This is a genomic window from Bacillus sp. FSL L8-0193 (assembly GCF_037976065.1).
Taxonomy (GTDB): Bacteria; Bacillota; Bacilli; order Bacillales; family Bacillaceae; genus Bacillus; species Bacillus paralicheniformis.
Map to the genome: position 1 here is coordinate 192,501 of NZ_CP150261.1, position 57,671 is coordinate 250,171.

53 protein-coding genes, 5 tRNA genes and 5 pseudogenes (2 of these 63 cut by a window edge) are annotated in these 57,671 nt (G+C 43.1%); 42 read left to right on the plus strand and 21 right to left on the minus strand.

From position 1 onward, the window contains the following. On the minus strand, positions 1-713 hold the 5' portion of the coding sequence (locus MHH76_RS01095; protein WP_020449907.1) for a serine hydrolase domain-containing protein. It extends 457 nt beyond the left edge of the window; only the first 713 of its 1,170 coding nucleotides appear in the window; the start codon lies at positions 711-713; its stop codon lies off the left edge, out of view. A gap of 175 nt (positions 714-888) precedes the next feature. Here MHH76_RS01095 and MHH76_RS01100 point away from each other — a divergent pair, with 175 nt between their 5' ends. The 3 genes from MHH76_RS01100 to MHH76_RS01110 all read left to right on the plus strand — a co-directional run bounded on the left by MHH76_RS01100 (position 889) and on the right by MHH76_RS01110 (position 2,651). Beyond that, entirely contained in the window at positions 889-1,110 is a 222-nt protein-coding gene (locus tag MHH76_RS01100) for a hypothetical protein (RefSeq protein WP_020449908.1), read from the plus strand. A gap of 151 nt (positions 1,111-1,261) precedes the next feature. Beyond that, positions 1,262-2,203 carry a bile acid:sodium symporter family protein gene (locus MHH76_RS01105; RefSeq protein WP_095292699.1) on the plus strand — a complete coding sequence of 314 codons (942 nt, stop codon included), beginning with the start codon at positions 1,262-1,264 and terminating at the stop codon, positions 2,201-2,203. Positions 2,204-2,237: 34 nt separating this feature from the next. Next, positions 2,238-2,651, plus strand: a complete 414-nt coding sequence (locus tag MHH76_RS01110; RefSeq protein ID WP_020449910.1) for a DUF5391 family protein — start codon at positions 2,238-2,240, stop codon at positions 2,649-2,651. 29 nt (positions 2,652-2,680) lie between these two features. Here the strand turns inward: MHH76_RS01110 and MHH76_RS01115 are convergent, their stop codons facing one another. The 8 genes from MHH76_RS01115 to MHH76_RS01150 form a co-directional block, all read right to left on the minus strand. Next, on the minus strand, positions 2,681-3,550 hold the full coding sequence (locus tag MHH76_RS01115; RefSeq protein ID WP_020449911.1) for a PhzF family phenazine biosynthesis protein: 870 nt from the start codon (positions 3,548-3,550) through the stop codon (positions 2,681-2,683). A 118-nt stretch (positions 3,551-3,668) separates the two neighbouring features. After that, a complete protein-coding gene (locus MHH76_RS01120; RefSeq protein WP_020449912.1) occupies positions 3,669-4,898 on the minus strand; it encodes a DUF1343 domain-containing protein in 1,230 nt (409 codons plus the stop codon). Beyond that, a complete protein-coding gene (locus tag MHH76_RS01125; protein WP_043054017.1) occupies positions 4,898-6,829 on the minus strand; it encodes a glycoside hydrolase family 3 protein in 1,932 nt (643 codons plus the stop codon). Before MHH76_RS01125 ends, MHH76_RS01120 begins: the two co-directional genes overlap by 1 nt. 14 nt (positions 6,830-6,843) lie before the next feature. Further along, on the minus strand, positions 6,844-8,193 hold the full coding sequence (pbp4b, locus tag MHH76_RS01130; protein WP_020449914.1) for a penicillin binding protein PBP4B: 1,350 nt from the start codon (positions 8,191-8,193) through the stop codon (positions 6,844-6,846). Between the two features lie 66 nt (positions 8,194-8,259). Then, entirely contained in the window at positions 8,260-9,627 is a 1,368-nt protein-coding gene (locus MHH76_RS01135) for a PTS transporter subunit EIIC (protein WP_020449915.1), read from the minus strand. 16 nt (positions 9,628-9,643) lie between these two features. Continuing rightward, the gene (locus MHH76_RS01140) at positions 9,644-10,501 is read right to left on the minus strand and encodes a MurR/RpiR family transcriptional regulator (RefSeq protein WP_020449916.1); all 858 of its coding nucleotides are present in this window, start codon (positions 10,499-10,501) and stop codon (positions 9,644-9,646) included. A gap of 18 nt (positions 10,502-10,519) precedes the next feature. After that, on the minus strand, positions 10,520-11,437 hold the full coding sequence (murQ, locus tag MHH76_RS01145; protein WP_020449917.1) for an N-acetylmuramic acid 6-phosphate etherase: 918 nt from the start codon (positions 11,435-11,437) through the stop codon (positions 10,520-10,522). 174 nt (positions 11,438-11,611) lie between these two features. After that, positions 11,612-12,064: a DUF523 domain-containing protein gene (locus MHH76_RS01150; RefSeq protein ID WP_020449918.1), complete on the minus strand. Its 453-nt coding sequence runs from the start codon at positions 12,062-12,064 to the stop codon at positions 11,612-11,614. 184 nt (positions 12,065-12,248) lie between these two features. On the opposite strand from MHH76_RS01150, the gene MHH76_RS01155 reads away from it, so the two are divergent. From MHH76_RS01155 to MHH76_RS01215, 13 genes are all read left to right on the plus strand, one after another. Continuing rightward, positions 12,249-12,323 (plus strand) — tRNA-Glu (locus MHH76_RS01155). A 103-nt stretch (positions 12,324-12,426) separates the two neighbouring features. After that, positions 12,427-12,502 (plus strand) — tRNA-Val (locus MHH76_RS01160). A 59-nt stretch (positions 12,503-12,561) separates the two neighbouring features. After that, positions 12,562-12,634: transfer RNA gene (locus tag MHH76_RS01165), tRNA-Thr, on the plus strand. An 8-nt stretch (positions 12,635-12,642) separates the two neighbouring features. Further along, a tRNA-Tyr gene (locus MHH76_RS01170) sits at positions 12,643-12,727 on the plus strand. Positions 12,728-12,731: 4 nt separating this feature from the next. Continuing rightward, positions 12,732-12,803: transfer RNA gene (locus MHH76_RS01175), tRNA-Gln, on the plus strand. Positions 12,804-12,928: 125 nt separating this feature from the next. After that, positions 12,929-13,843 carry an arginase gene (gene rocF, locus MHH76_RS01180; RefSeq protein ID WP_020449919.1) on the plus strand — a complete coding sequence of 305 codons (915 nt, stop codon included), beginning with the start codon at positions 12,929-12,931 and terminating at the stop codon, positions 13,841-13,843. Between the two features lie 224 nt (positions 13,844-14,067). Next, positions 14,068-14,631: an RNA polymerase sigma factor SigW gene (gene sigW, locus MHH76_RS01185; protein ID WP_003178438.1), complete on the plus strand. Its 564-nt coding sequence runs from the start codon at positions 14,068-14,070 to the stop codon at positions 14,629-14,631. A 13-nt stretch (positions 14,632-14,644) separates the two neighbouring features. After that, the gene (gene rsiW, locus MHH76_RS01190) at positions 14,645-15,265 is read left to right on the plus strand and encodes an anti-sigma-W factor RsiW (RefSeq protein ID WP_020449920.1); all 621 of its coding nucleotides are present in this window, start codon (positions 14,645-14,647) and stop codon (positions 15,263-15,265) included. A 165-nt stretch (positions 15,266-15,430) separates the two neighbouring features. After that, positions 15,431-16,252 (plus strand): diadenylate cyclase CdaA, encoded by an 822-nt coding sequence (gene cdaA, locus MHH76_RS01195; RefSeq protein ID WP_003178443.1) that lies wholly within the window; start codon positions 15,431-15,433, stop codon positions 16,250-16,252. Then, positions 16,245-17,561: a YbbR-like domain-containing protein gene (locus MHH76_RS01200; RefSeq protein ID WP_020449921.1), complete on the plus strand. Its 1,317-nt coding sequence runs from the start codon at positions 16,245-16,247 to the stop codon at positions 17,559-17,561. The genes cdaA and MHH76_RS01200 overlap by 8 nt, the downstream gene beginning before the upstream one ends. Positions 17,562-17,581: 20 nt before the next feature. Further along, complete coding sequence (gene glmM, locus MHH76_RS01205; protein ID WP_041817137.1) at positions 17,582-18,928, plus strand: phosphoglucosamine mutase; 1,347 nt, start codon at positions 17,582-17,584, stop codon at positions 18,926-18,928. 441 nt (positions 18,929-19,369) lie between these two features. Further along, the gene (glmS, locus tag MHH76_RS01210) at positions 19,370-21,172 is read left to right on the plus strand and encodes a glutamine--fructose-6-phosphate transaminase (isomerizing) (RefSeq protein WP_023857686.1); all 1,803 of its coding nucleotides are present in this window, start codon (positions 19,370-19,372) and stop codon (positions 21,170-21,172) included. A 149-nt stretch (positions 21,173-21,321) separates the two neighbouring features. After that, positions 21,322-21,642, plus strand: a complete 321-nt coding sequence (locus MHH76_RS01215; RefSeq protein WP_025810876.1) for a hypothetical protein — start codon at positions 21,322-21,324, stop codon at positions 21,640-21,642. A 139-nt stretch (positions 21,643-21,781) separates the two neighbouring features. Here the strand turns inward: MHH76_RS01215 and MHH76_RS01220 are convergent, their stop codons facing one another. The 3 genes from MHH76_RS01220 to MHH76_RS01230 are packed head-to-tail and all read right to left on the minus strand — an operon-like array spanning position 21,782 to position 23,629. Beyond that, on the minus strand, positions 21,782-22,390 hold the full coding sequence (locus tag MHH76_RS01220; protein ID WP_035337447.1) for an ABC-2 transporter permease: 609 nt from the start codon (positions 22,388-22,390) through the stop codon (positions 21,782-21,784). Continuing rightward, positions 22,371-23,252, minus strand: a complete 882-nt coding sequence (locus MHH76_RS01225) for an ABC transporter ATP-binding protein (RefSeq protein WP_035337445.1) — start codon at positions 23,250-23,252, stop codon at positions 22,371-22,373. The genes MHH76_RS01220 and MHH76_RS01225 overlap by 20 nt, the downstream gene beginning before the upstream one ends. Next, complete coding sequence (locus tag MHH76_RS01230; protein WP_023857690.1) at positions 23,252-23,629, minus strand: GntR family transcriptional regulator; 378 nt, start codon at positions 23,627-23,629, stop codon at positions 23,252-23,254. Before MHH76_RS01230 ends, MHH76_RS01225 begins: the two co-directional genes overlap by 1 nt. Positions 23,630-23,788: 159 nt before the next feature. Between MHH76_RS01230 and MHH76_RS01235 the strand changes: the two genes are divergently transcribed. The 5 genes from MHH76_RS01235 to MHH76_RS01255 all read left to right on the plus strand — a co-directional run bounded on the left by MHH76_RS01235 (position 23,789) and on the right by MHH76_RS01255 (position 27,483). Beyond that, on the plus strand, positions 23,789-24,145 hold the full coding sequence (locus MHH76_RS01235) for a DUF4870 domain-containing protein (RefSeq protein ID WP_025810874.1): 357 nt from the start codon (positions 23,789-23,791) through the stop codon (positions 24,143-24,145). A gap of 35 nt (positions 24,146-24,180) precedes the next feature. After that, positions 24,181-24,861: a MerR family transcriptional regulator gene (locus MHH76_RS01240; RefSeq protein ID WP_043054020.1), complete on the plus strand. Its 681-nt coding sequence runs from the start codon at positions 24,181-24,183 to the stop codon at positions 24,859-24,861. Between the two features lie 90 nt (positions 24,862-24,951). After that, positions 24,952-25,446, plus strand: a complete 495-nt coding sequence (locus MHH76_RS01245; protein WP_025810873.1) for a small multi-drug export protein — start codon at positions 24,952-24,954, stop codon at positions 25,444-25,446. A gap of 411 nt (positions 25,447-25,857) precedes the next feature. Beyond that, entirely contained in the window at positions 25,858-26,160 is a 303-nt protein-coding gene (locus tag MHH76_RS01250) for a metalloregulator ArsR/SmtB family transcription factor (protein WP_025810872.1), read from the plus strand. Between the two features lie 141 nt (positions 26,161-26,301). Next, positions 26,302-27,483, plus strand: a complete 1,182-nt coding sequence (locus tag MHH76_RS01255) for an MFS transporter (RefSeq protein ID WP_035337443.1) — start codon at positions 26,302-26,304, stop codon at positions 27,481-27,483. A 137-nt stretch (positions 27,484-27,620) separates the two neighbouring features. Here MHH76_RS01255 and MHH76_RS01260 read toward each other — a convergent pair whose 3' ends face one another. Beyond that, complete coding sequence (locus tag MHH76_RS01260) at positions 27,621-28,145, minus strand: DinB family protein (protein ID WP_025810870.1); 525 nt, start codon at positions 28,143-28,145, stop codon at positions 27,621-27,623. A gap of 25 nt (positions 28,146-28,170) precedes the next feature. After that, positions 28,171-29,908 (minus strand): annotated as a pseudogene (locus MHH76_RS01265) (ABC transporter ATP-binding protein). Between the two features lie 195 nt (positions 29,909-30,103). On the opposite strand from MHH76_RS01265, the gene MHH76_RS01270 reads away from it, so the two are divergent. The 8 genes from MHH76_RS01270 to MHH76_RS01305 all read left to right on the plus strand — a co-directional run bounded on the left by MHH76_RS01270 (position 30,104) and on the right by MHH76_RS01305 (position 36,686). After that, the gene (locus MHH76_RS01270) at positions 30,104-30,748 is read left to right on the plus strand and encodes a DsbA family oxidoreductase (RefSeq protein WP_035339262.1); all 645 of its coding nucleotides are present in this window, start codon (positions 30,104-30,106) and stop codon (positions 30,746-30,748) included. Between the two features lie 74 nt (positions 30,749-30,822). Then, positions 30,823-31,242 (plus strand): hypothetical protein, encoded by a 420-nt coding sequence (locus tag MHH76_RS01275; protein ID WP_020449935.1) that lies wholly within the window; start codon positions 30,823-30,825, stop codon positions 31,240-31,242. Positions 31,243-31,489: 247 nt separating this feature from the next. After that, a complete protein-coding gene (locus MHH76_RS01280) occupies positions 31,490-32,629 on the plus strand; it encodes an erythromycin esterase family protein (RefSeq protein ID WP_020449936.1) in 1,140 nt (379 codons plus the stop codon). Between the two features lie 196 nt (positions 32,630-32,825). Beyond that, complete coding sequence (locus MHH76_RS01285) at positions 32,826-32,963, plus strand: hypothetical protein (RefSeq protein ID WP_153247060.1); 138 nt, start codon at positions 32,826-32,828, stop codon at positions 32,961-32,963. A 235-nt stretch (positions 32,964-33,198) separates the two neighbouring features. Next, positions 33,199-34,068 carry an aminoglycoside 6-adenylyltransferase gene (locus tag MHH76_RS01290; RefSeq protein ID WP_020449938.1) on the plus strand — a complete coding sequence of 290 codons (870 nt, stop codon included), beginning with the start codon at positions 33,199-33,201 and terminating at the stop codon, positions 34,066-34,068. 63 nt (positions 34,069-34,131) lie between these two features. After that, entirely contained in the window at positions 34,132-35,079 is a 948-nt protein-coding gene (locus tag MHH76_RS01295) for a phosphotransferase (protein WP_035337441.1), read from the plus strand. Positions 35,080-35,101: 22 nt separating this feature from the next. Further along, entirely contained in the window at positions 35,102-35,809 is a 708-nt protein-coding gene (locus tag MHH76_RS01300; RefSeq protein WP_020449940.1) for a YjjG family noncanonical pyrimidine nucleotidase, read from the plus strand. Positions 35,810-36,080: 271 nt separating this feature from the next. Continuing rightward, entirely contained in the window at positions 36,081-36,686 is a 606-nt protein-coding gene (locus tag MHH76_RS01305) for an alpha/beta fold hydrolase (RefSeq protein WP_268441504.1), read from the plus strand. Positions 36,687-36,770: 84 nt separating this feature from the next. Here MHH76_RS01305 and MHH76_RS01310 read toward each other — a convergent pair whose 3' ends face one another. Next, a complete protein-coding gene (locus tag MHH76_RS01310; protein WP_020449942.1) occupies positions 36,771-37,664 on the minus strand; it encodes a LysR family transcriptional regulator in 894 nt (297 codons plus the stop codon). 122 nt (positions 37,665-37,786) lie between these two features. Here MHH76_RS01310 and MHH76_RS01315 point away from each other — a divergent pair, with 122 nt between their 5' ends. The 3 genes from MHH76_RS01315 to MHH76_RS01325 all read left to right on the plus strand — a co-directional run bounded on the left by MHH76_RS01315 (position 37,787) and on the right by MHH76_RS01325 (position 40,741). Then, positions 37,787-40,213: an MFS transporter gene (locus tag MHH76_RS01315; protein ID WP_230631812.1), complete on the plus strand. Its 2,427-nt coding sequence runs from the start codon at positions 37,787-37,789 to the stop codon at positions 40,211-40,213. Positions 40,214-40,284: 71 nt separating this feature from the next. Further along, positions 40,285-40,533: a hypothetical protein gene (locus tag MHH76_RS01320; RefSeq protein ID WP_003178498.1), complete on the plus strand. Its 249-nt coding sequence runs from the start codon at positions 40,285-40,287 to the stop codon at positions 40,531-40,533. 16 nt (positions 40,534-40,549) lie between these two features. Next, positions 40,550-40,741, plus strand: a complete 192-nt coding sequence (locus MHH76_RS01325) for a YbxH family protein (RefSeq protein WP_003178500.1) — start codon at positions 40,550-40,552, stop codon at positions 40,739-40,741. Positions 40,742-40,858: 117 nt separating this feature from the next. On the opposite strand, the gene MHH76_RS01330 is transcribed toward MHH76_RS01325, so the two are convergent. Beyond that, the gene (locus tag MHH76_RS01330; RefSeq protein WP_020449946.1) at positions 40,859-41,125 is read right to left on the minus strand and encodes a hypothetical protein; all 267 of its coding nucleotides are present in this window, start codon (positions 41,123-41,125) and stop codon (positions 40,859-40,861) included. Positions 41,126-41,183: 58 nt separating this feature from the next. Beyond that, positions 41,184-43,241 (minus strand): thioredoxin domain-containing protein, encoded by a 2,058-nt coding sequence (locus MHH76_RS01335; protein WP_075213481.1) that lies wholly within the window; start codon positions 43,239-43,241, stop codon positions 41,184-41,186. Positions 43,242-44,318: 1,077 nt separating this feature from the next. Between MHH76_RS01335 and lmuA the strand changes: the two genes are divergently transcribed. Beyond that, positions 44,319-45,386 (plus strand): Lamassu anti-phage system protein LmuA, encoded by a 1,068-nt coding sequence (lmuA, locus tag MHH76_RS01340; protein WP_035337427.1) that lies wholly within the window; start codon positions 44,319-44,321, stop codon positions 45,384-45,386. Between the two features lie 4 nt (positions 45,387-45,390). Next, a pseudogene (lmuB, locus tag MHH76_RS01345) lies at positions 45,391-47,084 on the plus strand (Lamassu anti-phage system protein LmuB). A 358-nt stretch (positions 47,085-47,442) separates the two neighbouring features. Here lmuB and MHH76_RS01350 read toward each other — a convergent pair. Then, positions 47,443-47,613, minus strand: a pseudogene (locus MHH76_RS01350) (DUF255 domain-containing protein); the annotation flags it as partial. Positions 47,614-47,684: 71 nt separating this feature from the next. Further along, positions 47,685-47,880 (minus strand): annotated as a pseudogene (locus tag MHH76_RS01355) (EamA family transporter); the annotation flags it as partial. Positions 47,881-47,882: 2 nt separating this feature from the next. Between MHH76_RS01355 and MHH76_RS01360 the strand changes: the two are divergent. From MHH76_RS01360 to MHH76_RS01395, 8 genes and pseudogenes are all read left to right on the plus strand, one after another. After that, a pseudogene (locus MHH76_RS01360) lies at positions 47,883-48,097 on the plus strand (ATP-binding protein); the annotation flags it as partial. Positions 48,098-49,169: 1,072 nt separating this feature from the next. Then, positions 49,170-53,456: an isopeptide-forming domain-containing fimbrial protein gene (locus MHH76_RS01365; RefSeq protein ID WP_052500247.1), complete on the plus strand. Its 4,287-nt coding sequence runs from the start codon at positions 49,170-49,172 to the stop codon at positions 53,454-53,456. Positions 53,457-53,464: 8 nt separating this feature from the next. After that, a complete protein-coding gene (locus MHH76_RS01370) occupies positions 53,465-54,025 on the plus strand; it encodes a class D sortase (protein ID WP_035337424.1) in 561 nt (186 codons plus the stop codon). Positions 54,026-54,223: 198 nt separating this feature from the next. Continuing rightward, the gene (locus MHH76_RS01375; RefSeq protein WP_035337421.1) at positions 54,224-54,469 is read left to right on the plus strand and encodes a hypothetical protein; all 246 of its coding nucleotides are present in this window, start codon (positions 54,224-54,226) and stop codon (positions 54,467-54,469) included. A 59-nt stretch (positions 54,470-54,528) separates the two neighbouring features. Then, positions 54,529-54,813, plus strand: a complete 285-nt coding sequence (locus MHH76_RS01380; protein WP_268342021.1) for an AbrB/MazE/SpoVT family DNA-binding domain-containing protein — start codon at positions 54,529-54,531, stop codon at positions 54,811-54,813. Between the two features lie 52 nt (positions 54,814-54,865). Continuing rightward, complete coding sequence (locus MHH76_RS01385) at positions 54,866-55,219, plus strand: hypothetical protein (RefSeq protein WP_043054025.1); 354 nt, start codon at positions 54,866-54,868, stop codon at positions 55,217-55,219. 680 nt (positions 55,220-55,899) lie between these two features. Further along, positions 55,900-56,430: a hypothetical protein gene (locus MHH76_RS01390; RefSeq protein ID WP_043054026.1), complete on the plus strand. Its 531-nt coding sequence runs from the start codon at positions 55,900-55,902 to the stop codon at positions 56,428-56,430. Between the two features lie 73 nt (positions 56,431-56,503). After that, complete coding sequence (locus tag MHH76_RS01395; RefSeq protein ID WP_026580436.1) at positions 56,504-56,659, plus strand: hypothetical protein; 156 nt, start codon at positions 56,504-56,506, stop codon at positions 56,657-56,659. 46 nt (positions 56,660-56,705) lie between these two features. Here MHH76_RS01395 and MHH76_RS01400 read toward each other — a convergent pair whose 3' ends face one another. Further along, on the minus strand, positions 56,706-57,464 hold the full coding sequence (locus MHH76_RS01400; protein ID WP_039073128.1) for a class I SAM-dependent methyltransferase: 759 nt from the start codon (positions 57,462-57,464) through the stop codon (positions 56,706-56,708). 33 nt (positions 57,465-57,497) lie between these two features. Next, on the minus strand, positions 57,498-57,671 hold the end of the coding sequence (locus tag MHH76_RS01405; RefSeq protein ID WP_039073129.1) for an aminotransferase class I/II-fold pyridoxal phosphate-dependent enzyme. Its footprint extends 1,266 nt past the window's final position; only the last 174 of its 1,440 coding nucleotides appear in the window; its start codon lies beyond the right edge, outside the window — the gene reads right to left on this strand; it ends in the stop codon at positions 57,498-57,500.

The window sequence follows — 57,671 nt, forward strand, 5'->3', positions numbered from 1 at the left end:
ATGTATTGATCGACTGGTTCACCGCTTACCATGGAGACAATGTATGCCAGAACCGAGTAATTGGAGTCTCTATAATCCCATTTCCCAGTTGGGTATTTTACGCCTCGTTTTTCGATATCTTTCATTAAATCTTCCGGCGAAATATATCCGTGGCCTTCTTTGTGCCCCCTAATCCCTGATGTGTGTGTCAAGAAATGATAAAGGGTGATCTTTGAGCCGTTTGGAAAGTCAGGAAGATACTTAGAAACGGGGTCATTTACTGATAGCAATCCCTTTTCCTCAAGCTGTAAAATTGCCGTTGCAATAATGGCTTTTTGTGATGACCCAACATAAAAGACGGTGTCCGGTGTATTGGGGACCATTTCCTCGCGGTTTGCATATAAATACCCTTTGCTTGTCACAACGTTTCCGTCTTCTACAATTAATGCTGTGCCGCTGAATCCAATGCTTTTTAAATATTGATCCAATTGAGCATTATCATTTTTTGTGATGATAGGGTTCTTTTTTGTTTCATTTTGATTTGTCTTCTTCTTTGCTTCAGGCTGTTCTTTTTTTTCAGTTGCCTGTAGTTGATTTTCTTGGTGATCTCGCATACCGCTTGGAAGTGCAAGATAAATTACCGCACAAACAAGAAGAAAGGAAAGAATGATGAGCCTTCTTTTTGTTTTCTTCTTTTTTCTTTTCTTTATTCGCGTTCTGTATGTTCTTGCCATGGCGAGTACTCCTTCTTTTATATGTGACGTATTTACTGACGCAATAACCCCTTAAAAAGTTTCTTCAAAATGCTAATATTTTCATACATGGTTTGGGATAATGCCAAAATTTACATTTTGTTTACACTTGAATAAGAACAAATGTTCGTATAAAATAAAGATGTGAGGTGAGACGATGAATAAGCTGTTGTATCGTTCAATGGAAGACGGTTTTCCGGTAGAAATCATTTACATGAAAGAAAGTAGTTTTTCTAAACGGGCGATTCTCGTGAAAGAAATTAAAAACGGTTATGTGAAAGCATTTTGCTTCCAAAAACAGCAGTTCAGAATGTTTAAGATAGAGGCCATTTTAACCGTGTTCCCCTATAAAAAAAGAAGCATAGCTCATTATGCCTAAAAGCTGCTCTTTCATCTTGCTGTCTTCTTTTCTGTATTCCCTTCCTGTTTTGATATTCCATCTTTTGTTATAATGAATGTAAATTCGATTTAAAGAGAGCGGGCGTTTTACATCTATGCTTCAGACGATCAATAAAACACTTGGTAAGATTATGCCTTTACTGACGCCTTTAAGTGTTGTCAGCGGGGTGTTGCTTGCGGATTACTTAAATGGGCTGGCGGGTCTTGTGCCGTGGATTTTTGCGTTTATGACATTTGCCGGCAGCCTTGGGGCAAATTTTCAGTCGCTGAAAACAGCGATGGTTCATCCCTTGCCGATGCTACTCGCTTTATTTGTTTTGCACATATTTATGCCTGTTCTGGCATGGGGCACGGGGCATCTTGTGTTTAGCGGAGATTCATTAACGATTACAGGGCTTACCCTTGGTGTTGTCATTCCGACGGGTATTACGAGTATGATTTGGGCTGCCATGTATAAAGGAAACATCGGCTTAACCCTATCGATTATTTTAGTGGACACGATTCTTTCGCCTTTCATCGTTCCGTTCAGTCTTTCCATCCTGGCCGGGGCGCATGTTGAAATGGATGTAATCGGTATGATGAAAGGTTTAGTCGGAATGATTGTGATTCCTTCTTTGTTAGGAATGCTCGTCAATCAATTTTCAATACCGGAGCGGACAGCGCGTTTAAGCGCAAATTGCGCTCCATTTTCGAAAATCGGGTTAGCCGCCGTGGTGGCGATTAACAGCTCAGTTGTCGCTCCTTACCTGAAAAACGTCGATTTAAAGTTTTTAACGATAGCCGTTACGGTTTTTTTGGTGGCATTTACTGGATACATGACAGCTTGGCTGATCGGTCGGCTGATGAAACGGCCCCAGGAGGAAATCGTGGCTTTAATTTTTACCGGAGGAATGCGGAATATTAGCGCCGGCGCTGTGTTGGCCACCGGATTTTTTCCGCCGCAAGTGGCGGTGCCCGTTGTCATCGGCATGCTGTTTCAGCAGATCCTGGCTGCGCTATATGGGCATTTGCTTGCAAGAAGCGAGCTGAAAAAAACGTATCATTTAGACAAAAAAACGAGTCTGCCCTCATAGTTGGCAGACTCAAACCTTACAGGAGAGAAAAACAATGAAAACCAATAGGGTAAGTGTGATGATTTGGACTTTAATTTCCGCATTTTTGTTTTGTTCTTTATTAGTCACAGCTTCACTTTCTCCGCCCGCTCATTCAGGCCCCCATGCTAATGAGTTTGGCACTTTGGGGATGTGGGCGGCAATCGGAACCGTTTTACTCTTTTATATCCTTCCCCTTGCTGTTTATATGGCCGGGTTTGATGCGATGAAGTTTGTAATGGCTGTTCTTTGCGGAATTGGATTAATCATCACGCTGACCATGATTCCAGTGGTTATGTTGATTGGCGCTTTTGGCGGATATGCTTCTGCTTTATTGGGCGTCGTATGCCTTTGCATTCTGTCAGCGATCGTGAATGTGATTTGGTTAGTCGCCGCTTTTCGCAGGCCGTCAGCGGCTGCTTCTTTCTAATATTTAAAAACCGCTTTCCCGCGTTGTGTTCAAGTTCGCCAAGCTCCTTTTGCGATCAGGTGGACGTTTCCCCCGATGTGAATTTCTATGCTGTTTTCCGTTGTGTGCGCTTCAATATAAAGCAGGGAAGGCCGGTTTATTTCATACCCTTGTTCAGCCCTTATGCTGAGGTCATTTTGATTAAAATAACCGTGATGCAGTAAATATCCTGCGAGATCCCCGATTGCGCTTCCTGTTGCCGGATCTTCGGGAACGCTGAGACAGTCGCAAAAAACTCGTGTATTGATGTGATTTTGTTCATGATAGGTTTCCGTAGAAAAAACGAGCAGACTGGCTTCTGTTTCTTTCATAAAAGCTTCAAACCGATCCTTGTTGATTTTGCATTTTTTAACTGCACTTAGCGAATTTAACGGGGCGATAACTGCTGGCAGACCTGTGGAAACCTCTTGTATCGGGAAATCCAAATCCATATCACATGTGTCGATACCGAGTACTTCTGCCATCATTTCTTTATCAAAAGTTCGATTAAATACAGGCGGATTTTGCTTCATCCAAATGATCTGATCTTCACCTTTGTCAAACGTCACCGGTATTGCGCCTGCTCGAACATTTAAAATGACGCTTGAAGATGGTTCAGTTTCGATTTCATTCTTTATGATAAACGCTGTGCCCAGCGTCGGATGTCCTGCAAACGGAATTTCTTTTTCCGGGGTGAAGATTCGGACATCATACCCGCTGTTTTCCTGTTTCCCTAATATAAATGTTGTTTCGGAAAAATTAATTTCCCTAGCTATTTTTTGCATTTTATCACTTGATAGGTTCTTTTCTGCTTTAAAAACGGCGAGCTGGTTTCCTGTATATTTTGTTTCTGCAAACACGTCCACAAGGTAAAATTCCATCCGATGTCTCTCCCCTTTAAAATGACCTTCCTGCCCTAAAGGCAGTTTTACATATCTTACATGAGATGAGAATCATTGAACAGTCTAAAAAAATAAAGAAGAGCGGATCCCGCTCTTCCTAATAAAGCAAATACTTCTTTCTGATATTCATAAACCGTTTTTGATCTGCTTCGTATTTTTTGACGATTTCATCAATTGAAGCGCCTTGTTCAATCATAGCTTTGACCCATCCATTCCCGATCAGACGGTTGAAATTGCCTGAAGGGAGGAACTCAAAGTCGTCCGGGTAGAGGTCATGGACGGTTTTGATGATCGCGATACCGGTATTTACAGGCTTAAAAGCGGACCTGTTTGTCACGTAAAGCTCCACCCCGTGGCACAGTTTATTTTGATGCTTTGAAAATGTCGGAGTGAACGAGGCGGCTCTGAATCGGACGCCAGGAAGCTTCAGACCGTTTAATTTTTCGGCGAGTTCCGTACTTTTCATGTAGGGCGCACCAATTAATTCAAAAGGCTTTGTCGTGCCCCTTCCTTCTGACATATTGGTTCCTTCAATTAAACCTGTGCCCGGGTAGACGATGCCCGTATCCGGCGTCGGCATGTTCGGGGAAGGCAGGACGAAAGGAAGACCAGTGTCTTCAAAGAACATCTGTCGCTTCCACCCTTTCATTTTGATGATGGTTAAATCGGCGCCGATGTTAAATTCGTCATTAAACAGCTTTGCCAGTTCTCCTGCGGTCATTCCGTGCTTTAAAGGGATGGGATACATTCCGACAAATGAAGAATAATCTGGATCAAGGACAGGTCCTTCAACTTTTAAGCCGCTTTGCGGGTTTGGCCGGTCAAGAACAATGAATGGAATGCCGTTTTCTTTTGCCGCCTCCATCGCATATGCCATTGTGTAAATGTAAGTGTAAAACCGCGTTCCGACATCTTGGATGTCAAATAGCAGGACGTCAACGTTTTTCAACATCTCCGGTGTCGGTTTTCTCGTATCTCCGTAAAGGCTGTAGACGGGGAGACCGGTTTTTTCATCAATATAAGAGTCAACCTTATCGCCGGCTTGAGCGTCTCCCCTTACACCGTGCTCTGGACCATAGAGAGCGGTCAGCTCAATACCGGGGGCTTGGTGAAGCAAATCGATGCTGCTTGTTAATGCTGAATTGACACCGGTTGGATTTGTGATGAGACCGACCCTTTTTCCTTTTAATATGCTTTTCTTGTTCATGATCACTTCAATACCCGGTGAGACCTTTGCTTTCTTTTCTTTGTCCGGAAAGGCCGCTGCTGCGGTTAATGTACTGAAAACAAACATTCCCGCAAGCAGCCAGATCGCTTTTTTTCTCATTATGACCCTCCTTTGTGAAGCGGCTTGCCGTTTTTAATATTCAACCCGTAGCCGAACGGGTAAAGGGTTTCTCCGGGGCGTGTGACCGAAGGAATGTCTACGGGCAATGTTCCTTTAGGCTTTGCCTTTCCGAAGATAACTTCCACTCCGGCCGGAATATTCGGCTGCCTGAAGCCCCCGTTTGCATAGCCTTTAAAGCCGTATACTGCGATCACGGCAGCGGCTTCTTCAAAATTTGCCGTGTCATAAGGGTTTCGTAAGCTCATTAAGACAAATTTTTTCCCGTTTGCCTGAGCGTATTTCATGGCGGCGCGCGGAAAAGCAGTTGCCAACTTGCTTGAGTCTTGAATGCTGTCATCAATGACACCGTCGTTCACAACAGGATCGTTTTTGACTACATATGATCCTGTGATGACATAATCGGCCTCGTCAATTTTCTTTTGAATCTCTTCATCAAACGCTTTTTCTGCAAATCGATATTCGACGACCTTGATGTTTTTATTTATTTTGCTGATGGTTTTGGCGATTGCTGCTGTTTGCTCTTCGTATGGGGCGAGAATGAGGACGGTATCCCCTTTTTTCGGTTTGAATGGCAAGGTGCTTTTTTCATTTTTAAGAATGGTGACGCTTTCTCTTGCCATTTTCCTTTCGGATTTCATGTGTTTGTTGCTGCCGACCGTTTTCAAGGCGTATTTGATTTTTTTCTGAAGCGGTTCGGAGCCGGTGTGATCGATGATACCGCGGTTTATTTTTAATTGAAGGATTCGCTCCACCGACTGATCGATTTGTTCGATAGGGATCTCACCTTTTTTAACGGCTGTCAGAAGAGCTTCGAATACACGCGCTAGATTTTTTTCGGTCTCAAGCGATGTGACTTGTGCGGGCATGAGGGCGATGTCGACTCCTGCTTTGACAGCCATGACGACGGCTTCCTCCTGTCCGAAATTATCAGAAATGGCTTTCATATTTAAAGCGTCTGTTACGACAACGCCCTTAAAGCCGAGGTCTTTGCGGAGAAGGTCTGTCATGACTTTTTTGGAAAGTGTTGCAGGCACCATGATGTCCTCGCCGTCTTTTTTGCTTTTATAGGTTGTATTGTCAAAGGCGGGGAACTGGACATGCGCTGTCATGATCATGTCAATCCCTGCATCGATCGCTTTTTGAAATGGCGCAAGTTCAATGCTTCTCAGCCTTTTTTCATCATGCGGAACAAGCGGCAATCCGTAATGACTGTCAACCGCTGTATCGCCGTGTCCGGGAAAGTGCTTTGCTGTAGCGATCATTTGCTCGTCCTGCAGGCCCTTCATCATCTGGATGCCGAGCTTTGAAGTCAGCTCAGGCTTGGAACTGAAAGAACGAACGCCGATGACCGGGTTGCCGGGATTGTTGTTGACATCAAGTACAGGACTGAAGTTCACGTTGATGCCCAGCGATGCTAATTCTTTTCCGATGATTTTTCCTGATTTGAAGGCATTTTTGCTGCTTCGCGATGCACCGACTGCCATATTCCCGGGCAGGTTTGTGCCTGATTCAAGTCTGGTGACAATCCCGCCTTCCTGATCGATCGTGATAAAGAGCGGAATGTCAGGACTCGCTTTTTGCAAGCCGTCCGTTAACCGTACAGTCTGCTCTGTGCCTGTGACATTTTCAGCAAAAAGAATGACACCGCCGAGCCGGTATTTTTGAATGATTCCCGCGACTTCGTCATTCATTTTTGTTAATCCTTTGGCGTTCGATTCCCCTTTTTTCTTCCAGTTTCTAAAGTCAGGCATCAGCATTTGTCCGATTTTCTCTTCAAGCGACATGCTGCTGACCATTTGTTTGAGGTGTTGTTCCGGCTGCTGTTTCGCTTCTGCTTCGCGAGCGGCGGGCTGCAAAGCGAGAGACGATAACAGCAATGCAATCAACGCGCATTGAAGAAATCTTTTCATATAAGGGTCGCCTCCTATTGGTGATGTAACGCCTCGTAAATAGCTGTAATGACGCTGCCGTACTTTCCGGTTGCAAATGCGTCACCTTCAAATTGATTCGGGTTTTCTTTAGGGTTGATGACAGGAGAGTGCTTTTTATTGGTTAACAACACAATGCCGATTTGATACACGGGATCGATGATAGTGACGGTTCCCGTCCAGCCGGTATGGCCGTATGCCTTGTTGCTGGCGTGCTTGCCGAACATCCACTCCATATCGGTATTGCCGTTAAGCCGCCATCCTAGTCCATATGTGGGATTTGTTTTTGACGGCTCAGTAAATTGTGAAATGACCGAACGGCTGAATAGATGCTGTTTCCCGTAACCCCCGCCGTTCAGCATGACTTGAAGGAGCACTGCTGCGTCGTCAACGGTGGAAAAAAGGCCGGCATGCCCAGAGACGCCTTCCATTGAATAGAACGCTTTTTCATCGTGGACTTCCCCTTGAAGCGTGTAAGTTCTGATATTTGGAAACAAGATGGTGCCATCTCTGGTGTTTCCCTTTCGTTCCGTAGCTGCAAAATGCGGCGGTTTAAAGCCCTTTTGGAGCGGATTAAACAAAGTATGCCGCAACCCGAGAGGCCGGTAAAATTGGTTTTCAACAAAGGTATCTAAACGCTCGTTTGTGACTTTTTCTATGATCAGCCCGAGGAGCATATAGTCGATGTCACTGTAAATTTGTTTTGTGCCGGGTTCATATGACAAGGGGGTTTTGACAAGATATTCAAGCGTTTTGCTCCGTGACTGAGAGTAGAGGTGTCCGGCTGCTTTCGGGTCGTAATAGTTCCAGCTTGCAGGGAAGCCTGCGTGATGGTGGAGCAAATCTATGACGCGGAGCCGGTTTTTTCCCTTTACATCGTCTTCCGGGTGATCATTGAAATCAGAAAGATAATGTGAAATGTTTTTGTTCAAGTCAAGCTTTCCGGTGCTCACTAAATGCTGCAAGGCAAAATTGACGGCATACATTTTTGTATTGGAGGCGAGGTCAAACATCGTGTTTGCTTTCATTTTTTTTGGATGTTTGAGCGTCGAGAGGCCGTTGTATTTCTGCTTGTAGCCGTATGCTTCTTTTTTGACGATTTTTCCGTCTTTTATCAAAATCAAGGCAGCCCCGGGAAAGCCCGCTTTGACATCCTGTTCGATCAGACGGTCCACGACTTTAAGCTTTTCCGAAGAAAAACCGGCTTCTTCAGGTGTTTTCGCCTTCGTTAATACGGGATATGTCAGCTGACCTGTTGTCTCGTTCGCAATTGCAGTCTGTGCTGATGACTGAAGCGGGAAAAAGCATGTCAGCAACAATAGGGACGATGCTGCAGCGCTGATCATAAACTTTTTCAGCTTGCTTCACTCCTTTCTGTCAAAAAATGCATAGTGGGAATTTTAAACAAACGTTTAATCAAATTCAACTGCCATATCGTCTTTAAAACCAAAGAGATATGTTAAGGCAAAGCCGGCAGCATAGGAAATAAACAAACCGAGAATATACAAAAGAACTTGGTGGGTATGGACTAAAAATGACAAAGGAAGACCTGATACGCCTATCGATTCGGTCGCGATTTTGAAATACGCTTGAAAGGCTCCACCTACTCCGGCGCCGAGGCACGCGGTTAAAAACGGACGTCCGAGTGGAAGAGTTACACCGAATATGAGCGGTTCACCGATTCCGAGCAGGCCTGACGGCAGTCCGCCGGCAATGGCTCTTTTGAGCTTTGCTTTTTTTGTTTTGAAATAGATCGCAAAAGCGGCGCCTACTTGACCTGCGCCCCCCATAGCCAGAATCGGCAGCAACGGGTCATCGCCGATTGAATTGATTAATTCCATATGAACGGGTGTCAATCCCTGGTGCAGTCCGGTTACGACGAGCGGAAGGAAGGTGGCCCCCAGTACAAAGCCGGCGATAATGCCGCCGAGATCTAAGATGGCGAGAAGTCCTGACGTAATGGCGTCAGATATCAAGCCGCCGACAGGCATGAAGACAACGTAAGTGACGATTCCTGTGATGAGAAGGGAGACTGTAGGTGTGATGATGATGTCGAGTGAATGAGGTACAAGGCGCCTGACCCGTTTTTCGAGAAAAGCGATAAATGCAGCTGCGAATAAAATACCGATTAAACCGCCGCGTCCCGGCAAAAGCGCTTCACCGAAAAGCGAAATATCACCAACGGCCGGGTTAATGATTAAAATACCGGCTAATCCGCCGAGTGCGGGGGAGCCGCCGAATTCTTTCGCCGTATTGACCCCGACCAGGATGCCCAAATACGTAAATAAACCTGAACCTATTACCGTTAAAATAATGGCGGTTTGTGATGTTTCAGCGAGCCAGCCTGCTTGGATAACGGCTTTGGTGATTCCGGTAATCAAGCCTGAGGCGACCAAAGCGGGGATCAGCGGTATAAAAATGCTTGCGATCCGCCGAAGAAACAATTTAAAAGGCGTCGCGTTTTTCTTGGAAATCTCAGCTTTATGTTTGGCTGCGGATTGTTTTAAGTCAACGTCTTCCGCGGATTGAAGCAACTTCCCGAATTCGTCTGATACGTGCTGTACGACGCCGGTGCCGAGGATAATCTGAAGCGTTTCCTCCTCAACGACGCCAATCACGCCTTCAAGCGCTTTGATTGAGCCGATGTCGGTTTTTTGACTGTTGACAGGCGTGATGCGCAGGCGCGTCATACAATGGGTATAATCCGCGACGTTAGACGGGCCGCCGATGTGTTGTAAAATCAGTTTTGCCAGGCCGGCATATTTTTTCTCATCGCTCATTTTATATCCCCCTTTTTTACAATTCGCTCATTCCCATCATGCGGATGGCCGCTTTTGTTTGATCAATATACTGAATGATGTCCTCGTAGCGCTCCGCGGCTATGCCTAAAAACAGAATGTCAATCATGTAAAGCTGAGTTAAACGAGAGGAGGTGGCGGCGCTGCGAAACGGCGCTTCGTTTGAGCATGACGTATACAGGGCGATATCGCTTAATGAAGAGACAGCAGACTGTCCAAACCGCGTCAGTCCAATGGTTTTAATGCCATGTTTTTTGGCGAGTCTGACTGCATTGGCGATTTCATGCGTTTCTCCTGAATGGGATATGGCAAACAGAACGTCATTCTCGCCGGCATTGGCGATTAATGTCGCGACAAGATGCATATCACTAAAAGCGGTGGCTTTTTTATTGATGCGCAAAAATTTCTGCTGGGCATCTTGTGCGACGATTCCTGAAGCCCCGATCCCGCAAAAATGAACCGTTTCTGCGTTGATCAGTATTTGAATCGCTTTTTGAAGATCTTCGTGGTCAATGTTTTCAAAGGTATCGCGAATCGCCTGAATCGAATTGCTGGTTGTTTTTTGAACGATTGAATGGAGCGGCTCTTGCGGTTCGATATCCCGGTATCCCTGATCAGACGGTTTCATTAAATCGCCGGCGACCCTCATTTTTAAATCTTGAAAGCCTTTCAGCCCCAGAGATTTGCAGAGCCGTATTGCCGCCGCCCCGCTTGTCTTTGCCGAAGAGCTCACCTCTTGAATGGTGCCGTTTACGACCTCGTGTGGGTTTTTCAAAATGTATTCGGCAAGCTTTCGTTCAGATTGCGGCAATCTGTGAAGCATATTCTGAATGATTTCCAATCCTCCTGCAGCCATTGTTTCTTCCTTTCTTCTTTAAACTTGGTCTTCATAAATGGATAGAGCTTTTTCGATATCGCCTTCTGATTTCTCAAGCAGGTTTTCGGAAGCGGCCGCATCTTCGTTTGTTTTCAGCATGATGATGGCGGTTTTGACTTGGTTATGGGATTTTTCTAACGCTAGTGCCGCCGCTTCTTTTGGAACACCTGTGACCGTTTGGATGATGCGAATCGCCCGCTCCTTTAATTTGTCATTGCTTACTTTTACGTCTACCATGAGGTTTTCATAGACTTTTCCCATTTTGATCATGGCCGCCGTTGAGATCATGTTTAAAATCATTTTATGAGCGGTTGCTGCTTTCATTCTCGTCGATCCGGCAATAACTTCAGGGCCGACGACCACTTCTATGCTGTGATCTGACACCTGGCTGATCGCCGAGTTTTCGTTGCATGTCAGTGAGACGGTCTTGGCGCCACTTTCCCTGGCATACTTCAAAGCGCCGAGAACGTATGGAGTCCGACCACTGGCGGCGATTCCGATTACGGTATCATTGTTTGAGAGGTTAACGGCTGATAAATCCCGTCTGCCGAATGCCTCGTGATCTTCAGCGCCTTCGACGGCTTTGTACAGAGCTTTTTCTCCTCCTGCAATGATGCCAATGACCGACTCGGGAGATATGCTGAACGTCGGCGGGCATTCAGCTGCATCGAGTACGCCGAGTCTCCCGCTTGTACCGGCACCGATGTAGATGATCCGTCCCCCTTTCTTTAACGACCCGACGGCGAAGTCAACGGCGGTCTTAACTTCTGGTAAGACTTCTTGTACAGCTTCGGCCACAGTTTTGTCTTCATCATTGATGATTTTCAAAATATCAATCGTCTTTGCCTGGTGAATGCGCCTGGATCTTTCATTCCGGCGTTCGGTCGTTAATGAACCTAAATGGCTGTTTTCCATCGACAACTCCTCCTGATGATGAAGTGCATATATTTCTTAATTTTCAGTATATTAAGGGTGGAATATTATTTCAATAACAAAAGGTAAATATTAAAATTTTATTTCAATGAAGTTCTAAACAACGGATTGCCGACATAAAATAAAGCGCAGATGAACTGCGCTTATGTTCAGGTATTACAGCTCGTCTATTTGGTGTTCGGAAATCACGCGGAAGCCTTCTTTTTTCAGAAGCGCCGCCGTAACGCCGTTGCCGGCTATTTTTTGGCTTGAGAAACTTCCATCGTATATATGGCCGCTACCGCAAGACGGGCTGTTTTCCTTCAACACGATCGTATCAGCCTTGATTTGCCTTGCCATCTCCAATGTTAGATAAGCTCCTTTTATATACAGGCCTGTTACGTCTTTTCCGGATTGTGTCTTGATCACCGCCCTGCCGTCTAAAACGTCTTCTCCCGACCCGCCTATAATTTCGGCCGGTTCCCTTGGCGTTTGAAATCCGCCGAGCAGCTCGGGACAAGCAATCACCGCTTTTTTTTCTTCAACAAGCTTATTGATTTTCCCCACATAGCTGTGCGATCCGTTATAGCGGCATTCCACCCCGGCCAGACATGAACTTACCAGTATCATTTTTCGCGTCCCCTCTCTTGCACATCAGATAGCCCTATTTTAAACAAAATTTCTGCGTTTTTCTCAATGTTTATGAATAAAAAATTTGAAAATAAAAATTTTAATTTACCCCTTTACAAATGGGGAGGAACCTGTATATAATAACTTTTGTCAGCTTTACGAGAGCTGCTTGAAACACGATGATGGCCCGTTGGTCAAGTGGTTAAGACACCGCCCTTTCACGGCGGTAACACGGGTTCGAATCCCGTACGGGTCACCATTCTTTTTTGGACAGCACGCTGCGAATGCCGGAATTTTTAAAAGGAAGGCATGCTAAGGTCGCAACGTCCTGTTGCAACGCGCACTTGTACGTCCTGTACTGCGGAGGATTAGCTCAGCTGGGAGAGCATCTGCCTTACAAGCAGAGGGTCGGCGGTTCGATCCCGTCATCCTCCACCATTTTTTCGGATCGGTTTTTGTCACAACCGCGCCGGTAACTGCATAAGATACCGTATCATGCCGGTCTAGCTCAATTGGTAGAGCAACTGACTTGTAATCAGTAGGTTGGGGGTTCAAGTCCTCTGGCCGGCACTGTTTTTGGAGGGGTAGCGAAGTGGCTAAACGCGGCGGACTGTAAATCCGCTCCCTCAGGGTTCGGCGGTTCGAATCCGTCCCCCTCCACCATTTTTGGGCTATAGCCAAGCGGTAAGGCAACGGACTTTGACTCCGTCATGCGCTGGTTCGAATCCAGCTAGCCCAGTTTTTGGACATCCTGTTTGGATGTCCTTTTTATTTTGTCTTTTTTGTATAACTATTCAAAAAAATGTCTTGTTGAGTCAATTCTGAATTGGAAGGTACAATGAAGGTCTGAAAGGGGGATATCATATGTTAAAACAGCAGATTTCTATGATCGGCGTACCGATGGATCTCGGTCAGCTGAGGCGGGGAGTTGATATGGGACCGAGCGCGATTCGCTGTGCCGGTGTTAATGAAAGGTTAGAAAGCCTTTGTCAGGATATTGAAGACCTCGGCGATATGACGATCGGGCAAAGAGAGGATGAGAAAGAAGGCGGGGAGCCGGCAGCTGAAGAGCTGAGAAACTTGAAAGCGATTACAAAGGCAAGTGCAAAACTTGCTGAGACCGTTGATAAGATCGTGGCTTCAGGTGCTTTTCCGCTCGTGCTGGGCGGTGACCACAGCATTGCGATCGGAACGCTTGCCGGCCTTGTGAAGCATTATCAAAACCTGGGTGTGATCTGGTATGATGCCCATGCTGATTTAAATACGAAAGAAACGTCTCCTTCAGGCAATATTCACGGCATGCCGCTCGCCATCAGCCTGGGGATCGGCCATGAAGGGCTGACAGGCATCTATGGAAAAGAAACGAAAATTAAAGCGGAGAACATCGTCATCATCGGTGCGAGGTCACTTGATGACGGGGAAAAAGAATTGATTCGCGACAAAGGGATCAAAGTGTATACAATGCATGAAATCGACCGCCTCGGCATGACGAGGGTGATGGAAGAAACGATAGACTATTTGCGCGGCAGAACGGACGGTGTCCATCTGTCACTCGATTTAGACGCGCTTGATCCGAACGATGCGCCGGGTGTCGGAACCCCGGTAGCGGGAGGCATCAGTTACAGGGAAAGCCACCTGGCGATGGAAATGCTGGAGGAATCGAAGCTGATTACTTCCGCTGAGTTTGTCGAAGTCAACCCGATATTGGATGAGAAAAACAGGACGGCGGAAGCGGCTGTCGCCTTAATGGGGTCGCTGTTTGGCGAAAAGCTGCTATAAATACGGTTGAAGAGCGGCCTCTGGCTGCTTTTTTTTATGAAGAAGTCTCAACTTCATAATATTTAGGTTGTATAATAATTTTAAGCTAATATTAAGCGCATGATCCCTGTCAAAGCATCTACACCCTGCCAAAAATTTGATAAACTATTTTTATGAATTTAATGAAACCTTATAAAAATCAATTCGTATACATAAAGACCGGTGAAGGCAGAGGTTAGATAAATATGGAAACAATGATTAAAAAAAGAATCAAACAGGTGAAAAAAGGCGATCGTAACGCATTTGCAGACATTGTGGATATTTACAAAGACAAAATTTATCAGCTTTGCTACCGTATGCTCGGCAATGCGCATGAGGCGGAAGATATTGCGCAGGAAGCGTTTATCAGAGCATACGTGAATATCGACAGTTTTGATATCAACCGGAAATTTTCCACATGGCTTTATCGAATCGCAACCAATTTGACCATCGATCGTATCCGTAAAAAAAAGCCGGACTATTACTTGGATGCAGAGGTGGCGGGGACTGAAGGACTGACGATGTATTCCCAGGTTGCGGCGGATGTTGCGCTTCCAGAGGATGAAGTGGTTTCTTTGGAGCTGCACAGCACCATCCAGGAAAAAATCTTAAGGCTTCCCGATAAATACAGGACGGTCATCGTATTAAAGTACATTGATGAGCTCTCACTCATTGAGATCAGTGAAATCCTTAATATTCCCGTAGGTACGGTAAAAACGAGGATACACAGGGGCAGAGAGGCTCTCAGAAAACAATTAAGGGATCTTTAAGTGGGGTGATGAAATGAGCTGTCCGGAGGATATTGTTCAGCTTATGCATAAATACCTTGACGGAGACATACTACCGGAAGATGAATCGCAATTAAAAGAGCACCTCCAATCATGTGAAGGCTGCAAAAAGCACCTTCATGAAATGGAAAAATCCATCGCTCTTGTCCAGAGCACGTCGCATCTTACAGCTCCGGCGAACTTTACAGCCGATGTGCTGGCGAACCTGCCGAAGGAAAAGCGGACGGCATCGATCAACAGGTGGCTTAAAGCCCATCCGTTTTTAGTGGCGGCAGCTTTATTTACAATTTTGATGGGCGGCAGCTTTTTCTCCAGCTGGAAAAACGATCAGGATTTCAGCGTATCCAGCCAGCCCAATCTCGTAGTAAAAAACAACACGGTCATCGTACCTGAAGGCGAAGTTGTCAAAGGCGATGTGACCGTGAAAAACGGAAAGCTGATTATAGAGGGCAAAGTCGACGGCGATGTCACGATTGTTAATGGCGAAAAATATACGGCTTCAGCAGGACAAGTCACCGGTCAGATCCATGAGATCAACGAGATGTTCGACTGGATGTGGTATAAGATCAAATCGACCGGAAAATCGGTTTTGGGCATGAAGGAGTCTAAAGAATAGAGCAAAGCGGGCGAATGAGCTTTGCTCTTTTTTTATGAGGGGCCGCCATTTCACTTGGAAAATCAATTTGTGCTATAATAGCCTCTGTATATGTAAAAATAATAGATCATACCATTTTGAAACATATTAACCTTACTAATGACTGAATTCTTGGAGGACGAGGAAATGGCTTTTGAGGATATCCCTTTCTTGCAGTACCTCGGCGATGCCGTTGATATTCTCCTTGTTTGGTACGTAATATATAAATTAATGATGGTCATCCGCGGGACAAAGGCGGTTCAGCTTTTAAAGGGAATCGTGGTCATTGTTCTCGTCAGGCTGGCCAGTCAATATTTAGGATTAAGCACCCTGCAGTGGCTGGTTGACCAGGCGATCACATGGGGGTTCCTGGCGATCATTATTATCTTCCAGCCTGAATTGAGGAGAGCGCTGGAACAGCTGGGGCGGGGGCGCTTTTTTTCGAGGAGCGGAACACCTGAGGAAGAGCAGCAGCAGAAAACGATTGATGCAATTACAAAAGCGATTAAATATATGGCGAAACGCCGGATTGGCGCGCTTCTGACGATTGAACGGGAGACGGGAATGGGCGATTACATAGAAACGGGGATCCCTTTAAATGCAAAGGTCAGCTCCGAGCTATTGATCAACATCTTTATTCCGAATACACCGCTTCATGACGGCGCCGTAATTATGAAAAATGATGAGGTTGCTGCAGCCGCCTGCTACCTTCCGCTTTCTGAAAGCCCTTTTATTTCAAAAGAGCTTGGGACGAGGCACAGAGCAGCAGTGGGAATCAGTGAAGTGACCGACAGTCTGACGGTTGTCGTATCCGAAGAAACGGGCGGCATCAGCGTCGCCAAAAACGGAGACCTTCACCGTGATTTATCGGAAGAGGCATTGAAAAACATGCTTGAAGCGGAATTCAAGAAAAATTCGCGAGAAACTTCCTCAAATCGCTGGTATTGGAGGGCGAAGAAAAATGGATAAGTTCTTAAACAATCCCTGGGCTGTCAAAGTAGTCGCATTATTATTCGCGTTTCTTCTTTACTTTGCGGTCCACAGCGCTCAAGCGCCGACTCCGAAGAAACCAGGTGAATCGTTTTTCCCGACATCGACGACAGACGAAGCGACGCTCACCGATATACCGGTCAAATCGTTTTATGATGATGAAAACTACGTCGTAACAGGCGTGCCGCAGACGGTGAATGTCACGATTAAAGGCCCGACAGGAACCGTCAAGAAGGTCAGACAAGTGAAGGATTTTGAGATTTATGCCGATATGCAGCATCTGAAAACAGGCAGGCACAAAGTCGAGCTGAAGGCCAGAAATGTTGCCGAAGGCCTCACTCTGACCATCAATCCATCGGTGACAACCGTGACCATCGAAGAAAAAACGACGAAGGAATTCCCGGTCGAGGTTGATTTTTATAATAAAAACAAAATGAAAGACGGCTACACGCCGGAGCTGCCGATTATCAACCCGAAAAACGTCAGCGTCACCGGCTCAAAAGCCGTGATCGACAGAATCCAAAACATCAAGGCGACGATCAATTTAGAGGGCGTCGACCAGACGGTTGAAAAAGAAGCCAAGCTAACAGTGTACGACAGGGACGGAAATGTTCTTCCGGTTGAAGTCAGTCCATCCGTCGTTAAAATCACCGTTCCCGTGACAAGCCCCAGCAAAAAGATTCCCGTCAAAGTTGACCGGAAAGGGAGCCTTCCGGACGGTATCAGCATTTCCAGCCTTGATATCAGTCCGGGAGAAGTAACCGTCTACGGGCCGCAAAATGTTCTTGATTCGTTAGAATTTGTCGAGGCCGATGAGGTTGATTTAAGTAAAATGAAAGATGACACTGAGTTGGAAGCCAACATTAAAGTGCCGGACGGCGCTAAAAAAGTGTCACCCGAAAAAGTGAAAATCAAGGTGAAAGTTGACAAGGAAGAAGAGAAAAAACTGAAGAACGTTTCAATTAAAACCGCGGGGCTGAATGACAGCCGGGATCTTGAATTTCTCGATCCGAAGTCAGGCAAGCTGGATATCACGGCAAAGGGCTCGACAGCCGCGATCGAAAAACTCCAGCCTTCCGACGTCGAGCTCTATGTCAATGTGGCGGATCTCGATGACGGCGAGCATAACGTGAAGCTGGAAGTAAACGGACCGCAGAACATGACATGGTCGCTGCCGCGGCAGAGCATTCGAGTGAAAATCTCATCTCAAACAACCCAAAACGAAAAAAATAATGGTCAGGATGAAGAAGAAGAGAATCATTCTGAAAAGGATTCACAACCTTCATGAATCAAAAAGGAGCGATATTAATGGGCAAGTATTTTGGTACAGACGGTGTAAGAGGCGTAGCAAACAGTGAACTTACACCCGAGCTGGCCTTTAAAGTCGGACGCTTTGGCGGATATGTCCTAACAAAAGATAAGGAGCGCCCCAAGGTGCTGATCGGCCGTGATACGCGCATTTCCGGGCATATGCTGGAAGGTGCCCTTGTTGCAGGCCTTCTTTCGATAGGAGCAGAAGTCATGCGTCTCGGCGTGATTTCGACGCCCGGCGTCGCATATTTGACGAAGGCTATGGACGCGGAAGCGGGGGTGATGATTTCAGCTTCCCACAACCCTGTCGAGGACAACGGAATTAAGTTTTTCGGCGGCGACGGATTTAAGCTTTCCGATGAGCAGGAGCTTGAAATCGAGCGTCTGATGGATCAGCCTGAAGATCACCTGCCAAGGCCTGTAGGCGCTGATCTGGGTATGGTGAACGACTACTTTGAAGGCGGACAGAAATATTTGCAGTTTCTTAAGCAGTCTGCTGATGAAGACTTCACAGGTATCCATGTCGCGCTTGACTGTGCGCACGGGGCGACATCTTCGCTGGCGACCCACCTGTTTGCTGATCTTGACGCAGATGTATCGACGATGGGGACTTCTCCGAATGGATTAAACATCAATGATGGAGTCGGCTCGACCCACCCTGAAGCCCTGGCCGAATTTGTGAAAGAAAAGGGAGCTGACGTCGGCATGGCGTTTGACGGGGATGGCGACCGCTTAATCGCTGTCGACGAAAAGGGGAATATCGTAGACGGCGATCAAATCATGTACATATGCGCGAAGTACTTGAAGAGCGAGGGGCGCCTGGCGGACAATACAGTTGTCTCTACGGTGATGAGCAACCTCGGCTTTTACAAAGCGCTTGAAGCGGAAGGCATTAAAAGCGTTCAGACAGCGGTCGGCGACCGCTATGTAGTGGAAGCGATGAAAAAGGACGGGTTTACTTTCGGCGGAGAACAGTCGGGACACCTGATTTTCCTTGATTACAATACAACAGGCGACGGCCTGCTTTCTGCGATCATGCTGATGAACACGATCAAAATGACAGGCAAGCCTTTGTCAGAGCTTGCGGCAGAGATGCAGAAGTTTCCGCAGCTCCTCTTGAACGTGAAAGTAACCGATAAACATAAAGTGACGGAGAACGAAAAGGTAAAAGCGGTCATCGAAGAAGTCGAAAAGGAAATGAACGGTGACGGCCGCATCCTTGTGCGCCCGTCCGGCACCGAGCCGCTTGTCCGTGTTATGGCTGAGGCGAAAACGAAGGAGCTTTGCGAGAAATACGTAGGCCGCATTGCAGATGTCGTGAAAGCTGAAATGGGAGCGGAGTGATTTTCCGCAGAAGACTGACGAACGAGACATGCTGATTTGACATAAGATAAAGGGAACCGTTCAATCTTGGAAAAAATGTGAACCATTTTGAAAAATGTTTGACGGTTCCTTTAGTGTATAGTAAAATCAGCTTGTCTTGTTTAATTTAAAAGGAAAGGCAGGGCAGAACCATTTTTTATAGTTATAGCGCCCGGACTAAGCGTGCGGATGAAACAGCTTAGTTGACGAGGATGGAGGTTTATCGAATTTTCGGCGGATGCCTCCCGGCTGACCACAAGATCACAGCCGCAAGGATTTCCTCAAACCAAAGAGGCGACTCTTTGAACAAAGGGAAATCGCATGATCTTCCATAAAAAACATGTAGGAGGGGACGAAGAATGTCCCCGCCTGATAAGCAGACTTTCTTCGTCTCCTGCCTGCGACTTTAGGAGGAAGAAAATTATGTGTGGTATTGTAGGTTATATTGGCCAGCTTGATGCAAAGGAAATTTTACTTAAAGGTTTGGAAAAGCTGGAGTATCGCGGCTACGATTCAGCTGGAATCGCTGTAGCGAACGAAGACGGCGTACACGTGTTTAAAGAAAAAGGACGGATTGCCGATCTTCGCGAAGTCGTTGATGCAAATGTGATATCGCAAGCGGGAATCGGACACACACGCTGGGCGACTCACGGGGAACCGAGCCGTCTAAACGCTCACCCGCATCAAAGCGCATCAGGCCGATTTACACTTGTTCATAACGGCGTCATCGAAAACTATGTTCAGCTGACGCGCGAATATTTACAAGATGTAACCCTTAAAAGTGATACGGATACAGAGGTTGTCGTTCAAGTGATCGAGCAATTCGTCAATAACGGTCTTGACACGGAAGAAGCGTTCCGCCAAACGCTTATGCTGCTCAAAGGCTCTTATGCGATTGCATTATTCGATCATGAAAACAAAGAAACAATCTATGTTGCGAAAAATAAAAGCCCGCTTCTTGTCGGCCTTGGAGACAATTTCAATGTGATCGCGTCTGACGCGATGGCGATGCTTCAAGTGACAAACGAATACGTGGAGCTTATGGATAAAGAAATGGTGATTGTCACAGACAAAAAAGTTGTGATTAAAAACCTTGACGGAGAATTGATGTCACGTGCCTCATATATTGCAGAGCTTGATGCGAGCGATATCGAAAAAGGCACATACCCTCACTACATGTTAAAAGAAATCGATGAACAGCCGCTTGTCATGCGGAAAATCATTCAGACGTACCAAGATGAAAACGGCAAGCTTTCCATTCCTGGAGACATTGCAAATGCTGTTGCAGAAGCGGATCGCGTCTATATCATCGCCTGCGGAACGAGCTATCATGCCGGTCTTGTCGGCAAACAATTTATCGAAACATGGGCGAAAGTTCCGGCTGAAGTCCATGTCGCAAGCGAATTCTCTTACAATATGCCATTGCTTTCTGAGAAGCCGCTGTTTATCTTTATTTCTCAAAGCGGAGAAACGGCTGACAGCCGCGCGGTTCTCGTACAGGTGAAAAAGCTCGGACACAAAGCGCTGACATTGACCAACGTACCGGGATCCACGCTCTCCCGTGAAGCGGACTACACGCTTTTACTGAATGCCGGCCCGGAAATCGCGGTAGCGTCAACAAAAGCATATACGGCGCAAATCGCAGTTCTCGCTATTTTGGCAGCTGTGACTGCGGAAACCCGCGGCAAAGCACTCGGCTTTGATCTTGTTAAAGAGCTCGGCATCATCGGAAACGCGATGGAAGCCCTTTGCGACCAGAAAGACGAAATGGAAATGATCGCGCGCGAATATTTGACAGTAACACGCAATGCTTTCTTCATCGGCCGCGGCCTCGACTATTTCGTCTGCCTCGAAGGATCCCTGAAGCTGAAAGAGATTTCTTACATTCAAGCTGAAGGCTTCGCCGGCGGTGAATTGAAGCACGGTACAATCGCATTGATCGAAGACGGCACACCAGTCATTGCCCTTGCGACACAGGAGCACGTCAATTTAAGCATCCGTGGAAATGTCAAAGAAGTGACAGCCCGCGGCGCCAACCCTTGCGTGATCTCCTTGAAAGGCCTGGAAGAAGCAGACGACCGCTTCGTCCTGCCTGAAGTGCATCCGGAGCTCGCACCGCTCGTCTCCGTCATCCCGCTGCAGCTAATCGCATACTACGCAGCGCTGCACCGCGGCTGTGACGTTGATAAGCCACGGAACTTGGCGAAGAGTGTGACGGTGGAGTAAGGCGACGTTTGAAATAATAGTTTGTACCCCTCTTGGATTGGATGATCTGGAGGGGTATTTTTGTGTTTGAAAGAGAAATAAGTCTTATCAAAAATCGAACTCTGGTAGTCTGAAAGTGCGCTAGATTATAATTGAAAGGATGTGTAACCATGAACAACGAGACGTACATTGAAGTCAACAGAACATCGCAGTTGATGAATAAAATGAGAAAATTCTCAGTGCTGATTGATGGTGTCGAGGCTGGGAAAATCAAAGATGGCGGGAGGCTGCGAATTGATTTGGAGCCTGGCGAACATGAGATCCAAGTGAAAATTGATTGGTGTGTAAGCCAAACTTTGAGGTTTACGTTAGATGAAGGAGAAGCTTTAAAGTTTAGATGCGGAAGTCCGGTTCGTGGATGGAAGATGTTCTTCGGACTTTTTTATGTATTGGCTGATCCAGAAAAGTATTCGTTTATTGAGCAGGAATAGGCGGTTGCAAGCAGCTTTGGTCTGCATCATCGCCATCATACGCTGCACCGTAACAACCTGACGAAAAGTGTGACGGTGCAGTTTTTTATCCGCAGATGAACATGAAGCGGTGTCAATGAAAGAAAAAGCCTCATCCTTTTTAAAACACCTTATTTCTATAAATCCGAATCGACAGAAGCCATGAACACCCGTATAGCGTAATAATTGATATGGCAACGATCAGATACAGCAGAGCATTTTGTAAGGATAGCAGCATGTGAATCAACTCTCTAATTTGATCGTTCAAATTTTGGACAACAAAATTGACCGTTAGCATATACAAGCCAAATGCAACAATAGAAGCAATCAACAAATAGTTACTTTTGAATTTATAACAGAATGGCAGCATGAATGAAGCAGCTGTCATCACAATGGCGACCATTAGCAAAATGTCTTTCCAGATCGTAAGTTCCCGGTGAATGATAAAGTTTACGATCAATATGGCTGCAGCCACCATAGATGTAAAGAGAACGACGACAATATACTTTGAACTGACAATCTCTTTTCGTGTATAAGGCAAAGAATTGAGAAGCATATGTATAGAAGACTTTTCATCTATTGACATGGCATTCATAAAAATAGCAATACTAAATGCAATTCCAACCCAGATGGGAGAAACGTCTAATGTTAAATAAACACATAACCCCAAAAATAAAACTGCCAATGTTTTTTTCTGCAAGACAATGTCCTTACGTATTAAGTTGAACATGCTCTTTAGCTCCTTTCTTCGTATAAAACATAATATCTTCCAGAGTCGGTTTTTCAATTAACACCATATCCCCAAAAAGGTTTTCTGTTCGTGATTTATTCGCAGTCAATGCTTCAAATCCATGAGTTGATTTTCGAACCGCTATAAACTCCTGTTCGGTCTCCCGGTCTAACAACTCCATGCCGCCTTTTACAATTGCATATTGTTCTTCAATCTCGTAAAAGTCCTTTGTAAAGATATGCTCTCCTTTATGAATGAACGTGATATAATCTGCAATCTTATCTAAATCAGTTGTTATATGAGTTGAAAAAAAGATCGTCTTATCCCCATCTTGCATGAGCTGATGCAAGATTTCCAACAGCTCACGGCGGAAAATCGGGTCCAGTCCGGCCGTCGGTTCATCCATAATAATTAGTTCCGCATGATGGGACAAAGCGACGGCTAATGATGCTTTCATCATCATCCCTTTTGAGAACGTCTTGATTTTTTTAGTGAGCGGCAAGTTAAATGTGTTCACATAATCATTGAATACTTGTTCATCCCAATTGACATAGGATCTTTTCACAATATCTTTCATTTCAGTCAATGTTAAATGTTCATAAAATATGTTCGAATCAAATACAAAGCCAATTCGTTGTTTGATTTCTTTCTCATGCTCCTTGTAATTCAAGCCAAATACCGTAATCGTTCCGCTGTCAGGCTGCAATAAGTTCATGATCAGTTTAATCGTTGTCGATTTCCCCACGCCATTTCCGCCGATAAATCCGGTGACAAAACCTTTTTTTACATTCATTGAAAAGTCCTTTAGTTGAAAACCATCGAACGATTTATGAACATGCCGGAGTTCAATTACATTGTCCATCATTCTTCCTCCTGATATAAAATGGTAAGCAAATCTTTTAATTCTGTAAGGGGAACGCCAATGTCTTTGCTGTTTTTTATCGCTGCTGTCAACTGCTCTTCAATTGCTTTCATTTTTCCTTCTTTCATCATTTCGTTATTCTGATCTGATACAAAAGAGCCTTTCCCGACTACGGAATAAATGAAGGCATTCTTCTCAAGTTCTTCATAGGCGCGCTTTGACGTAATAAGGCTGACATTTAGATCTTTTGCCAATTGGCGCATAGAAGGCAGCGGCTGTCCAGGCTTCAATTCATCGGCAAGAATATGATCCTTAATTTGGGTGTAAATTTGTTCATAAATGGGTTGCTTTGAACGATTCGAAATTATAATTTTCATTTCAAAACCTCTTTTATTTATACACAATATATACAATATGTACAATATACACAAAAATTGCCTGAATGGCAACGATTTTTTGTACTGAAATTTTCTTGATACTCTACTCACGTCACCTTTTACACTTATATTGAAGAATAGATAGGAAAGGTGACTAAAATGGATGAAGAGCCATCAAAAAAAGCAATCTTTTCAGTACAATTAATGCTTGGAATTTCACTTATTCTTGGTGTTATACCTCCCCTTATTATGTTTTTAATTTCAAGAAAGAAAGACTTATATTACGGTGAATCAAGTCGCAAAGCACTTAACTTTCATTTGACGATTTTCCCATTGTTTGTAATTGGTAGTTTTCTGCCTTCATGGGTTAAGTACGTTATATTGGCTATAGAAACATTAATAATCATGTATGCTATTATTCGAATAGCTTTTCAAAAACCATATTATTATCCAGCCATTCCTTACATTAAAAGTAAAGATGAAAATATAGAAAAGAGGTATTCGCATGTCAAATAATATGTTGACAATCGGCTAAACGAACAGGAGTTTCTATAAGAACACTTAGGTATTACGATAAAATTGGTTTGCTAATACCAACCGACTACAAAGAAGGAGGACACCGACTTTATAGCCTTGATGAACTCTCACGTTTACAACAAATACAATCTCTTAAATTCATAGGCTTTTCACTTAAAGACATCGCAGATTTATTAAAATCGCAATTTATAGAAGAACAGCAACTTAGCTATTCAATTTCATTCAAAAAAAGAGAACTTATTGCAGAACAAGAAAGAATTCGTCAAACGATTGATCAGTTGGATCATATGAAAACTATTATCTCAGGGTATGAAAAGGTAGATATAAAATTATTCAGCTTTATTATTCACTCTATTCTTTTTGAAGAGGAAAATTTTAATGAATATAGTCAAGCTAAAGGTTCTATTCACAATTTTAGAAGCAGTGAAAGAGCTAATTTAGATAAAGAGTACTTTTCATTGTTTATGGATTTGAAGGAACTTATAGCAAACGAAACAAATCCTGAATCCGATGAAGCATTAAAATTTATCAAACAGTTGGTAGATATTTCTAACAGAACGTTATTAAAGATTGATACAGCAGAAATAGAATCAACGGTTCAATATAATGAACCTAATATACTCAATCCCTTCACGGAAGAAGAAAGAGCCTTTCTTAAAAATGCTTTTGCTTATATGTCAAAGTTACAAGAATGATTAATTGAAAAAGAGTACACCCAATGGCTAAAGAAAAAAATTGGCGCTCCCACTTTCTGTGTATAAAGCTTATTTACGGAGGTTTTAGTTTTGGTTCAAGAAATTTTCCAAAGGGTAGAAGAAGTCAATATTATTTATCAATTTATAGCAGTATTTATAATTGGATTTGTGCCTTTCCTTGAGGCTTTCGTAGCTGTACCAATCGGAATACTTTTAGGCCTACCATTTATTCTCGTAGTTTTAGTGGGGGCTACCGCTAACTGGCTGTCTGTTATGGCTGTAATAGTATTTTCTTCTTTTGTGAGATCTTGGTTTTCCAAAAAAGAAAAGAATAACACTGATCATTACATTAACAGACGTTTTCAAAAAGCAAAGTCATACTTCAATAAGTACGGAGTTCCCGGGATCTCACTTTTGGGTCCTATAATAGGAACAAATCACATTGGAGCATTGGTATGTATAATAGCGAAAGCAAATAAAAAAAGGATCATCGTTTGGCAAACTGTCAGTATAGTTATGTGGGCTGCGGGAACTGGAGTTCTGTTAATTTTCGGAGTTGATATCTACAATAATATAAAGAACTAGAATATACTCAATACACCAAATTTTATAATTCTCGATTTGGAAGAGGGTATCGCTTTTTGTTAGACATATTATCTTATCCTTCACTCCGTCCAAAGTGTGGTGCTATTGCAAACTTATATAAGTATGGCAACTAACAATTATTTTTCGATCTACCAACGTATGCGTGTTGGTATTCATGTCAAACGCCAACGGTAAAAAGGTAGGGAATGTGTCGTTCAAGAAGTAAAAATTACCGTTGTATCATCACATGTTATGAGTGAGTTTATAAAGAAATATATGTTGCTGTCTTTTCCAAAAAGCAATGGTGGAAGTTTTTTTAATCCTCTTTCACAATATTTCAATTACCCGAAGAAAAAATAAACGGGCATATAACATATTGACAATTTGCGATATGAAGATATAATGATTGGTATGGAACCTATTGAAGTTTTCAAAGCTTTATCAAATGAATCAAGGCTGCAAATTTTGCAATGGCTGAAGGAGCCTGATCGTCATTTTGAACCCCATGAAGGGATTGATATGAACACAATCGGGGTATGTGTCAGCCAAATCACAGACAAATTGAAAATGACGCAATCAACGGCTTCTCAATATCTCGCTATTCTTTTAAGAGCCGGCTTGATTAAGGCGGAACGAATCGGAAAGTATACGTACTACAAAAGAGACGAAGAGGCCATCAGAAAGCTTGCTGACTTTCTTAAAACAGAGATATGAGCATTCAAAAAATAAACATCTCTAGATGATGTTTATTTTTACACCATACATATCGACATATTCCGATGTGTTTATTTTTTGATTTACATATCGTTATTTCGTGATATGTAAATGTATAAAACGAAGAAGGAGCGAACGATGATGTTTAGTGCTTGGAAAATTTATATTTTAGCGATCATCAGTTTTTTGGTAGGGACCTCAGAGTACATTATTTCCGGGATTTTGGATCAGATCGCCCAAACACTCGGAATAACTTTAGCTGCCGCGGGCCAGCTGATTACGATCTTTTCACTTGTGTATGCAGTTTTCACACCGGTTCTCATGGCGTTGACGGCAAGTATGGATAGGCGCAAGTTAATGATGTATGCTCTCGCTTTGTTTGTGATCGGAAATATTCTGGCCTTTACCCTGCCTGGCTATGGTTGGTTTGTTGCAGCGCGGGTCATTATGGCATTGGGGGCAGGCATGGTTGTGGTCACGGCATTAACGATTGCCGCCAAAATCGCTCCGGCGGGTAAGCAGGGCAGTGCAATTGCTACAGTGGTCATGGGGTTTACCGCTTCTCTGATCATAGGTGTTCCACTCGGAAGAATGACGGCAGAAGCATTAGGCTGGAAGTCTGTATTTGGAGGAATTGCTTTACTGGGATTCATCGCAATGATTGTTATATTCTTAATCTTGCCGCATACCGAAGGCGATAAGCCTGTTCCTTTGCTTCAACAGCTTTCTCTTTTAAAGAACCGGAAAGTAGCAATGGGGTTATCAATCACTTTTTTCTGGCTCGGAGGGTATTCCGTTGCATATACTTATCTGTCTCCTTACCTTCTGACCGTTTCAGGGATAAGCGGCAATTTGCTTAGCGGCTTTTTGCTTATATTTGGAATCGCCAGCTTGGTTGGATCGAAGTTTGGCGGATATAGCACCGATAAATGGGGCGTTCCTTTTACACTCGTTGGCGGGATGGCGCTGCATATCATCGCACTGATTTTACTGTCGCTTGTCACCCATTCCTATGTCGGAGTACTGTTGATTCTCATATTATGGTCGTTTGCCGCATGGTCTACCGGCCCGACACAGCAATATCACTTAGCGACGCTCGAACCGGAATTGTCAGGTGTATTGCTCGGCATCAATCAATCGATGATGCAATTCGCCATGGCCGTAGGTGCAGGCATCGGAGGAGTTTTTGTGGAAAAAATATCGCTCGCTTCTATTACATGGTTTGGGGCATTGGAGGTTACGATTGCGATTGTCGCTGTTCTGGTGACTTTCAGTTCGCATTACAAACGGAAAGCAGGACCTGTAAGAGAAATCAGCTCATAATACGTTGCCTTGATTGGTGTTGAAGATTCAATGGGTTCATTCCCCATATCTTACTTGTTTTTTTCAAAATCTGGCAGGTAGTGTTGAGCCGAAAAATCTAACACCCGCCCGTTGTAAAACGAGCGGGTGTTTTTTATTTAGTCCGCTAAAATCCGCAAATAAGCCCTCCAAGGGCCGACATCATCCTGATACCGTTTCGCCAGCACTCTTGCAATTTGCGAGATGTGAGTAAGGTCGTGGGCAACCCATGTCGAGATCTGTTCTCTCAGTTTGACGATTCCAAACTCAGGGTGCATCCCCGTTTGTTCGAAGTCGGTTTCAGGATCAATGATCTGCTGTAATGTTTTCAGATTCGCCCGTCTGATATCTGCAAACTCGTTAAGCAACTGTTCCATCGTTTTTCCGTCGTTTTGATTCAACTGGCTGAAGCGGTCGAACGGCGGAAAAGGTTCCGTTGCTCCTTCTGTCACGATCAATTTGATGCGCGGTAACCAATTGTTTTTTTCTCCTTCAATCAGATGGCCGACGACATCAAAGGCGTTCCACGTGTCTTCGCCTTCATTGCAGCTGATCCAGGGACTTGATAATCCGGTCAGCAGCTGACTCAGCGTTTGTGGTGTGCGCTCCAGGATTTCGATTGCTTCCTCGAGTTGAAAGTTCATGTGAATGACCTCCATTCATAAAAGTTCACGTCAACTGCCGCTCAGCAAACTCACGATACAGCGCATGCGAAGCAATCAGCTCGTGGTGCCGCCCCCGCCCTGTGATCTCGCCTTTTTCGATAAATATAATTTGGTCCGCGTTCACGATTGTCGATAGCCGGTGGGCGATGACGAAGGTGGTGCGGCCTTCCATGAGGCGGGCAAGCGCCTGCTGGACGATGGCTTCTGATTGGCTGTCGAGGCTGGCTGTCGCTTCGTCCATCATTAAAATTTTTGGGTCACGCAGAAAGGCGCGAGCGATGGCGATCCGCTGTCTTTGTCCGCCGGACAGCTTGACGCCGCGTTCGCCGACTTCCGTATCAAGCTGCTCTGGAAATTGTTTAATAAATGTGTCGGCATAAGCCATTTCCGCGACTTTCCACAGTTCTGGATCGTCAATGCTGTCGGCGTAGTCCAAGCCATAGCATAAGTTCTCACGGATGGTGCCGGATATCATCGGGCTGTCTTGAGATACGTAGCCGATCTGGCTGCGCCACGATTTCATCGACAGTTTGTTGATCGGTGTTTCCCCGATGTTAATGGCCCCTGAGTCCGGTTCGTAAAATCGTTCCAAGAGGCCGAACATCGTCGTTTTTCCGCCGCCGCTCGGACCGACAAATGCAATCATCTGCCCGGGATCGACGTCGAAAGATACCTCCCGCAAGACAGGCTCGTCATCGCCGTAAGAGAAAGATACATTCTCGACATGTATCGGAAGATTGGAGATATCCATCTCAAGCCCTTCCTGGCCCTCTTCCTCTTCAGTATGCAAAATCTCGATGATCCGCTCTGTTGCCCCTTTTGCTTTTTGCAGCTGAGTGAAAAACATTGTGAACGATGTGATCGGGAAGATGATTTGAAACAGATAAAGCAAAAAGGCGATCAGTGAACCTGCCGACATCGTCCCCTCAGAGACGCGGATGCCGCCGTAGCCGATGATGGCGACGATCACAATCATAATGACAAGGTGCATAAACGGGGAGACAAGCGCAAATATACGGGCTTCCTTGAGTCCGTATTGAAAGAGCTTCGAAATGCCTGATAGCCCTTTCATTTTTTCTGTATGCTCGGCGTTTGATGCTTTCATTAATCTGATTTCGCTTAATGTCTGCTGGACATGTCCGGTGAAGGAAGCTGTTTCATCCTGCAGCGTTTTGGAGATGCGCTGCATTTTCATGCCGAGCGGGATCATGATGAAGGTCGTGATCGGAACGGAGATCAGCATGAGCAGTGTCATTTTCCAATCCATGATCAGCAAAATGATCACCGATCCGACAATGGTGATGATGCCGGAAACAAACTGCGGAAAATGGTCGGAAATCAAGCTTTCAACAATGCCGGTGTCATTGACAACACGGCTGACGGTTTCACCGCTCGTCTTTTCGTCAAAGTAGCGGACAGGCAGGCGCAGCAGCTTGAACCACATACGCTCGCGCAGGGAAGCGACCACTTTTTGCCCGGCATAGGAAAGAAAATAGGTCGAAAACCCGTCGCAGACCGCTTGAACAATAAAAACGAGCGCAAGGATTCCCGCTAAGGCCAGATTGATCGAATGGACGGAAAAAGCCGTCAACCATTTCCCTTGTCAACAGTGGAATGGACAGGCCGACCAATGTAGTGACGAGGCTTGCGGCCAAACCGACGGTTAAAGCCAGCCTGGGGACGCCGGATGTGAGAATCATGGTGAAAAACGGTTTCATGCTATTGTTGTTTTCTGTTTTCATTTGATAAACTCCTTATCGATATAATGTCAAAGAAGTGGATGGCGCAAGCTGTAACTCATCATATTACGATATACACAGCAGAAAGTTCCCGATCATTGCCGATTTTAGCTTCATGCTAAAAAGATTGACAGGAGAGATAATTGTAACTATTATTGTTACATATGGTTGATTGCATATAAGAAAGGAAGAAAAAACATGACGATAAATATTAAAGTATATTCCGATTATGTCTGTCCATTCTGTTTCCTCGGAAAAGACCAATTCGAAAAAGCGATCGAAGGCAAAGATGTGGAAGTCGAGTGGCTGCCATTCGAACTGAGGCCGCGTCCATCTGAGCAGCTTGATCCGTTAAACGACCCGTCCAAATTGGCAATGTGGGACGGCGCCATTAAGCCGCGAATCGAGGCTTGGGACGTCCACATGAAGCTGCCAAACGTCTCACCGCATCCTTATACAGATTTGGCTCATGAAGGCTATCACTTTGCAAAAGAACACGGTAAAGCGAAAGCGTACAATGACCGGGTTTATCAAGCCTTTTTCCAGGAAGATCAAAATATTGGCGACATCGACGTATTAACAGCGCTGGCTAAAGAAGCCGGACTGGATGAGCAGGCTTTTAAAGAAGCTTTAAGCTCCAGAACATATCAGGACGTGCAGCGGAAGGCGCTCCAACACGCTTACGAAGAAGCAGGCATTACGGCCGTTCCGACATTTATCATTGGCAATGAACGGATCGCCGGGGCCGCTGCGAGGGAAGTGTTTGAACAGGTGATCGAAAAAGAAAGCAAACAAAAACCTGTTGACGGCTTGCAGTGCGACCTTGACGGAAACAACTGCTAAGCAGGAAAAATGAGCCATTTGAAGAACCCTTTAATAGGGTTCTTTTTTTATACAGGAAAGAAGAGGGAAGACAGTTGACACTCCACCATTTTATTGCAGCCGATCAGGAGCTTCCGTTGGGGAGCTTCCAGGACCAAACAAAAGAAGGTTTGATTAGTATCGCTGAGCTTGATCAAGGGTACGAAATGGTCAAAACAAAATTCAGCAAGCCGTTTGTATATGAGGCGACCGGCTGTTTACATAGACCGGGAAATGACATAAGGGCGCTATTCAGCTATATCAATTCAAATATGCCCGAGGGTGAAGATATAGAAGTTTACTCTTGCTGGGACGGTGAGGAAGACAGAGAAAAAGACGACCGCTTAGACTTTTTCATTGATATAAACGCTCTTCAGCTGGGCAAGCATGTCAAGCTGGATAAAAAGAAATACATGGATGAAATTGCAGGCATGTTTTATTTTGAGGAGCGGCAGCTGGTCAAGATTCGTAAATAAAACATTTGCTGGCGCAGGGTTTTCACACCTTTTTTCGGCCGGTTCATTTAGATGTTCAATCAGTGCACGCGCATTGTCATAGCTCACAGGCTAAGTACGATTAAGGATGCAGATCTCATATTAGTGCTAAAAGACGGAGAGATTCAAGAGATGGGCAACCATTTACAATTGATTCGCAACCAAGGGTTTTACACCAAATTGTACAATTCAAACAATGACCAAGCGATTGTGGGAGGAGGCTAAAACAGTGAATGATTTATTTGATGAAATAAGAGATGAGTCGATTAATATTGGGGGGATTGATGGTTACAAATTCGGCTCCTTAAAAGAGATATTGCGAAATAAAAGATTTGTATTTCTTGGTGAAAGCAGCCATTGCGTCAAAGAATATATTGAGGCGAAGGCAAGCTTGATCAAATATCTGCATCAGGAATTAGGATTTCGTATTCTTGCTTTCGAAAGTGAATTGGGAGATTGCAGCATAGGAAATTATCTTTCAGAAGAACTTAGTGCCAAAGAAAATATGTCCGGTTCCATCGGGAAAGTTTGGCAAAACGAATTTATGCTTGATTTGTTTGAGTATATGAAGGAAACTCAACAGCGGCAGCCTTTGCATTTAACAGGCGTTGATGTTCAGCAGAGCATGGATAAGCACTTTTCCTCCTACATGCGTTCGCATTTGACAGGGGATCTCAGGAAAACGTTTGTAACATTTGATACGCGTACAAATGAGATGCTCGATAAAGATTATATGTTAAAGCGGCGTTTTAGGAAAACAGTAGAAGAAATTGAAAGAATAGGCCAAGGACTGATAAGGGAGCTTGAAAAACAGACTTTCCCCTCTGCTATGCTTCGTGATGTCGTGTTACAGACGATGAAAAACAGACTCAATTATTTTAAGGCGAATTTTACAAAAGGTTTTTCAAAATTGTTTGAATATCGTGATGAATTAATGGCGAAGAATCTTGAATTTTTATCTCAGCATGTTTATCCTGATGAGAAATTTATCATTTGGGCTCACAACCTTCACATCAAAAAACAAAGCAGCGTCAATCGGTTTTCACCATATCGATCATTTGTAGAAAACCTTCCGGAATTTATGAAAGAGGACAGTTTTGTTATTGGTCTTTACGCGGGAGAAGGAAGAATGGGTGACAACCAAGGAGGCGATCATCCTATCAAAAAAGTTAACAAAAAGCACATGGAGTGGCTGCTCAGCAATTCACCCCATCCCAATTTTTTTATACCATGTGCTTCAAAGTGGGGGGGAAAAAAGTGGAAGGCTTTTGAGGGAGGAGGCTTGCGTATTTCTTTCAAGCCGGTTCAACAGTATGACGGAGTTTTATTCTTTAAAAAAGTAACCCCAGCAGTTGTTAATGTTGAATAGGATGTTGACGGGTTAAGCATAACCTCTAAGGTGAAGATCTCTGCTTATAGGAATTTTTTGTTGGGAAAAGAACTTTTTCGTTATATTAAATTGCTGGTGGCGGCCAAAGGGAGGAAAACTGAAAGCTGTTTTTTTGGTTTTCAATGGTGAATGGGATTATTGCATAGAGTGCACAAGTCAGACCCAGGGTAATTTCATGGACGTATTAACTTTTGGTAAAGGCGTTTATCAGGACATCCATGAAAAGATATGTTCGGCAGATGAGGAAGGGAATCCTGTTCCCGAGATGCCGGAGATGGTGGTTGAGGAGAAATATGAAGAACTCCAAAGGTAAACTGGTAACGCGTTCACAGTTTCTTGAGAGGAAGATCTTCAACAAATCATGATAAAGGGATGGCCGAAGGCTTTTCTTCACAGCTGGATCGCCTTGAAGACGATCTGAAAGCCATTCGTTAAAAGAGGGAGGGTATATTGATGACGACGTTTCCTGAGCATTTCATATAACCACGTAATCGCGGACCTCCTCATCAAGTTTTTCTATAACCATTAAAAAGAGGAGGTTGATATACATGCGTACAGAGCAGGAAATCATCGATTTGGTGCTGAAGGTCGCACGGGAGGACGACCGCGTTAGAGCGGTCGGTATGAACGGTTCGCGGACGAATCCGAATGTTCCGAAAGACCCTTTTCGCGATTATGATATGGTCTATGTTGTAACAGATATGCAGTCTTTTCTTGATGAGCCGGGCTGGGTTGACGTTTTTGGGGAGCGGATCATCATGCAGACGCCGGAAGCGATGGAGCTGTTTCCGAATGAGCTTGGCAACCGCTTTTCTTATTTGATGTTATTTACTGACGGTAGCCGCATTGATTTGATTCTTGTGCCTCTTGAAGAAAAGCTGGAATACTGCCGGGAAGACGGATTAACCGTGATCCTGCTCGATAAGGATCAGGACCTGCCCGTTATCCCGCCGCCGACGGATCGGGAATATTGGGTGCAAAAACCGTCCCCGCAATGCTTCGCCGACTGCTGCAATGAATTTTGGTGGACGTCGACATATGTGGCCAAAGGGTTGTGGCGGCAGGAAATTCTTTATGCACTCGATCATTTAAACCTCGTCAGGGCCATGCTGCTGAAAATGCTCGAATGGAAGGTCGGTTTTGAAACGGGCTTTTCGCTGAGCATAGGCAAGAATGCAAAGTTTCTTGATCGCTATGTTGATCGAAATACGTGGGAAAGGCTTTTGGAGACATATCCGCCAGCTGGTTATGAGCGTGTATGGAACAGTTTGTTTAAGATGTGGGATCTGTTTGAAGAGACAGCGGCAGCAGTCGCTGAACATCTGGCTGAACAATATCTTTTCGCAGAAGCCGAGAAAGTCAAACAGTACGTGAGACGCGTTCAGCAGCTGAAGCCTGATGCAAAGGTAATTGACTAATCAGATGATGGCCGCACTCCCGGCAGGTGAGCCGGGAGTGTGTTTTTTGCGGAGGTGAACGCCATGTTCAGTCTTAAAAAAATATTGAAGGGCCATTATGGAATCGACAGTGTGAACATTTCTCCCGAGCAAGGGGGATGGACAGCACTCGCTTATCAAGTAACCGATGGAAAAGCCGCTTTCTTTCTAAAAGTGTATGATAAAAATAGGGCATCGACAGCGAAATGGACGGCTCTGATTGATGATTATATGCCTGTTCTCAGGTGGCTGAGTGACCGCACCGCTCTCAGCGGGAAGCTGCCTGTGCCGCTTTTAACAACAAATGGAGAATACAAGTGCGAAGATGATGATGCGGTTTATGTGCTTTATGAATACATCGCCGGGGAAACCATTGGTGGCCGGCCGCTCGGCAAAGGCTGCGAGGAGAAGCTCGCCAGCATCATAGCGGAGCTGCACCGATATGACGAGACGATCCCGGTGAAGACAGAAAGAATAAAAGAAAACTATGATATTTCGTTTTTAGGCGAGATGAAACAATGGCTTGATCACCTTCCTTGTGAGCTGGCGCCACTCATTCAACCCTACATCGGATCAATCCGCGAGATGATGGAGGCAGCCTTGTCCCTGGCGGATGATTTGAAATGCAGCGACAGAAGATTGGCTTTGTGCCATACAGATATTCATGGATGGAATATGATGAAAACGGGCGGGGAATTGATTCTGATCGATTGGGAGGGCTTGAAATTGGCCCCTGTTGAAGCGGATCTGATGTTTTTTGCCAATCAACCGTATGTACAAGAGTTTTTGCGGGTTTATCGTGAGACTCATAAAGGGTTTGAAATTGATCAGAACGCATTGCGGTTTTATCAGATCAGGCGAAGACTGGAGGACATATGGGAGTTTACAGAGCAGCTGGCGTTTGACATTCAGACAGAAAAAGAAAAGGCAGAGACGCTGAGCTTGCTGAAAAACGAGCTTGAGGCCATAGAGGACAGCAAGATCGACTGTTAAAAAACTAAATGGAGGAACATCTGTGAAAAATTATCGTACTTTATTTTTTGATGTGGATGACACATTATTAGACTTCGGTGCTGCGGAAAAGTCAGCACTGCGGAAGCTTTTTCAGGAACAGCAAATTCCTTTAACAGCTGAAATAGAAGCGAATTATAGACGTATCAATCAAGGTTTATGGAGGGCGTTTGAAAAAGGGGAGATAGACCGCGGCCAAGTGGTCAATACGCGTTTTTCCCTTTTATTCAAAGAATATGGTCTAGAGGCTGACGGCGTTTTGCTTGAGGAGAAGTATCGCAGCTTCCTTGAAGAAGGGCATCAACTGATAGACGGCGCTTTTGAATTAATTGAAAGCCTGCAGGATCAATATGATTTATATATCGTGACGAACGGTATTTCAAAAACGCAGTATAAGCGTCTGCAAGCTTCGGGATTATACCCGATGTTTAAAGGGATTTTTGTTTCAGAGGACACCGGTTTTCAAAAACCGATGAAAGAATACTTTGATTACGTTTTTGAACGAATTCCTCATTTTTCTGCCGATCAAGGGCTGATCATCGGGGATTCATTGACAGCGGACATAAAAGGGGGGCGGCTGGCCGGATTGGATACATGCTGGATGAATCCAGACATGTCAGCGAATCATACGGACATTGAGCCGACTTATCAAATTCAAAGGCTTAATGAACTCCAGCACATTTTAAATCATGGAAAAGTACCTTCGGCCTGATTGCTGCCGATACGAGTAAATCGGTTTTCCATTACCTTTGTCTGCAAACTGCAACAGGGAGGATGCGGAAGCTGAACTTCCGACGGCCGAGTTGCGGTGGATTTTCCGGGAGCTAAATTAAAACAAAGCAGAGGAAGACTGGTGAAACATGCAACGAAGAAAGGTTTTGAAAACTGCGGTTTTTTCGTTAGTCGCAGTTTTTGTTCTGTTATTCAGCGCGTTTTTTGTGTGGAGCCGTTTTACATATGAACCATCAAACAAACTCAAAAAGATGATCAACCTTGATCAAGTCGAAAGTAAAAACGGTGTTTACACTTTTCAAGCGGATGGGGCAAATACCGGGATCATTTTATATCCTGGGGCAAAAGTTGAACCGCTTGCTTATGCTTACATCGGCGAAAAGCTGAAACAAAATGGTTACAGTGTCTTTATCCCGCGCATGCCTTTTTCTTTGGCCATATTCAATCCGAATCAAGCAGAAAGAATGATAAAAGATAACAGTAATATTGATCATTGGTATCTCGGGGGACATTCTTTAGGAGGTGCGGCAGCAGCCATGTACGCCAAAAAGCATCCAGATAAGATTGACGGGCTTTATTTTCTCGCCTCCTATCCTTCTGATTCACAATCGATAAAAAGTGCGCCGTACCGTGTTCTTTCTATATCAGGTGAACGCGATGGCCTTTCAACTCAAGAAAAAACAGCAGCCTCCGGAAAGAACCTGCCTGATACAACAGTGTTTGAGGAAATCAAAGGGGGCAACCACGCCCAATTTGGTATGTACGGCGAACAAAGGGGGGATCGTCCCGCGAAGATCCCAGCTGTTAAACAGCAGGAGGAGATCGTGAACGTGATGCTTGACTGGATCAAATCATAAAGAAAGCTCTCGCTTTTTGCGAGAGCTTTTTTTGTTTATGATCCTCTCCTTTAAAGCGCTTTAACCCGTTTCTTCATTTGCCGGCTAAGGTCTATACGAAGCCGTTTGAATCATTTGAATAAAGTTGCTGGCGGAAGGAGCAAGGTGATCATCTCTTCTAATGCATAATGAAATAGGATTTTTTAAATCGACTTGTTTGACATGAACCCGCGCTATATCTCCCCGGTCAATATATTCGTTTACTTCAAGAGAGGATGTGAAAGCGACTCCATAACCTTCCATCACCGTTCTGATCGTTTCATTCAATCCGTTTATTTGTATACCTATTCTGGGTTTGTCGACATGATGCAATGTGCATAAAGAAATTAATTTCTCCCGGGAAAGACTTCCTTCTTCACGAAAGATAAACGGTTCTTTCACCACTTCTTCCAATGTCGTGTACTGTGATGCAAGCCTATGATTTTTATTGACGACAAACAGCATGTCATCTTCTAAAAGCAGCGTCCCTTTTATGAAAGGATCGAATTCCGTTGTCCCGCCGATCAGGCCAATGTCCGCTTCATAGTTGATCAGCTGTTCACAAGCTTTTTGAAAGTTCGTTGTCGTGATTTCAACTTCTGTCTTGGGAAATTGCTGTTTATAGCGGCTGAGCCATCTTGGCAGCAAATAATTGGCGGGGAGGAAGGTGGCGGCAATACGCAGTTTTCCAATTGACCCTTCCCTTAACTGTTCCACGTACAATTCAATTTCTTTTTCAAGTGAAAACAGCCGCTTTGCCTGTTTTGCAAGCTCTGCTCCGGACTGTGTCAGCAGAATCCCCCTGCCTTTAGGAACGAATAAGGTACAGTCGATCTCGCGTTCTAATTTCTTAATTTGGGAGGTGACGGCAGGCTGGCTGATGTTTAGCTGTTTGGCAGCTTGGGTGACGCTGCCTGTTTCCGCGACCGAATAGAACAATCGCAGTGCATGAAGATTCATATTTCACACCTCTATTTATAAATAAAAGTTATCAATATCAAATAAAGATATATTAGAGTTATCTAAATACTTTTACTATTATAAAGTTGAACAACATGTTTTACAAGAAAGGAGAAACGGCTATGAGTACGCTTATCCTAAATAAAACAGCTTATTGCAAGTCTCCGTATGATGTATGGCTGGAGGAATTGAACGAACCGGTGGCCATGCTGACTTCAACCGATCGTGCGGATGAATGCAGAAATTATGATGTGATCGAAGCGTTTGACGATTATCCGGTTAATGGATGCATCGAGATGCGTGCTTTGGAGCTGAATGAAACGTATCACTTTAAAACGATTATTGCATCATCAGAATTTGATATGTTGAGGGCGGGGAAGCTGAGGTCGCTTTTGGGTATAAAAGGGCAGTCTTACGAAAGCGCTCTGTTGTTCCGCAACAAAATATTAATGAAAGAGCAAGTCAGAAAATCCGGTGTAAAGGTTCCGGACTTTAAGAAAATCGACTCGGCGGCCGACTTATATACGTTTGTTCAAACTTTCGGTTTTCCTGTGGTCGTTAAGCCTATTTGCGGATCGGGGTCTGTTGATACAACCGTTTTAAGGGATCGGCAGGACGTGTGGAATTTTCTTTCGAAAGGTCTTCCTGATCATCTGGAGGTTGAGTCGTTTATCGAAGGGGATATGTATCATATAGACGGTCTGATCCTTGATGGAGAGACTGTCCTCAGCTGGCCGTCGCGTTATATCAACGGATGTCTGGCTTTTCAGGAACAACAGTTTTTAGGCAGCCTCCAGCTTGAACGGGAAAATCCGCTCACCCGTCGGTTGATTGATTTTGTTCAAAAAGCGCTTGCTGCCCTTCCTGTTCCGGATATTACAACATTCCATGCTGAAGTGTTTCATACACCGGATGATGAACTGGTGTTTTGTGAAGTGGCCAGCAGAACCGGCGGCGCTATGGTCCGCGAAGCTACTGCGCAGACTTTCGGCTTTGATATCAATGAAGCGTGTGTTAAAGCGCAATGCGGCCTGGACTTTCATATTCCGGCGGTGAACAACAATCCGCGCCGCCTAAGCGGCTGGCTGTTGATTCCACCAAAAGACGGCGTGCTGAAAGAAATCAAGCCGGCACCAGCTACAGACTGGCTAGCGCAACAAAATATTTTCGCTCAAGCCGGAGACAGGTTCCACGGCTCGTCTTCCAGTGTAGACGCAATTGCAGGCTGTTTGATTACCGGGCACACAGAAGCCGAATTAAGCGGCCGCATCAGCTGGCTTGCAACGTGGTTTCATGTCATACCGAATGGGAAAAGACTTCGGATGTTTGCGCAATTTAAAGCATTCAGTCGCCTTCACCCGTTGATCCGATTTTTGCTGATAGGTACGCTTGTCACAAAGGCGGCTAAGTCGATGACCACCCCGTTTTTGGCACTCTATCTTCATATGAAAACGGGAGCCGATTTTGGAACCATCGGGCTTGTGATCGGTTTAGGCTATTTTTCAAGCACTGTAGGAGGGGTAGTCGGAGGAGCGCTTTCAGATAAAATCGGCAGAAAAAAAGTGATGCTTTCATCCATTTTCATTTGGAGCTTTGTATTCATTCTTTTTGGACTTGTCCATGATTTCATGTGGTTTTTATTGCTAAATATTTTAAGCGGGCTTTGCCATTCGTGTTTTGAACCTGTGTCAAAGGCTTTGATGGCTGAGTTATCGGAACGGGAGATGAGATTCCGCATTTTCTCTTTGCGGTATTTGGCCATTAATATTGGAGCCGCTGTCGGACCTTTATTGGGCACTTATTTCGGTCTTGCCAAAACCGGAACGCCGTTTATCATCACAGGGCTTGTCTATTTTGGCTATGCTGCACTTTTAAGCTTGATGATGATTCGGCTGATCACGGTGAAAGAGACAAAAACCGCTTCTGAAAAAATTCAGGCAGGTTCCGTTTTGAAAACGTTAAAGCAAGACAAGGCTCTTCGATTTTACATAGCCGGCGGCATCCTTTTTTTGTTCAGCTATTCGCAAATGGAAAGTACTTTGCTGCAGTATTTAAATAACGACTTTGCAAACGGAGTTAAAATATTTTCGACTTTAATTACGTTAAACGCAGTGACGGTCATCCTTTTACAAGTGCCGCTCACCCGTTTATTTGAGAAGTATAAATCCTTAACAACAATATCAATTGGAACCGTTTTTTGCATGTTGGGGAATGTCGGTTTTTCTGTCGCAAATGGCTGGATTGTTTTTATGCTTTCGATGTTTGTTCTGACAATCGGCGAAATTTTATGTTTTCCTTCAATGAATGTCCTTTTGGACGAGCTTGCTCCGGATCATATGAAGGGCGCGTATTACGGCATGCAAAACTTATACAACATCGGTGAATTTTTAGGGCCTTGGCTGGGGGGAATGATGCTTGCCTTGTACGGGGGAAAAGCCGTCTTTCTCATTGCTGCGTGTTCAGTCTTCTTCGCTCTAGGTGCCTACCATCTGGGAAGGAGAAAGTTTTTATCTGCACAGCATCATGGTGTATCGCCTTTTTCTTATTGAAAATTTAGGCCACTCATGCATGAATCATCAAGAATTCACCCAACCTATAAGGTAAAAAAGGAGATTGAATCATGGACACAACATTGGGCTACCTCCGTGAGTCACTGTCGAATCACCTTGAACACGGCATAGGACAAAACATTTACAGAAAAATCGTTTCCGGGCGATATGCCAATGAAGAAGAGTTTGTCGAGCACTTGGAGGAGCGGGAAATGGAATTTCTGAATCAAGTGCTTGAACATGAGATGAAATATGCGCTGAATGAACAGGACCATAAACGAACAAGAGAATTAAACGAAGTGTATGAACTGTTGTTTTGAAAGGCGGGCATGAACAATGGGTGCAATAGAGCGGAACGGATACACGTTTGAACCGGAATACAGCGTGACCAGACAAAACGGCGCCATCCATGTATACCGGCGCGGCCGGTTTGTCGAGGAGATTCCCTTTGAGTTTCACGGAGAGTTTCCAGAACATGATTTAATTGAAGAGCTTGTCAATCATTATTGCTATGAAAATAAAATATAAGGTTTGAAGAGGCTGCCGACGGGCGGCTTTTATTTTTGGATTTTGATATCTATCATCCGCTTGCAGTTTTTACACGGCAGCAGAAAAGCTGCCATAAATATGACAGCTCATGCATCGCTATTTTTTCTTTTCATCGTAGTATTGAACAGGGTACATGGATCCTTCCGATACCATTTTGTTATCTTCGATATCATGCGGAGACGGATGGCCTGCTTTTTCAACCGGGAATGAATCTACGTTGTGTTTTTCCGAAAAGTAAGGGATCTTTTCTTTGACGCTTTGCAAGTACGATTTCAGTTTTTGTCTTCTTGTTTCGTCTTTGAGCATATATGCGGTGACTCCGGCGGCAACGGCGAGACCTGAGATCAGATTCTTTTGCTTCATGGTCATAACCCCTTTCTGATTAGGTGTTTGCAGATGTTATTCCCATGATGGCATCCGTTTAAACCAACTGATCGAGCGCTTCGTCTATATTCGTGGTCGGCTGTCTGCAGGCGAAGTTTTCACAAATATAGACAGTCGTTTTGTTATCGACTGCTTTGTATTCGGCCGCAAAGTCGGCAATCCCTTTGAAATCGTCAGGCGATTCTGCGGCGAGGACGGCGTAATTCGGCTGGAAAGCCTGCTGCAAAGTGCTTACGATCTTCTGTCTGTCCGGGTCATGGCGCTTTCCGAGCACAACGATTTCTTTTTGCGGCATGACATGGCTCAACAGGCCTTGGAGAAAGTTTGTATGGCCGCTCGGATAAGCGGAGACATCTCCATTGAATGCAGAAAACATTTTTGCCGCTTGATCATGGAGCGTTAAATCGCCGGTCAACCGACCAAGCCGGGACAGCTGCACGGCCAGGACGCCGTTTCCGGACGGGAGGGCGCCGTCGTATACTTCTTTATCCCGCACGATCAAAGCCTCGGCATCGTTTCCCGTAAAATAAAAACCCCCGTGCTCTTCATCCCAGAACAGCCCCGTCATGTCCTCTGCGAGCTTTTTGGTTTTTCGCAAATCGGTTAAATCAAGTGATGCTTCATACAATTCGATGTAGGCCCACAGCAGGAAGGCGTAGTCATCAATAAACCCTTTATGTTTCACCTCGCCGTCACGGTAGCGGACCATGACGCGTCCGTCTTGAATCAATTTATTCTCGATGAACGCGACTGCAGCTCGCGCCATCTCCAAGTATTCGGGCGCATTGTAGACTTTCGCCGCTTTGGCAAGAGCCGCGATCATCAGAGCGTTCCAAGATGTCAGCACTTTGTCGTCGACATGGGGATACGTTCTTTCCTGCCGTTTTTCAAAAAGTTTTATTCTCGCTTCTTCAAGCTTGTTCTGAAGCTCTTCATCTGTCAGCGCGAATTCATCCTTGATGTTTTCCAGCCTGGTGTAGATCAAGTTTGGGATATTGTGGCCTTCAAAATTCCCTTCTTGCGTGATGTTGTAAACAGCGCAATACAATTCGCCTAGTTCATCCCCGAGCGTTTCGAGGACTTCGTCTTTTGACCACACATAATATTTGCCTTCCACGCCTTCTGTGTCGGCATCAAGCGCTGAATAAAAAGCGCCTTTGTCATCGGTCATTTCGCGGCGGACAAATGTGATGATCTGCTCGGAAATCTGTTTATACCGTTCGTTTTTCGTGATTTGATAGGCTTCAGTATATGCGATCAGCAATAAAGCATTATCGTAAAGCATTTTTTCAAAGTGGGGAACGAGCCATTCGTCGTCTGTCGAATAGCGGGCGAACCCGTAGCCGACATGATCGTAAATGCCGCCGTTCGCCATGCTGTCCAACGTTTTCGTCACGCTGTACAGCGCGTTCTCCTCGCCGCTGTATTGATGATAGCGAAGCAGAAATGCCAGCATATGGGGGATCGGAAATTTCGGTGCGCTTCCGAAACCGCCGTACGCCGCATCGAAGCTGTTGATCAGCTGTTGATACGTCCGTCTCAACATGTCTTCGCCGAGCGAATCGCCGGCATCGCTTTTCGCTTTGATTCTCAGGTTGTTGGCGGCTTTTTCGGCAATATCCTCAACATGTTCCCGGTTGTTCGCAAAAGTATCGGAAAGCTGCTTCACCACTTCAACAAACCCCGGCCGGTTAAACCGGCTCGTCTTCGGAAAATATGTACCCGCATAAAACGGCTTCTGATCAGGCGTTAAAAACACGTTCAGCGGCCAGCCGCCCTGCCCCGTCATCATCTGGCAGATCGTCATATAAATTGAATCCACATCAGGCCGCTCCTCGCGGTCCACTTTAATAGAGACGAATTTTTCATTCAGGAGCTTCGCAACTTCTTCATCTTCGAAGCTTTCATGAGCCATGACATGGCACCAATGACAACAGCTGTATCCAATACTTACCAATACGGGTTTATTCTCTTTTCTTGCTTTTTCGAAGGCTTCTTCTCCCCACGGGTACCAGTTAACAGGGTTATGGGCGTGTTGGAGGAGATACGGTGACTTCTCATCGATTAATCTGTTGGGTTTGTTGTTAGTTGGCATGGGATCACCTTCTTTCTATACAAATTTTTATTCAGTATTGTCTATACATTATTTAATATACCAAAAAACAACAAGAAGAGATCTTGAGGTAACCTCTTCTTTTCTTTTTATTAGTGAATGGGGTTTCCTGTTTACTGCTAATACTGCTTTTTCTGAAACTGTTGTATTCAAATAATCAATTTATCCTTGGAAGATAAAATGCGCTGTACAAACACGGCACATTCTTGGTTATAAATTTTTTTCAGCCCATATCATTCTAGCGATTGGATTCCAGAAAAGTGGCGGCCCCTGTTCGTTCTGTGACATAACTTGTTTAATTCAATTGAACGGTTCAAACGGTTATAAACTAGTCCGTATGGAGTTCCGTTTGACCATCTTCCCATTTTCACACTATCCTTTTTTCCTTTTCTTAATTGAGCTTTGATATCTTCATCTTCCCAATTATTAACGAAATTAGGGAACTCAAGGCTTGCCAATTCTCTTTGACTTCTAGGTCATATATTCGTTCACTGTCAGTTATGAAGAGAATATCTTCTTGTCTTAGCAGGCTCATAAACCTTGGTGTCTCAGCGTCGTTTCTTGTAACACGAGCTAAGTTTACGGAAGGGACTGCATTCAAATATACTTTCAGAAAGTTTGTTATTAATCTTTGATATTCGGGGCGATTTTCGTTCATAGAGTTGCCGCTCTATTGGAAAAGTTCATAACTCCATTTGTTTTTAATTGCTATGTCAATTAGTCGTTTTCTGTGTTTTGCCAGCGTTTCTTCAGTTTCTTCGCCTTCCTTATTGCGAGATTTTCTGAGGTAGATGGCTATACGTTTGATTTTGTTCTGCCAGTTCCACCAGTAAATCACTCCATATTTTAAAATGTAATTAATTGATAACATAATTTTTTTTAGGTGTTAGTTTAACACTAAGAAAAAAATTATAACAAAGTGTAGCTTTTAATTGATATAATATGGGAAAGGAATATTTCATTATTGTTGTTAAAGAATGAGATTTTTGAAAGAAAATAAAAAATTTATATATAAGTAGATTTGTATAAAGGCTCTAGGCTTTAAAGGAGGGGTGGCTAGTGAATTTAAATTCTTATCCTAGCTTGGAAAATTACAAAGCACGTGAAAATACAGGTTCAAGGTCTTCAAACAGATTAGCTATGCAAATTAGCTTTGCTATGTGGAAGATTTTTGAATTATATCGAACCGAAGATTTTACTGTTGCCATGGATTGTATTGATGATGTTGTCATATTTAAAACGTCAAATAAAAATCGAACCATTGTGACTTATCAATTGAAAACAAAGGATTCTACTACTGGAAATTTCGAATTAAAAAAATTAATAAATGACAATGTATTTCTGAAAATGTATGACCATATTGAGAAAATAGATACGGATGTTGAAGAGATATATTTAATAACCAATAACCCATTAAAATTTAAAAAGAAAATGGTTCATGCTGAACGGATTCTATTTGATGACTTAGATACTGATATTAAGGAACTAATTGAAGAAAATATGTCTGGGAGCCCAGTTTTTGCTGAGAAAGGATTATCAACTAAGTTTATATATTCTTTGATAGATATGTCATTTCATAATCATAGAGAAATTAGTCAAAATAGATTAAATTCTTTATTGATGGAAGAAGGAATAGATATTAGCATAACAGCTGCCGATGCACTTTTTAATGCTTTGCAAGATATTTTAACAAAAAAACAAAATTATGAGTTCAGTTTACAAGATAAATTTAATACTATACTTAATAAAAAAAGTTTTTCGAAAACGGAATTTGCATCATTATTAGATAGCTCAAAAAAGATTAATGCTGATGTTCTATCTTTCGAGGATATTGATAACAAATATAAAGACAGATCTTTAAGCTTGAAAGAAGAAAGTTTATACAGGAGAGCAATGGCAAGTGTTAAAGAAAAGTTGAATAAATCTCCAAATATATTACAAAACATAAATACAGACATTTATCAATTTGTTAAAGAACAAATTGATACTAATGAAGGATTAAAAAGAAGTGAGCTAGTCATGCTTTTGCAAAGTATTTTTGATGACAAAGTAAATCTTGAACTATCTAAAGAGGAAAAAGAAATTCTTTATATGCAAAATATTGAATTGGTCCTAAGGGAGGGATGAAACTATGAATAAAGTCATAATTAATAAGTTATTTATATTTGATGTAATTGATAAAAAATCCAAGAGTGTGGATTTTAAGGATGGTATTAATATTATTACGAGTAAAGGGAATCAGTTAGGTAAATCGACCATAATGAAGTCTATTTATTATACATTGGGTGCAGAAGTATTCTTTGCTGACAGATTAAATGTAAAAAGTAAAATCCACATCTTAGAGATAAAAGTGAATGATAAAAAAATTAATTTTATTAGACATGGCAAAGTTGTTGTGATACAAGACGATAAAAGAATTTTTAAGGCATCGAGTGCTTCTGACTTGTCACATAAGCTACATGATATATTTGGATTCAGTGTTTTTATAGAGGACAGACAAAAAAATTATGTAACAGCTCCGCCTGTTTTTCGTTATATTCCTTATTACATTGACCAAGACCATGGTTGGACGTCAGAATTAAAATCTTTTGATAAATTAGGCCAATTTGATAAAAAAAGTAGGGATTTATTATTTTATTATCATTTAAACATTCTTGATGAGAACTATGGAATAAAGTTGAAAGAAAAAAAGAACTAGATGTTTTGATAAGTGGTTTAAAAACAAAAAATAAAGAAATTTTAGGCTTACTTGCATACATAAGAGAAAACATTACAGCTTTCAATTCAGAAATGGATATTACAGCACTGCAAGTTCAAAAGAAAGAGATACTTCATAAATATAAAAAATATTCATATGATTTGAATAATATCAGAAGAAAACTTATAGAGTATCAAGAAGAAATATATAAAATTGATAATGTAATTGATAATTTAAACAGTACTCTGAAAAAAAATGATAAAGTAAGAGCACATGTAAAACATCAGTTTGATATAGAATGTCCATATTGTAAGGAGCATTTTGAAATACACGCTAATGACATATTAAAAATTAATTATAATATTGTAGATTTAGAAGCATCAAAATTAGAAATGCTAGATATAAAGGTAAAGTTGCAGGAAAAAATCAAAGAAGTCCAAAAAGAATATGAGGTTTATCAAGCTACGTTGAAAACTATTGAAGAAAAAAAAGTTGATTCAGAAAATACCCTTGAAGACATATTGAAATTTAAAGGATTACAAGAAACTCAAAAACAACTGAACACTGAGCTTGTAAAAAATGTGAGTGAAATAGAAGAAGAGTCGAAGAACTTAAAAGAAATAAAGCGAGATTTAAAAAAATGGGATGATGAAATTGATAGAGCGAATAATAGTTATAGAGATATCTTGAATTTAAATCTAATTAGATTTAATACAAAAGAACACTCATTACCTGAAAAATATAATATTGGTAAAAACCTCAAAGCATCTGGGAGTGGGCAAGTTCGAGTTAATTTAGCTAGAGTATATTCATTTATAAAGCTTCTTGAAGATTATAACCCTGACGGATTAAAATACCCGTTAGTGATTGACTCTCCTAAAGGTGGAGAACAAAGTATGACAAATAGTGAATTGATTTTGAGATTGTTGACGGAGAAAGCGCAGATTTCAAACCAAATTATTTTGGCTACAATTGAATTTGAAAGTTTTTATAATGGAGATATTAAAAAATTCAACATAATTACTCTGGATAATGAGCCATATAATTTATTATCTGCTGAAGACTATCAAGCTAATCAAGTAATAATCGATGACTTTGTTTCTTTATATTTTGAAGCAAATAAATAGTTAAAAATAGCAAAAGGGACGTTCTATTTTTGGACGTCCTTCATCATTCCAGTTTACGGAAAGGACTACATCAAATATTCTATTTGGGTATTAGTTTTTTATATTCGCGGCGATTTTCGTTCATAGAATGGCTGACTTCTTGGAAAATTCATAACCCCATTTGTTTTTATTTGCAATGTTAATTAGTCGCTTTCTGTGTTTTGCCAGTGTTTCTTCATTTTCTTCGCTTTCTTTATTATGAGATTTTCTGAGTTAGATAGCTACACGTTTAATTTTGCTTTGCAGTTCCACTGATATATCACTCATAATTTAATGGTAACATAACGTATTTTAGGTGGTTAGTTTAACAAACTTGACACCAATGACAAGTCGAATAACCGATGCTGACAAGTACCGGCTTGTTTTCGTGTTTAGCTTTTTCGAAGGCTTCTTCGCCCCAGGGGTACCAGTCGACGGGGTTGTGGGCGTGTTGGAGTAAGTATGGTGACTTCTCAGCGATTAATCTATTGGGTTTACTTTTGTTTGGCATGGGATCACCTTCTTCCTATAATTAGTGTATATTTAACTTAACACATTTTTTCAAAAATAATCCCTGTTTCTTTATACAGCTGACTGTTCTTTAAAATTTGTACGTATTATCCCCGAAGCATTTAAAACACCTAATATAACTAACAAAGACAATAACTTGAAATACCTTTATCGGTGTTCCAACAGCAAATGAAATAATCATCGTTACAACGGGAACAAGGTTGAAAAATAAAGATGTTTTACTTGCCCCAATCTCCTTAATCCCCTGGAAAAGTATCAAACAAAGTTGATCAATTCCCTGTTAACAATATAAACAAATTGTTTGAACGGCTTTTCATGGGGATAAGGCCAGAACAGATAATCAAGGAACCGGACTTGGGCTTGCTATATCAAAAAGAATTGTAGAACTTCACCATGGTCATATCCATGCGGAGTATAAAGAAGGCTGGATCAGCTTTATTGTTGAACATCCAATCCGGATGTAATGGCATATGGGATTAAAAGTTCCATATGCTTTTTTCATCTTAACCGATTTTGCAAGGTGTTTTTTCATTCTCATAGCTTATGGGGGGGTTGTTTTAATCCCCATTAAAATTTGAGCCAATTTAAAGCAGAAGCAAAGTGAAGTTACCGAATGACTTTGCAGCTTTGTTGATTTTGCCATAGAGATACTAGTCGAATAGCCGATGCTGACGAGCATCGGCTTTTTTTCGCGATTAGACGTTTTGGAAGCACAACAGCACTTCCCCGCATCTTTGATTGTAAAAATAACCGCAAAATACTCAAAACCTTTTCATGGCCCCTCTTTTCATTCCCTCCTTGGACATGATTATGCACAGTTTTCAAAAAAAATTTAAAAAACGACCCTTATCATTTTTTCATAAAACGAACCAAATATTTTCATAAAAAGACAAATGATGAACCGGAAAATTGGAAATTTACGAACCCGATTATTAGCAAATATCTTTGATGAGATGTAAAGCATCTGAATTGCGAACCCGACTTGAAGAATGAAAAAAAGCTAAGAAGAGGCAAAGATAGGATTGGTAAAAAAACTATATATTGGATGCTCCTTGGCTTTGATTCGGTTTGCGAAATTTGAGTGTATCGTCACATTCAGTGTTTTCATTCTTCTTGGTACTATTGGTTTACAGAGAAGGAAGATTTTTAATTGGGAACGAGTATCGCGGAGGAAAGATACAGCTCTTTGTCAGCTCAAATGTTCATGCCTCGGATTAGTCATAAGATTTAGCTCGGATTCAAGACTCTCAAAATAATATAGTTTCATAAACTGTCATAAAAATAATCTTAAATCATCTTGATAATTTCCATTTATTAATAATAGACAAATAAAAAATATACAAATTTGTCGATTATTTGAATTTAAATATCAATATTTTGTTATATTGTGAAATATAAAACTATTTTGGTAAGTTTTTATTGAAAGGAGGGTCATATTGAGAACATATTTGAAAATATTAGGTTGAAATATGATATTTCAGCAACCGTTACAGCAAATATTGTCTGTGAAAAAATGACTATTGGAGTGAGGAATTGATGCAAAAGAATTTTCTGCCTAAAGCTTACAAATTGAAGCTCAGAAAATGTCTAATGTTTTTTGCAATCTTGTTATTAATCGCAAGCAATCTGTCGGCTGCTGTTTTGCCTAATCAGGTGCATGCGGAGGAAAGTACGGAAGCAACCCAAGCGGCAGAAAATCCTTGCCCAGCTCCGGTAGCGCTGATTAACGGCAGCTTTGAGCAAGGTGCTGCCAGAGGAACTGCATATAATAATTCAGGTTATTTTTTTTACGAATCTGAAGTTCCAGGCTGGAAGACAACTGACGAAGCCGTTGGTTATAAAGTGATTGAAATATGGAATTACGCAGAGAATCTCCCTTCAACGGTGAAAAATTGGCCTGCACCTCCTGATGGAAACCGGTGGGCTGAATTGAACGCTTTTGAAAACGGCATGCTGTATCAAGATGTGAAGACAACGCCTGGTCAAACCATCTACTGGCGCTTGTCCCATATGGGAAGGCAAGGCGTTGACACCATGCAGGTTCGCATTGGGGCAGCGACTAATAACCCGTACGATACCGTGGTCCAAAAACAACTGTCTGATGGGAGAGCAGCATGGGGGACTCATACTGGCTCTTATACCGTTCCAGCTGGACAGACGACAACACGATTCGGCTTTGAGGCAGTGAGTTCCGCCGGCGGAAGCTTAGGAGCCGGGAACTTTTTGGATGATATCTTCTTGGGCACAGAACCGTGTATAACTGCCAATAAAACGGTTTCTCCGCAGGGAGAGGTGCACGCCGGCGATGAGCTGACGTACTCGGTTCAAGTCAAAAATGAAGGCGGAGACATCGCTGCAAATGCAAACTTCACCGATCTTATCCCGGAGGGAACGGAATATGTCCCTGGATCGTTAAAATTGATCAAAGGTTCGACGACAAAAAATCTAACTGATGCATCAGACAGTGACGAAGGCCATTTTGACGGCAGCAAGGTAAACGTCAAGCTAGGTAATTTGCCAAATACGACCGACTTGCCTAATGGAGTCACTGTTCAATTTAAAGTGAAAACGCTAACGGACTACGACGTTACAAAAGTCAATAACAAGGCGCAAATTAACTACGACAATTTATTAACGAAAAAAGATGAACAAACGGAATCAAATGAAGTAACGACGCCGATCATCTTTAATGAACCCAAGCTTGAATCAAAGAAAACCTCATCCATACAACAAAAAGGGGACGGCAACACAGATGCCGACCATCCGGAAGTGGGAGATACGCTTCTGTACACGATTCAGACCCGAAATACCTCTGAAGACAGTATTGTAAAAAATCTCACCATTTCAGACGCGATTCCGGAAGGTTTGGAATATGTCCCGGATACTTTAAAAGTGGACGGTAAAGCGGTAAGCGATGCCCAAGACGGTGATCAAGGCCATTACGCCGAAGGCAAAGCGACAGGCCAGTTTGGCAATGTAACGGACACCGAATGGCACACCGTGACATTCCAGGCGAAGGTAAAGTCCGGCCAATCCGGCAAGGATATTGTCAACACGGCAAACGTAAACGGAGACAATATCAATGATCCGGATAAGCCGAACAACGAAGTGAAAGTGTATCCGCGTAATCCGGAGCTCGAATCGAAGAAAACCGCGTCCATTCAGGAAAAAGCTGAAGGAAATACAGACGCAGACCATCCTGAAGTCGGGGACACGCTTCTGTATACGATTCAGACCCGAAATATTTCTGAAGACAGTCTCATAAAAAATCTTACGATCTCAGACGCGATTCCGGAAGGACTTGAATATGTTCCGGGGACATTGAAAGTGGACGGTAAAGCGGTAACTGACGCACAGGGCGATGATCAGGGCGATTATACAGATGGCACAGTAAACGGCCAATTCGGCGATATCACCGATATGGAATGGCATCATGTGACATTTGAAGTGAAGGTGCAGCCTGGCCAAGCAGGGAAAGATATTGTCAACACGGCAACCGCCGGCGGCGATAATGTTGACAAGCCTAATAAGCCGAATCATGAAGTGAAAGTCTATCCGCGTGATCCAGTTTTAGAATCTGAGAAAACGGCAAAGAACCTCGATTCGGACAAGGATATATTTGAAGTGGGCGACACGGTCGTCTACACGATTAAGACACGCAATAAGATAACTGAAAGTACGATAGAAAATCTCGTCATTTCCGACGAACTTCCAGCCGGCCTGACATATGTCGAAGGCAGCATAAAAGCGAGCAACGGCGGCGAAGCGAAAATTGAAAATGGAAAGATCACGGCGAATTTCGGTGACGTCACCGACACAGAGTGGCGAACTGTGACGTTCCAGGCGAAAATCGAGTCCGGCTATATTGGTAAAACGATTAAAAACGTGGCAACCGTTGACGGCGGAAACATCGATGATCCTGATAAACCGGGAACGGACTTCAAAGTCGATCCAAAAGATCCTAAGCTTGAATCAAAGAAAACGGCAAACCTTCAAGAAAAAGCTGAAGGGAACACCGATGCGGATCACCCTGAAGTCGGAGACACGCTTCTTTACACGATCCAGACCCAAAACAAGATTGAAGACAGCCTTGTCAAAAACCTCACCATTTCCGACGCCATTCCGGAAGGCCTTGAATATGTTCCAGGCACATTGAAAGTGGACGGTACTGCGGTGACAGACGCTCAAGACGATGATCAAGGGCATTATGGAGACGGAAAAGTTTCAGGGGAATTTGGCGATGTCACGGACACGAAGTTTCATACCGTAACATTTGAAGTGAAAGTCAGGTCCGGCCAAGCGGGCAAAGATATTGTCAATACGGCGACGATCGGCGGAGACAATATTGATAAGCCTGACAAGCCAAGCCATGAAGTGAAAGTATATCCGCGTGATCCAGTTTTAAAATCTGAGAAAACAGCGAAAAACCTGGATTCAAATAAAGACAAGTATGAAGCGGGCGACACGGTTGTCTACACAATTAAAACCCGCAATACGGTAACAGAGAGCCTGGTAGAAAACTTGACGATTTCGGACGAACTTCCAGCCGGCCTGACATATGTCGAAGGCAGCATAAAAGCGAGCAACGGCGGCGAAGCGAAAATTGAAAATGGAAAGATCACGGCGAATTTCGGTGACGTCACCGACACAGAGTGGCGGACTGTGACGTTCCAGGCGAAAATCGAGTCCGGCTATATAGGCAAAACGATTAAAAACGTGGCAACCGTTGACGGCGGAAACATCGATGATCCTGACAAGCCGGGAACAGACATCAAAGTTGATCCGAAAAAGCCAAAGCTTGACTCAAAGAAAACGGGAAGCCTTCAAGAAAAAGCTGAAGGGAACACCGATGCAGATCACCCTGAAGTCGGAGACACGCTTCTTTACACGATCGAGACGCGAAACACAATTGAAGACAGCCTGGTGAAAAACCTTACGATTACGGATGCGCTACCAGAAGGCCTTGAATATATCCCAGGTACATTGAAAGTAGACGGCACTGCAGTAAGCGACGACCAAGACGATGATCAAGGCCATTATGAAGACGGAACGGTTGCGGGCCAATTTGGCGATGTCGCCGACACGAAATGGCATACCGTGACCTTCGAAGTGAAAGTCAAAGCAGGTCAAACAGGCAAAGACATTGTCAATACAGCGACGATCGGCGGCGGCAATGTTGACAAACCTGACAAGCCGAGCCATGAAGTGAAAGTGTATCCGCGTGATCCAATTTTAGAATCTGAGAAAACAGCGAAAAACCTAGATTCTGATAAGGAAAAGTATGAAGCGGGCGACACGGTGGTCTACACGATTAAAACCCGCAATACGGTAACAGACAGCAAAGTTGAAAACCTGGTCATCTCAGACAAGCTTCCAGCCGGCTTGTCATATGTAAAAGGCAGCCTAAAAGTGAGCCATGGCGGTAAAGGTACATTTGCAGACGGCAAGGTTACAGCGAACTTTGGAGATGTAAGCGATACGGAATGGAGAACGGTGACATTCCAAGCGAAAATCGAGTCCGGCTATGCGGGCAAAACGATTAAAAACGTTGCATCTGTGGACGGGGGAAATATCGATACACCGGATAAACCGGGAACAGACATTACGGTTGAACCGAAGGATCCCGAGCCTAATAACCAAGGAGAGCCTGAAAAACCAGAAAAGCCAAGTCCATCTGAACCGAAAGATAAAGCTAAGAAGACAGGCGGAGTACATGAGCTTCCGGATACTGCTACAAATACATTTAATCTGATTCTTGTCGGCTTAGGATTGCTGTTGGTTGGATCGGCCATTTGGTACTTGAGAAGAAAGAGAAGTGTCTAATCTCTGTCGTGAAAAAGAATCTTCCTATCCTCATCATTGCAGCCGGACTCGTCCTTATTGGCTATGGTGTCTGGAAGGTGATGGATACCAGCAAAAAGACGGAGCAAACATTAGAAGCAGCTAAACTCGCAATCGAGCATCCTCAAAAAGCAGATCGAGACCGGTTCAAACCCAAGTTCGGCGAAGCAGCCGGTATTCTGGAGATTCCAAAAATCCACGCAGAGCTTCCGATTGTGGAGGGAACGGATGCCGATGATTTGGAAAAAGGAGTCGGGCACTATAAAGGCAGCTACTATCCAAATGATAATGGACAAATTGTTTTGTCGGGCCATCGGGATACAGTCTTTCGGCGAACGGGTGAACTAAAAAGAGGGGATCAATTGAAGATTTTGCTGCCTTATGGAAGCTTTTCATATGAAATTGAAAAGACAAAAATCGTTGATAAAAATGATACATCCATTATTACGCTGCAGCATGACAAAGAGGAGCTCATTCTTACGACTTGCTATCCCTTTACGTATATCGGCAATGCCCCGAAACGGTACATCATTTATGGAAAAAGAGTTTGATCATAAGTCGCAGGAATCCCTGCGACTTATTTAAATCGAAAAATTCGATTTACATACCGTTCTTTCGATGAGGTTTTTGATGGGTTACAGCGAAACATGTACAACCTGTTGGCTGTAGATGAAGAATTATGATTTGATGTAGTTATGCTCGTTTTCGCTGCTGGTATTAATCAGCCTTTCAGGTTAGAGGTGAAAGATATGGAACAATTAAAAAGCAGAATAAAAAAAGCAATGATAAAGAAAGGCCTTATAAAACCCTGCACAAATTGCAATCATGATGAAGCGATCATAATAGACCCATATGTAAGGCTGGATCTGCAAGATTATTCTTCTGTTTTGAATGTTAGGCCTGAAGCGATTCCTTCCGTCGCTGTCGTATGTGCAGGCTGCGGAAAAATTGATTTATATGCAGCTAAGGTGTTAATGCCTTCGGAATTTATCTGAAAAATCATTCTGCCTGAGTTTTATACAGGAAAATTCAAAAAAGATAGGGAGGATGTTTTTTGGAAAAAGCAGCATTTATTAGGAAAATGGATGACCTGGGGAGAATTGTCTTACCTAAAAGGATAAGAAAAGTATTGAAAATAAACGAACAAGATTCAATAGAGATATTTGTTGAAGATGAAAAAGTCATATTGCGCAAATATTTAGAAGGCAAAGCGTGTTTTGTTACCGGCACGGTGTCGGATAATAATAAAATTTTATCAGGCGGGATTGTGTTAAGCCCTGAAGGAGCGAGAATTCTACTGCAAGATCTATTGTCTCTCCGATTACAAAAAGAAATCTAAAGTAACCCATTATCAAGCTTGCAAATCAATGGCGGAAAAGGCGGTGCGGGAAATGTCAGATTATCCGTTAAAGCATGACCATGTAGGGAGTGTTGTTTGCAAACTGGAAAAAACGGATTTTCAGTCCCTGCTGCTGAAATTCAAATCATGGATGTTCCAGGAGAAAATGCATCCTTTTCTTTTCAAATTGAAAGAAATGAGAGATTTTGGCCTGACCTTCCGTTCGATTTTTCAAAATGATTGTCCGCAGGTGTCTGTGAGTTCGGACAAAATGTACGGCTCCAAAATAGAAGCTTTACAGGCGGCCACAGATGCTGTCGAACATATTCTTAGAAAGCATAAAGCACAAGATAAATTGGAGTTTGGAAATACCGGAAAATCATTAATTATAGAAGCTCGCCCTTAATTTCTAAGGGCGATTCTTTGTTTTGTAGAAAATGCATCCACTTAGAAAAGACATTTAATGAAACCGCGGCAGGCCATCCTTAATTAGAATTCCTTCTCATCAAAAAATGTTTGAGGGCCGTTGCCGAAACTGGCAACAGCTCCGCTTCAGCTCTTTTGCAATTTAAAAACGATAAAATCAGGACATCTGAAATCTTCTGCAAATGACGAATTTTCTTCAGCATCTCTTCTGCTGGCTTTGGTTCTATTAAGCCTTACAGCATGAAGCCTGGTTTCATCAAAGTGTTGATATCGCTCGTCATGCTTATTTTAATATTCAAGTCTTCACAGCGCCCATCCTGATACTCAATCGGCAAATCATTTGGCGTGCCTTTCTATTCCCGGTAACTCATCGACAGCTGTTACAGAAGCTCCAGACTTGGTCAACGGAATCCCGTTCTTGCCTTAAATGTATGGAATATGACGAGATGGGAATTTTTGATTTTTAATAGAGGGGAATTTTGGTATAACAAAGGGAGAATAGGCTCCTCTATAAAAATAGAAATAAAGACTTCATTAGAGGAATTTAACACCAAATAGTAATGAAAAGGGTTCATTTTTGTAGTTTTCTTTTGAAATCCAATGGAAGCTATTTAATTTTTATGTTAATTTATGCTTTGGACATTGGGAAGGAGCTTCTTTATGAAAAAATTGGTAACATTTTTAGCAGCTTTCACTCTATTATTTATTTTATCTATGAATTCAGTTTCTGAGGCTAATGCTGAAGAATCTAAAAGTTTAGGAACAATTAAAAAAATGAATGACAGTGAACTTGAATTAACATTTTATCATTCTGAAGTTGTTATGAATTCAAATGGTGATGTAACCGTGATTGATAGTATCACTGGCAAAAAAGAGACATTGCCAAGTCGTACTGTCGACAAAAATGATAATCCGGTAGATTTAGAATATGAAAAAAACGATAATGGACTATTAGTAAAGGTGATAAAAAGAAATAGCAGCAATATGTTCAGAACACAATCAGTTGCAAAATGTGTACTTGGAACATCTGGAGGAGCTGTTACAGGCGCAGGTACAGGGGGATTAGCAGGAGCAGCTGTTGGTACTGTAACGATACCGATTGTTGGAACGGTTAGTGCAGGCCTTGTAGGAACTATTGTTGGTGGCGTCGGTGGAGGATTGACTGGTGCTGCAGCATCTTGCTTTGATTAACTGTTTAAAAAAATAACGAGGGAAAGAGAAATCCCTCGTTATTTTAATCTGATATATATAAAGGTGATTCCATATGAATAAGTTAATATTACCTTCTATAATCGTAATTTTTATATTGTGGATTTTGTTGCAAATATCATTAAATATGAATATTTTTAAAAATCCATTGAATTATTGCATCGTAATCGTTATATTTTTCTTGTTTTTGAAGTTTGCAAAAGAAAAATAAATAAATACTTTTTCCTTATAATCGTTCTTGTTTCAAATTCTTGCTTTTAACGTTTTTTTAATTTAAAAACGATAAAATCAGGACATCTGAAATCTTCTGCAAATGACGGATATTTTTTCAGTATTTCTTCTGATGGCTTTGGTTCTACTATGCTTTCGAGCATGAAGCCCGTTTTCCTCAAAGTGTTAATATAGCTCGTCAAGGTTCTATGGAAGAACAGCATATTCTCCCGATCGCCAAGCTTTTGTTCGTATGGACCTTCATAAAAATACCGGTCTACATTCCAATGCAGTTTTTTTCCGTCTTTTGTTTTTTCCCAGCCGCTTTCCGGCGTAATGAAGCAGGGATGCAAAATTGAAAAAATAAAAAATCCGCGGTCTGTCAGCAGCCGATGCATTTCCTGAAACGCTTTTTCATAATCCGCAAGGTCTTGCATGACCATATTCGATATAATTAAATCAAAGCTTTTGTCTTCTAACATATTCAGGTCTTCACAGTTCCCGTGCTGATACTCAATCGGCAAATCATCCGGCGTCCTTTTCTTGGCAATGTCGATCATTCTCGGCGAGTAATCGACAGCCGTTACATTGGCTCCGGCCTTGGCCAGCAGCCTGCTGAAATACCCTTCACCGCACCCGGCATCGAGCACACGTTGATTCTTTACCGTTTCAATGAGAGAAAAAATAGCAGGATTTAAAAACACTTCTTTGTGGATGTCTCCAAGTTCGGTATGATTGGCGGCATACGCATCGGCAAATCGATTCCATCTTTGAATGGCTTCTTCTGTGCCAATTTTCTTTGTCATATTTCTCCTCCTTTTCAAAGTCTGTTTATTCATTTAACACGATATCCCCTGATCATAAAACTGATCAATTTTTTCAAAGACCCTTTGAATAAGGGTATTAGAGATAAAAGGATTTAACAAAACGGCACGGAGCCAGCGGTTTCCCCTATATGCAGGCAATGAAAAGAAGACGTTTTCTTCATTCAACAAAAACTGCTGCAATTCGAG

What these genes read in the sequence shown, in the direction of transcription:
- cdaA (WP_003178443.1), top strand. Translation starts at nt 15,431, where the DNA reads ATGGCTTTTGAGGATATCCCTTTCTTGCAGTACCTCGGCGATGCCGTT.
- glmS (WP_023857686.1), top strand. Translation starts at nt 19,370, where the DNA reads ATGTGTGGTATTGTAGGTTATATTGGCCAGCTTGATGCAAAGGAAATT.
- sigW (WP_003178438.1), top strand. Translation starts at nt 14,068, where the DNA reads ATGGAAACAATGATTAAAAAAAGAATCAAACAGGTGAAAAAAGGCGAT.
- MHH76_RS01390 (WP_043054026.1), top strand. Translation starts at nt 55,900, where the DNA reads ATGAAAAAATTGGTAACATTTTTAGCAGCTTTCACTCTATTATTTATT.
- MHH76_RS01220 (WP_035337447.1), bottom strand. Translation starts at nt 22,390, where the DNA reads ATGTTCAACTTAATACGTAAGGACATTGTCTTGCAGAAAAAAACATTG.
- MHH76_RS01330 (WP_020449946.1), bottom strand. Translation starts at nt 41,125, where the DNA reads ATGAAGCAAAAGAATCTGATCTCAGGTCTCGCCGTTGCCGCCGGAGTC.
- MHH76_RS01365 (WP_052500247.1), top strand. Translation starts at nt 49,170, where the DNA reads ATGCAAAAGAATTTTCTGCCTAAAGCTTACAAATTGAAGCTCAGAAAA.
- MHH76_RS01285 (WP_153247060.1), top strand. Translation starts at nt 32,826, where the DNA reads ATGGACGTATTAACTTTTGGTAAAGGCGTTTATCAGGACATCCATGAA.
- MHH76_RS01230 (WP_023857690.1), bottom strand. Translation starts at nt 23,629, where the DNA reads ATGAAAATTATAATTTCGAATCGTTCAAAGCAACCCATTTATGAACAA.
- MHH76_RS01235 (WP_025810874.1), top strand. Translation starts at nt 23,789, where the DNA reads ATGGATGAAGAGCCATCAAAAAAAGCAATCTTTTCAGTACAATTAATG.
- MHH76_RS01110 (WP_020449910.1), top strand. Translation starts at nt 2,238, where the DNA reads ATGAAAACCAATAGGGTAAGTGTGATGATTTGGACTTTAATTTCCGCA.
- MHH76_RS01320 (WP_003178498.1), top strand. Translation starts at nt 40,285, where the DNA reads ATGGACACAACATTGGGCTACCTCCGTGAGTCACTGTCGAATCACCTT.
- MHH76_RS01215 (WP_025810876.1), top strand. Translation starts at nt 21,322, where the DNA reads ATGAACAACGAGACGTACATTGAAGTCAACAGAACATCGCAGTTGATG.
- MHH76_RS01100 (WP_020449908.1), top strand. Translation starts at nt 889, where the DNA reads ATGAATAAGCTGTTGTATCGTTCAATGGAAGACGGTTTTCCGGTAGAA.
- MHH76_RS01295 (WP_035337441.1), top strand. Translation starts at nt 34,132, where the DNA reads ATGTTCAGTCTTAAAAAAATATTGAAGGGCCATTATGGAATCGACAGT.
- rocF (WP_020449919.1), top strand. Translation starts at nt 12,929, where the DNA reads ATGTTAAAACAGCAGATTTCTATGATCGGCGTACCGATGGATCTCGGT.
- MHH76_RS01270 (WP_035339262.1), top strand. Translation starts at nt 30,104, where the DNA reads ATGACGATAAATATTAAAGTATATTCCGATTATGTCTGTCCATTCTGT.
- MHH76_RS01120 (WP_020449912.1), bottom strand. Translation starts at nt 4,898, where the DNA reads ATGAGAAAAAAAGCGATCTGGCTGCTTGCGGGAATGTTTGTTTTCAGT.
- MHH76_RS01140 (WP_020449916.1), bottom strand. Translation starts at nt 10,501, where the DNA reads ATGGCTGCAGGAGGATTGGAAATCATTCAGAATATGCTTCACAGATTG.
- MHH76_RS01255 (WP_035337443.1), top strand. Translation starts at nt 26,302, where the DNA reads ATGTTTAGTGCTTGGAAAATTTATATTTTAGCGATCATCAGTTTTTTG.
- MHH76_RS01135 (WP_020449915.1), bottom strand. Translation starts at nt 9,627, where the DNA reads ATGAGCGATGAGAAAAAATATGCCGGCCTGGCAAAACTGATTTTACAA.
- MHH76_RS01150 (WP_020449918.1), bottom strand. Translation starts at nt 12,064, where the DNA reads ATGATACTGGTAAGTTCATGTCTGGCCGGGGTGGAATGCCGCTATAAC.
- MHH76_RS01115 (WP_020449911.1), bottom strand. Translation starts at nt 3,550, where the DNA reads ATGGAATTTTACCTTGTGGACGTGTTTGCAGAAACAAAATATACAGGA.
- pbp4b (WP_020449914.1), bottom strand. Translation starts at nt 8,193, where the DNA reads ATGATCAGCGCTGCAGCATCGTCCCTATTGTTGCTGACATGCTTTTTC.
- MHH76_RS01305 (WP_268441504.1), top strand. Translation starts at nt 36,081, where the DNA reads ATGATCAACCTTGATCAAGTCGAAAGTAAAAACGGTGTTTACACTTTT.
- glmM (WP_041817137.1), top strand. Translation starts at nt 17,582, where the DNA reads ATGGGCAAGTATTTTGGTACAGACGGTGTAAGAGGCGTAGCAAACAGT.
- murQ (WP_020449917.1), bottom strand. Translation starts at nt 11,437, where the DNA reads ATGGAAAACAGCCATTTAGGTTCATTAACGACCGAACGCCGGAATGAA.
- MHH76_RS01250 (WP_025810872.1), top strand. Translation starts at nt 25,858, where the DNA reads ATGGAACCTATTGAAGTTTTCAAAGCTTTATCAAATGAATCAAGGCTG.
- MHH76_RS01315 (WP_230631812.1), top strand. Translation starts at nt 37,787, where the DNA reads ATGAGTACGCTTATCCTAAATAAAACAGCTTATTGCAAGTCTCCGTAT.
- MHH76_RS01105 (WP_095292699.1), top strand. Translation starts at nt 1,262, where the DNA reads ATGCCTTTACTGACGCCTTTAAGTGTTGTCAGCGGGGTGTTGCTTGCG.
- MHH76_RS01310 (WP_020449942.1), bottom strand. Translation starts at nt 37,664, where the DNA reads ATGAATCTTCATGCACTGCGATTGTTCTATTCGGTCGCGGAAACAGGC.
- MHH76_RS01200 (WP_020449921.1), top strand. Translation starts at nt 16,245, where the DNA reads ATGGATAAGTTCTTAAACAATCCCTGGGCTGTCAAAGTAGTCGCATTA.
- MHH76_RS01395 (WP_026580436.1), top strand. Translation starts at nt 56,504, where the DNA reads ATGAATAAGTTAATATTACCTTCTATAATCGTAATTTTTATATTGTGG.
- MHH76_RS01335 (WP_075213481.1), bottom strand. Translation starts at nt 43,241, where the DNA reads ATGCCAACTAACAACAAACCCAACAGATTAATCGATGAGAAGTCACCG.
- MHH76_RS01290 (WP_020449938.1), top strand. Translation starts at nt 33,199, where the DNA reads ATGCGTACAGAGCAGGAAATCATCGATTTGGTGCTGAAGGTCGCACGG.
- rsiW (WP_020449920.1), top strand. Translation starts at nt 14,645, where the DNA reads ATGAGCTGTCCGGAGGATATTGTTCAGCTTATGCATAAATACCTTGAC.
- MHH76_RS01325 (WP_003178500.1), top strand. Translation starts at nt 40,550, where the DNA reads ATGGGTGCAATAGAGCGGAACGGATACACGTTTGAACCGGAATACAGC.
- MHH76_RS01385 (WP_043054025.1), top strand. Translation starts at nt 54,866, where the DNA reads ATGTCAGATTATCCGTTAAAGCATGACCATGTAGGGAGTGTTGTTTGC.
- MHH76_RS01400 (WP_039073128.1), bottom strand. Translation starts at nt 57,464, where the DNA reads ATGACAAAGAAAATTGGCACAGAAGAAGCCATTCAAAGATGGAATCGA.
- MHH76_RS01225 (WP_035337445.1), bottom strand. Translation starts at nt 23,252, where the DNA reads ATGGACAATGTAATTGAACTCCGGCATGTTCATAAATCGTTCGATGGT.
- MHH76_RS01260 (WP_025810870.1), bottom strand. Translation starts at nt 28,145, where the DNA reads ATGAACTTTCAACTCGAGGAAGCAATCGAAATCCTGGAGCGCACACCA.
- MHH76_RS01375 (WP_035337421.1), top strand. Translation starts at nt 54,224, where the DNA reads ATGGAACAATTAAAAAGCAGAATAAAAAAAGCAATGATAAAGAAAGGC.
- MHH76_RS01125 (WP_043054017.1), bottom strand. Translation starts at nt 6,829, where the DNA reads ATGAAAAGATTTCTTCAATGCGCGTTGATTGCATTGCTGTTATCGTCT.